Origin of the sequence: Bradyrhizobium sp. HKCCYLRH2015, assembly GCF_051168215.1 — a bacterium.
Taxonomy (GTDB): Bacteria; Pseudomonadota; Alphaproteobacteria; order Rhizobiales; family Xanthobacteraceae; genus Bradyrhizobium.
In genome coordinates, this window is record NZ_JBNPUO010000010.1 from 55785 (window position 1) to 112426 (window position 56642).

52 protein-coding genes (1 of these 52 only partly in view) are annotated in these 56642 nt (G+C 66.1%); 27 read left to right on the top strand and 25 right to left on the bottom strand.

Translation table 11 applies throughout. The annotated features are described in order from the left end of the window. Positions 1–8: 8 nt before the first annotated feature. The gene (locus ACQR1H_RS25290) at positions 9–371 is read left to right on the top strand and encodes a hypothetical protein (protein WP_316182025.1); all 363 of its coding nucleotides are present in this window, start codon (positions 9–11) and stop codon (positions 369–371) included. A gap of 33 nt (positions 372–404) precedes the next feature. Here the strand turns inward: ACQR1H_RS25290 and ACQR1H_RS25295 are convergent, their stop codons facing one another. The 9 genes from ACQR1H_RS25295 to ACQR1H_RS25335 all read right to left on the bottom strand — a co-directional run bounded on the left by ACQR1H_RS25295 (position 405) and on the right by ACQR1H_RS25335 (position 8499). Beyond that, positions 405–704, bottom strand: a complete 300-nt coding sequence (locus tag ACQR1H_RS25295) for a hypothetical protein (protein WP_316218742.1) — start codon at positions 702–704, stop codon at positions 405–407. Between the two features lie 38 nt (positions 705–742). Next, positions 743–1447, bottom strand: a complete 705-nt coding sequence (locus tag ACQR1H_RS25300; protein ID WP_315801771.1) for an ABC transporter ATP-binding protein — start codon at positions 1445–1447, stop codon at positions 743–745. A 16-nt stretch (positions 1448–1463) separates the two neighbouring features. After that, a complete protein-coding gene (locus tag ACQR1H_RS25305; RefSeq protein WP_316218741.1) occupies positions 1464–2234 on the bottom strand; it encodes an ABC transporter ATP-binding protein in 771 nt (256 codons plus the stop codon). Beyond that, positions 2227–3174 carry a branched-chain amino acid ABC transporter permease gene (locus tag ACQR1H_RS25310; protein WP_316218740.1) on the bottom strand — a complete coding sequence of 316 codons (948 nt, stop codon included), beginning with the start codon at positions 3172–3174 and terminating at the stop codon, positions 2227–2229. The genes ACQR1H_RS25305 and ACQR1H_RS25310 overlap by 8 nt, the downstream gene beginning before the upstream one ends. Further along, positions 3171–4088, bottom strand: a complete 918-nt coding sequence (locus ACQR1H_RS25315; protein ID WP_315801618.1) for a branched-chain amino acid ABC transporter permease — start codon at positions 4086–4088, stop codon at positions 3171–3173. Before ACQR1H_RS25315 ends, ACQR1H_RS25310 begins: the two co-directional genes overlap by 4 nt. Before the next feature lie 145 nt (positions 4089–4233). Next, entirely contained in the window at positions 4234–5403 is a 1170-nt protein-coding gene (locus tag ACQR1H_RS25320) for an ABC transporter substrate-binding protein (RefSeq protein ID WP_316182030.1), read from the bottom strand. A 261-nt stretch (positions 5404–5664) separates the two neighbouring features. Beyond that, entirely contained in the window at positions 5665–6885 is a 1221-nt protein-coding gene (locus ACQR1H_RS25325) for an ABC transporter substrate-binding protein (protein ID WP_315801620.1), read from the bottom strand. Positions 6886–6931: 46 nt separating this feature from the next. Then, a complete protein-coding gene (locus tag ACQR1H_RS25330) occupies positions 6932–7255 on the bottom strand; it encodes a 2Fe-2S iron-sulfur cluster-binding protein (protein ID WP_316218739.1) in 324 nt (107 codons plus the stop codon). Between the two features lie 8 nt (positions 7256–7263). After that, positions 7264–8499, bottom strand: a complete 1236-nt coding sequence (locus ACQR1H_RS25335) for a cytochrome P450 (RefSeq protein WP_316237363.1) — start codon at positions 8497–8499, stop codon at positions 7264–7266. Between the two features lie 77 nt (positions 8500–8576). On the opposite strand from ACQR1H_RS25335, the gene ACQR1H_RS25340 reads away from it, so the two are divergent. From ACQR1H_RS25340 to atzF, 3 genes are all read left to right on the top strand, one after another. After that, positions 8577–9083 carry a MarR family winged helix-turn-helix transcriptional regulator gene (locus ACQR1H_RS25340; RefSeq protein ID WP_315801623.1) on the top strand — a complete coding sequence of 169 codons (507 nt, stop codon included), beginning with the start codon at positions 8577–8579 and terminating at the stop codon, positions 9081–9083. 345 nt (positions 9084–9428) lie between these two features. Then, positions 9429–9971: a DUF805 domain-containing protein gene (locus ACQR1H_RS25345; protein WP_434908366.1), complete on the top strand. Its 543-nt coding sequence runs from the start codon at positions 9429–9431 to the stop codon at positions 9969–9971. Positions 9972–10218: 247 nt separating this feature from the next. After that, positions 10219–12006 (top strand): allophanate hydrolase, encoded by a 1788-nt coding sequence (atzF, locus tag ACQR1H_RS25350; protein WP_434908367.1) that lies wholly within the window; start codon positions 10219–10221, stop codon positions 12004–12006. Positions 12007–12181: 175 nt separating this feature from the next. Here the strand turns inward: atzF and ACQR1H_RS25355 are convergent, their stop codons facing one another. From ACQR1H_RS25355 to ugpB, 10 genes are all read right to left on the bottom strand, one after another. Beyond that, the gene (locus ACQR1H_RS25355; RefSeq protein ID WP_315801626.1) at positions 12182–12913 is read right to left on the bottom strand and encodes a GntR family transcriptional regulator; all 732 of its coding nucleotides are present in this window, start codon (positions 12911–12913) and stop codon (positions 12182–12184) included. 2 nt (positions 12914–12915) lie between these two features. Next, on the bottom strand, positions 12916–13308 hold the full coding sequence (gene hpxZ / locus ACQR1H_RS25360; RefSeq protein ID WP_434908368.1) for an oxalurate catabolism protein HpxZ: 393 nt from the start codon (positions 13306–13308) through the stop codon (positions 12916–12918). Beyond that, positions 13289–14689, bottom strand: a complete 1401-nt coding sequence (locus ACQR1H_RS25365) for an AtzE family amidohydrolase (RefSeq protein ID WP_434895692.1) — start codon at positions 14687–14689, stop codon at positions 13289–13291. Before ACQR1H_RS25365 ends, hpxZ begins: the two co-directional genes overlap by 20 nt. Before the next feature lie 10 nt (positions 14690–14699). After that, positions 14700–14879, bottom strand: coding sequence for a DUF4089 domain-containing protein (locus ACQR1H_RS25370; protein WP_315801629.1), 180 nt, complete (start codon positions 14877–14879; stop codon positions 14700–14702). Between the two features lie 26 nt (positions 14880–14905). Then, on the bottom strand, positions 14906–16720 hold the full coding sequence (locus ACQR1H_RS25375) for a dipeptide ABC transporter ATP-binding protein (RefSeq protein ID WP_434908369.1): 1815 nt from the start codon (positions 16718–16720) through the stop codon (positions 14906–14908). A gap of 177 nt (positions 16721–16897) precedes the next feature. Beyond that, entirely contained in the window at positions 16898–17797 is a 900-nt protein-coding gene (locus tag ACQR1H_RS25380; RefSeq protein ID WP_315801631.1) for an ABC transporter permease, read from the bottom strand. Continuing rightward, on the bottom strand, positions 17794–18807 hold the full coding sequence (locus ACQR1H_RS25385) for an ABC transporter permease (protein ID WP_434838135.1): 1014 nt from the start codon (positions 18805–18807) through the stop codon (positions 17794–17796). The genes ACQR1H_RS25380 and ACQR1H_RS25385 overlap by 4 nt, the downstream gene beginning before the upstream one ends. A gap of 196 nt (positions 18808–19003) precedes the next feature. Continuing rightward, positions 19004–20626 (bottom strand): ABC transporter substrate-binding protein, encoded by a 1623-nt coding sequence (locus tag ACQR1H_RS25390; RefSeq protein WP_434908370.1) that lies wholly within the window; start codon positions 20624–20626, stop codon positions 19004–19006. 213 nt (positions 20627–20839) lie between these two features. Beyond that, on the bottom strand, positions 20840–21793 hold the full coding sequence (locus tag ACQR1H_RS25395; protein ID WP_434882511.1) for a phosphotransferase: 954 nt from the start codon (positions 21791–21793) through the stop codon (positions 20840–20842). 27 nt (positions 21794–21820) lie between these two features. Next, positions 21821–23146, bottom strand: a complete 1326-nt coding sequence (ugpB, locus tag ACQR1H_RS25400; protein ID WP_434882512.1) for a sn-glycerol-3-phosphate ABC transporter substrate-binding protein UgpB — start codon at positions 23144–23146, stop codon at positions 21821–21823. Between the two features lie 518 nt (positions 23147–23664). Here ugpB and ACQR1H_RS25405 point away from each other — a divergent pair. From ACQR1H_RS25405 to ACQR1H_RS25450, 10 genes are all read left to right on the top strand, one after another. Then, positions 23665–25650, top strand: coding sequence for an ATP-binding protein (locus ACQR1H_RS25405; protein WP_434908439.1), 1986 nt, complete (start codon positions 23665–23667; stop codon positions 25648–25650). Next, on the top strand, positions 25620–27365 hold the full coding sequence (locus ACQR1H_RS25410; protein WP_316182052.1) for an ATP-binding response regulator: 1746 nt from the start codon (positions 25620–25622) through the stop codon (positions 27363–27365). The genes ACQR1H_RS25405 and ACQR1H_RS25410 overlap by 31 nt, the downstream gene beginning before the upstream one ends. Continuing rightward, complete coding sequence (locus tag ACQR1H_RS25415; RefSeq protein WP_315801637.1) at positions 27362–28105, top strand: response regulator; 744 nt, start codon at positions 27362–27364, stop codon at positions 28103–28105. Before ACQR1H_RS25410 ends, ACQR1H_RS25415 begins: the two co-directional genes overlap by 4 nt. A 231-nt stretch (positions 28106–28336) precedes the next feature. Next, complete coding sequence (locus tag ACQR1H_RS25420) at positions 28337–28948, top strand: sigma-70 family RNA polymerase sigma factor (RefSeq protein WP_315801638.1); 612 nt, start codon at positions 28337–28339, stop codon at positions 28946–28948. A 369-nt stretch (positions 28949–29317) separates the two neighbouring features. Continuing rightward, positions 29318–30724, top strand: a complete 1407-nt coding sequence (locus ACQR1H_RS25425; RefSeq protein ID WP_315801639.1) for a cytochrome ubiquinol oxidase subunit I — start codon at positions 29318–29320, stop codon at positions 30722–30724. Then, positions 30721–31731: a cytochrome d ubiquinol oxidase subunit II gene (cydB, locus tag ACQR1H_RS25430; RefSeq protein ID WP_315801640.1), complete on the top strand. Its 1011-nt coding sequence runs from the start codon at positions 30721–30723 to the stop codon at positions 31729–31731. Before ACQR1H_RS25425 ends, cydB begins: the two co-directional genes overlap by 4 nt. After that, complete coding sequence (locus ACQR1H_RS25435) at positions 31731–31856, top strand: DUF2474 family protein (protein ID WP_315801641.1); 126 nt, start codon at positions 31731–31733, stop codon at positions 31854–31856. The genes cydB and ACQR1H_RS25435 overlap by 1 nt, the downstream gene beginning before the upstream one ends. Positions 31857–31967: 111 nt before the next feature. Further along, on the top strand, positions 31968–32561 hold the full coding sequence (locus tag ACQR1H_RS25440) for a L,D-transpeptidase (protein WP_315717095.1): 594 nt from the start codon (positions 31968–31970) through the stop codon (positions 32559–32561). A 66-nt stretch (positions 32562–32627) separates the two neighbouring features. Further along, positions 32628–33665, top strand: a complete 1038-nt coding sequence (locus ACQR1H_RS25445; RefSeq protein ID WP_315801642.1) for an amino acid ABC transporter substrate-binding protein — start codon at positions 32628–32630, stop codon at positions 33663–33665. A gap of 895 nt (positions 33666–34560) precedes the next feature. Then, positions 34561–35016, top strand: coding sequence for a fasciclin domain-containing protein (locus ACQR1H_RS25450; protein WP_316218747.1), 456 nt, complete (start codon positions 34561–34563; stop codon positions 35014–35016). 312 nt (positions 35017–35328) lie between these two features. Here ACQR1H_RS25450 and ACQR1H_RS25455 read toward each other — a convergent pair whose 3' ends face one another. After that, the gene (locus ACQR1H_RS25455; protein WP_316237372.1) at positions 35329–36468 is read right to left on the bottom strand and encodes an acyl-CoA dehydrogenase family protein; all 1140 of its coding nucleotides are present in this window, start codon (positions 36466–36468) and stop codon (positions 35329–35331) included. A gap of 145 nt (positions 36469–36613) precedes the next feature. Beyond that, on the bottom strand, positions 36614–37798 hold the full coding sequence (locus ACQR1H_RS25460) for an acyl-CoA dehydrogenase family protein (protein ID WP_434908371.1): 1185 nt from the start codon (positions 37796–37798) through the stop codon (positions 36614–36616). A 154-nt stretch (positions 37799–37952) separates the two neighbouring features. Here ACQR1H_RS25460 and ACQR1H_RS25465 point away from each other — a divergent pair, with 154 nt between their 5' ends. Beyond that, entirely contained in the window at positions 37953–38498 is a 546-nt protein-coding gene (locus tag ACQR1H_RS25465; RefSeq protein ID WP_434908372.1) for a carboxymuconolactone decarboxylase family protein, read from the top strand. Between the two features lie 113 nt (positions 38499–38611). Here the strand turns inward: ACQR1H_RS25465 and ACQR1H_RS25470 are convergent, their stop codons facing one another. Further along, on the bottom strand, positions 38612–39829 hold the full coding sequence (locus ACQR1H_RS25470) for an MFS transporter (protein WP_315801646.1): 1218 nt from the start codon (positions 39827–39829) through the stop codon (positions 38612–38614). Positions 39830–40038: 209 nt separating this feature from the next. Between ACQR1H_RS25470 and ACQR1H_RS25475 the strand changes: the two genes are divergently transcribed. Further along, positions 40039–42105: a prolyl oligopeptidase family serine peptidase gene (locus tag ACQR1H_RS25475; RefSeq protein WP_434908373.1), complete on the top strand. Its 2067-nt coding sequence runs from the start codon at positions 40039–40041 to the stop codon at positions 42103–42105. Positions 42106–42302: 197 nt separating this feature from the next. Here the strand turns inward: ACQR1H_RS25475 and ACQR1H_RS25480 are convergent, their stop codons facing one another. Then, the gene (locus ACQR1H_RS25480; RefSeq protein WP_434847317.1) at positions 42303–42980 is read right to left on the bottom strand and encodes a DUF938 domain-containing protein; all 678 of its coding nucleotides are present in this window, start codon (positions 42978–42980) and stop codon (positions 42303–42305) included. A gap of 188 nt (positions 42981–43168) precedes the next feature. On the opposite strand from ACQR1H_RS25480, the gene soxX reads away from it, so the two are divergent. From soxX to ACQR1H_RS25525, 9 genes are all read left to right on the top strand, one after another. Next, complete coding sequence (gene soxX / locus ACQR1H_RS25485; RefSeq protein ID WP_315717170.1) at positions 43169–43462, top strand: sulfur oxidation c-type cytochrome SoxX; 294 nt, start codon at positions 43169–43171, stop codon at positions 43460–43462. 18 nt (positions 43463–43480) lie between these two features. Continuing rightward, complete coding sequence (gene soxY / locus ACQR1H_RS25490) at positions 43481–43975, top strand: thiosulfate oxidation carrier protein SoxY (RefSeq protein ID WP_316179399.1); 495 nt, start codon at positions 43481–43483, stop codon at positions 43973–43975. A gap of 15 nt (positions 43976–43990) precedes the next feature. Beyond that, entirely contained in the window at positions 43991–44302 is a 312-nt protein-coding gene (soxZ, locus tag ACQR1H_RS25495) for a thiosulfate oxidation carrier complex protein SoxZ (protein ID WP_315801650.1), read from the top strand. Further along, positions 44299–45147 (top strand): sulfur oxidation c-type cytochrome SoxA, encoded by an 849-nt coding sequence (gene soxA / locus ACQR1H_RS25500; RefSeq protein ID WP_316179398.1) that lies wholly within the window; start codon positions 44299–44301, stop codon positions 45145–45147. Before soxZ ends, soxA begins: the two co-directional genes overlap by 4 nt. A 23-nt stretch (positions 45148–45170) precedes the next feature. Next, positions 45171–45473, top strand: a complete 303-nt coding sequence (locus tag ACQR1H_RS25505) for a hypothetical protein (protein WP_434908440.1) — start codon at positions 45171–45173, stop codon at positions 45471–45473. A gap of 128 nt (positions 45474–45601) precedes the next feature. Next, positions 45602–47353: a thiosulfohydrolase SoxB gene (gene soxB / locus ACQR1H_RS25510; RefSeq protein WP_434908374.1), complete on the top strand. Its 1752-nt coding sequence runs from the start codon at positions 45602–45604 to the stop codon at positions 47351–47353. A 105-nt stretch (positions 47354–47458) separates the two neighbouring features. Next, positions 47459–48496 (top strand): MBL fold metallo-hydrolase, encoded by a 1038-nt coding sequence (locus tag ACQR1H_RS25515; protein WP_316179393.1) that lies wholly within the window; start codon positions 47459–47461, stop codon positions 48494–48496. Positions 48497–48953: 457 nt separating this feature from the next. Continuing rightward, a complete protein-coding gene (locus ACQR1H_RS25520) occupies positions 48954–50177 on the top strand; it encodes an MFS transporter (RefSeq protein ID WP_316239651.1) in 1224 nt (407 codons plus the stop codon). 454 nt (positions 50178–50631) lie between these two features. Continuing rightward, positions 50632–52347 carry an N-acyl-D-amino-acid deacylase family protein gene (locus ACQR1H_RS25525; RefSeq protein WP_434908375.1) on the top strand — a complete coding sequence of 572 codons (1716 nt, stop codon included), beginning with the start codon at positions 50632–50634 and terminating at the stop codon, positions 52345–52347. A 4-nt stretch (positions 52348–52351) separates the two neighbouring features. Here the strand turns inward: ACQR1H_RS25525 and ACQR1H_RS25530 are convergent, their stop codons facing one another. Continuing rightward, positions 52352–53224: a tetratricopeptide repeat protein gene (locus ACQR1H_RS25530; RefSeq protein WP_434908376.1), complete on the bottom strand. Its 873-nt coding sequence runs from the start codon at positions 53222–53224 to the stop codon at positions 52352–52354. A 64-nt stretch (positions 53225–53288) separates the two neighbouring features. Further along, positions 53289–54593, bottom strand: a complete 1305-nt coding sequence (locus ACQR1H_RS25535) for an MFS transporter (protein ID WP_434908441.1) — start codon at positions 54591–54593, stop codon at positions 53289–53291. A gap of 256 nt (positions 54594–54849) precedes the next feature. On the opposite strand from ACQR1H_RS25535, the gene ACQR1H_RS25540 reads away from it, so the two are divergent. Beyond that, complete coding sequence (locus ACQR1H_RS25540) at positions 54850–55509, top strand: ABC transporter ATP-binding protein (RefSeq protein WP_434908377.1); 660 nt, start codon at positions 54850–54852, stop codon at positions 55507–55509. Then, a protein-coding gene (locus ACQR1H_RS25545; protein WP_434908378.1) for an FtsX-like permease family protein crosses the window boundary here: on the top strand, positions 55506–56642 show its start. 1326 nt of this gene lie beyond the right edge of the window; 1137 of the gene's 2463 nt are visible here — the first part of the coding sequence; its start codon is at positions 55506–55508; its stop codon lies off the right edge, out of view. Before ACQR1H_RS25540 ends, ACQR1H_RS25545 begins: the two co-directional genes overlap by 4 nt.

The following is a 56642-nucleotide window of genomic DNA, read 5'->3' on the forward strand; positions in this document are numbered from 1 at the left end:
TCGTTGTCATGATCAAGTTGTCAGGGATCGCAATGGCAAGCATGCTGGTCGTGAGTCTTGCGTCCGGAGCGGCCATGGCGCAGAGCGCACCGGCAGCGGATGCGCCGGCCCAGCCTGCTCCCGCCGCAACTCCCTCTCCGACGCCAAGTCCCTCCCCTGCCGCGGCGGCACCTGCTCCGGCGCCGGCAGCCACGACCGAAAAGCCGGCCGAGACAAAGCCGGCCGCCGATGCGGCCGCCACGAAAAAGAAGAAGCGTACCAAGACCACCCGGCAGGAAGTCGAAGACTCCCTGCGCAGCGGCAAGGTGCCCTCGCGCTATCGCAGCCGGGTGCCGAAGGAATACCAGAAGTACATCCCGTTCGACCGCTGAGCGCGGAGGCGGCGATGCGCAGATCGGCGGCGCCTAGGTTGGCGGCGTCATCTTGACGATGATTCCGACGATCAGCATGAAGGCGAGACAAAGCGCCGTCTCGAGGTCGGAATGAGCAGACCAGAAGCTGCGCAGACTGGCCGCGGGCTTTTTCGGTGCTTCGATTCGGAGATGAGGCGCACGCATTTGCTCAACCTTTGGTAAAGGGTGAAACAAAGTACTACCCTGAAGAATAATCCCGTCCACGCCGCGCCTCAATGCGAAAAATCGGCGCATGCCAGCACGACTATGAAATCTACGCCCCTCGCGCGACGCGATCTTGATTTGAGTCAATCCGCTTCCACGTCGTCATAGCCGGCAGCGCTCCGCCCTCAGATACCGAGATAACGGTGCTGCAGCTCCGGCTCGGCCATCAGTTGGTCCGATGTGCCGTGCCACACCGTGCGGCCACGCTCGATGATATAGTGGCGGTCGCAGATGCGGGTCAGATGCTCGACATTCTTGTCGATCACCAGGATCGACTGCCCGCGCGATTTCAGCAGCGACAGGCAGTTCCAGATCTCCTCGCGGATCAACGGCGCCAGCCCCTCGGTCGCCTCGTCGAGAATGAGGAGTTTTGGGTTGGTCATCAGCGCCCGGCCGATCGCCAGCATCTGCTGCTCGCCGCCGGAGAGCTGGTTGCCCATGTTGCTGCCGCGTTCGGCGAGCCGCGGAAACAGCGCGTGGATCTTGTCGAGCGTCCAAGGATCGGACGCGCCGAGCCGGTTGGCCGAAGCCGCTACGAGATTCTCGGTGACGGTCAGATTCGGAAAGATCTGCCGTCCCTCCGGCACCAGGCCGATGCCGAGCTGGGCGATCCTGTAGGACGGCAGCTTTCGCGTCTCCTGGCCGCTGAAGCGGATCAGGCCGGCGCGCGCCTGGGTCAGGCCCATGATCGAGCGGATCGTGGTGGTCTTGCCCATGCCGTTGCGGCCCATCAGCGAGACCATCTCGCCGGGACGGATCGCCAGCGACAGGCCGAACAAGACCTGACTCAGGCCGTAACAGGTCTCGATGCCGTCGACCTCGAGCAGCATGGCGCTTGTCCCCAGATCAACCATGGCCGACCACCACATGCTGATCGCCGAGATAGGCGCGCTTGACCTCCTCGTTCTGCCGGATCTCGTCCGGCTTGCCCGAGGCGATGATGCGGCCATAGACCAGCACCGAGATGCGGTCGGCGAGCGCGAACACCGCCTCCATGTCGTGCTCGACCAGCACGATCGAGACCTCGTCGCGCAGCTCATTGAGCAGCTTCACCATGCGCTGCGACTCGGTCACCCCCAAGCCGGCCATCGGCTCATCGAGCAGCAGGAGCTGCGGCTTGGTCGCGAGCGCGACCGCGAGCTCCAGCTCGCGCTGCTCGCCATGGCTGAGCTTCGAGACCAGCACGTCGGCGCGATGGCCGAGACCGACGCGCTCCAGCGCGGCGTGCGCGGCGGCGCGCAGCGGCTTGTCCTTGCGCGCGGCTGCGAAGAAACGGAACGAGTGCTTGCCGTCATGGGCTTGCGCCGCCAGCGCGACATTGTCGGCCGCGGTGAAGTCGGTCAGCAGCGAGGTGATCTGGAACGAACGCGCCAGCCCCAGTGCGCTGCGCTTATAGGCGGGGAAATGCGAGATGTCGCGGCCGCCTAAGAAAATGCGCCCCGCATGCGGCGCCAGGTGGCCGGTGAGCTGGCTGATCAGCGTGGTCTTGCCGGCGCCGTTCGGCCCGATGATGGCGTGGACCTCGCCCTTGGCAACGTCCAGGCAGACGTGATCGGTGGCGACGATGCCGCCGAACCGGCGCACGAGATTGTCGACGCGAAGCAGCGGCTCAGCCACGGTTCAATCTCCCGAGCATGCCCATGATGCCGCCGCGGCCGAACAGCACGATCAGGAGCAGCAGCGGCCCCATGATCAGCGCCCAATATTCGGTGATCTGCGACAGCACCTCTTCCAGCACCAGGAACACCACCGCGCCGACGACCGGCCCCATCAGGGTGCCAATGCCGCCGAGGATGACCATCACCATGAGATCGCCGGAGCGGGTCCAGTACATCACGGCAGGGCTGACGAAATCGGTATTGTTGGCAAGCAGTGCGCCGGACAGGCCGCACAGCATGCCGGCGATGACGAAGCACGCCAGCTTGTACCGCTTCGACGGGAAGCCGATCGCCTGCATGCGCTGCTCGTTGGAGCGCAGGCCCTGCAGCACGAGGCCGAAGCGCGAATTGACGATGCGCCAGATCAGCACCACGACGGCAAGCAGGCAGAACAGGCAGAGATAATAGAACTGCACGCGGTTGCCGAGGTTGATCAGGCCACCGAAATCGCTGCGCTTGTAGACGGTGAGCCCATCATCCCCGCCGTAACGGGCGAGGCCGGACGCGACGTAGTAGGCCATCTGCGCGAAAGCCAGCGTGATCATGATGAAATAGACGCCGCGGGTGCGCAGGGAAAGCGCACCGATCACCAGCGCATAGAGCGCCGACACCGCGATCGCCACCGCGAACTGCGCCCAGCCGGAGCCGATGCCTTCTTGCGCCAGGATGCCGACGGCGTAGCCGCCGATGCCGAGATAGGCGGCATGGCCGAAGCTCATCATGCCGCCATAGCCCATGATGAGGTTGAGGCTGACGGCCGCCAGCGCCAGGATCACGATGCGGGTGAACAGCGTGAGGATGAAAATGTTGCCGGAGAGGTTGGAATAGACCGGCAGCAGCACCAGGCCGGCCACGACGAGTGCGGCCACGAGGCTTGAGACGTTGAGCTGTGATTTCATCTGCGGTTGGCCGGAAACAGACCTTCAGGCCGCGCCACCAGCACGATCGCCATCAGGAGATAGATCAGCATCGACGACATCGCCGGCGCCGCCGTGGACGCCGCCGCCGAGTTCAGCACCTGGCGCAACAGGTTTGGCAGGAAGGCGCGGCCCATCGTGTCGATCAGGCCGATCATGATCGCGGCGATGAAGGCGCCGCGGATCGAGCCGATGCCGCCGATCACGATCACGACGAAGGCAAGGATCAGGATGTTCTCGCCCATGCCGATCTGCACGGTCAGGATCGGCGCCTGCATCAGCCCGGCGAGGCCCGCGAGCGCGGCGCCGAGGCCGAACACCAGCGTATATAGCAGCTTGATGTTGATGCCGAGCGCACCGATCATCTCGCGGTTGGAGGCGCCGGCGCGGATCAGCATGCCGATCCGCGTCCGCATCACCCCGAGATAGAGCAGCAGCGCCACCAGGAGCGCCACGACGATGATGGCGAGCCGATAGGCGGGATATTGGATGCCGGGCAGGATCGTGACCGGGAAGGCGAGCCAGGACGGCAGCGGCAGCGCCAGTCCCGCCGGGCCCCAGATCAGCCGGACGGCCTCGTTGAAGAAGAGGATCAGGCCGAACGTCGCGAGCACATGGTCAAGGTGATCACGCCCATAGAGATGGCGCAGTGCCGTGAATTCGAGCACGATGCCGAGCAGAAGCGTGGCTCCGAGCGCCATGACCGCACCGAGCACGAAGCTGCCGGTCCAGGCCACGAACGTCGCTGCGAAATAGGCGCCCATCATGTAGAGCGAGCCGTGGGCGAGGTTCACGAAGTCCATGATGCCGAACACCAGCGTCAGGCCGGCGGCCAGCAGGAACAGCAGCAGTCCGAACTGCAGCCCGTTCAGGAATTGTTCGACGACGAGAAGCATGCCCCTCACTTCACGCTTAAAAAGACGGCGGCAGAACCCGTTCCAGGCGCTGCCGCCATGTCCGTCCCGATCTTAGGCCGGAGATGTTTTAAGCTTCAAGCAAATTCCAGGCCTGTTTCGGCCGCTGGCTCGGAATTCTTTTCGCTCACTTCATCGGGCACTTGTCGTGGAAGCGGTCCTGGTCGTTCTCGACGATGGTGGCGACCGTCTTCAACGAGAGCTGGCCGTCGGTGTCCTTGACCACGTCCTGCAGGTAGAAGTTCTGGATCGGGATGTGGTTGTTGCCGAATTTGAAGGAGCCGCGCAGCGACTTGAAGTTGGCCTTCTCCATCTCGGCCTTCATCGCGTCCTTCTTGGACGTGTCGCCCTTGACCGCAACCACGGCGCTGTTGATCAGCTGGGCCGCGTCATAGGCCTGGGCGCCGTAATAGGTCGGACGCAGGCCGGTGTATTTCTTGCGGTAGTCGGCGACGAACTTCTTGTTCTGCTCGTTCGGCAGGTCGTTGACCCATTCCTGGGCGCCGGGCACGCCGATCGCATTGTCCTTCTGCAGCGGCAGCGACAATTCGTCGACGGTGAAGGCGGTGTAGAGCGGCATCTTCTCCTTGAGCCCGGCCTGCGCGTATTGATTGAGGAACTGCACGCCGGCCGCACCTGGATAGAACACGAAGATCGACTCGGCGCCGGAGGCGCGCGCCTTGGAGAGCTCGGCGGAGAAGTCGAGCTGGCTCGGCCACACCGTGTATTCCTCGCCGACGACCTGGCCCTTGAAGGTGCTCTTCACGCCGGCCAGCATGTCCTTGCCGGCGGCATAGTTCGGGCCGATCAGGAACACCGACTTGACGCCCTTCTGGTTCATGTAGAGGCCCATCGCGGCGGGCGTCTGGTCGTTCTGCCAGGAGGTCGAGAACACGTAAGGCGAGCACAATTCGCCGGCGAGCTGCGACGGGCCGGCATTGGCCGAGATCAGGAAGGTCTGGGAATCCACCGCGGTCTTCAGCGAGGCCAAGAGCACGTTCGACCAGATGTAGCCGACGATGAAGTCCACCTTGTCGGACTGCACCAGCTTCTCGGTCTTCTGCTTGCCGACGTCAGGCTTCTGCTGGTCGTCCTCGTAGATCACCTCGACCGGCTTGCCGTCGATCTTGCGGCCGAGATGGTCGAGCGCGAGCTCGAACGAGTTGCGCATGTCGTTGCCGATCACGGCCGTCGGACCGCTGAACGTCGAGACGAAGCCGATCTTGATGGTGTCGCCGGCAAAGGCCGTGCTCGAAAACAGCAGCGCCGCGGCGCCCGCCAGCCAGAAGCTCTTCATGGTCTTCCTCCCCTCAGACAAATCGTTCTTATCGTTGTTTCGTCGCCGCCACGCAGCAGCACGACCCGCGGCGGCGTTTCGCCGCAGCATCCGTCGCACGGCGCTCATCCTGCGCGCGATCGGCCCATGCACCATAATTCCCGGAAACGGGCAAAGGCAAGAACTATAGTGCTTGTTAAGGATACTGCAGCACAGCAGAAGCCGGCCGCGTCAGCACGACACGGACGGCTGGGATGCTCGGCATGGCACCCGCAAAGAGCGTCACTTCACCAGCGCGCAACCACCTTCAGCGATCGGACGAAACGCCTGCTCGGCCGGGATCGTCGAGACCAGACGATAGTAGTCGTACGGATATTTCGACTCCTCCGGCTTCTTCACCTCGAACAGATACATCGGATGCACCACGCGGCCGTCGGCGCGGATCATGGTGTCGCCAAACAGCTTGTCCTTGCCCTTCACCGTCTTCATCTGCGGAACGACGTCCTTGGCATCGTCGCTGCCGGTGGCCGCGACCGCATTGAGGTAGGCAAGCGTCGAGGCATAGACGCCGGCCTGGTTGCCGCTCGGCATCTTGCCGTTCATGCCGGGGCGCGCCGCGAACCGCTTGGCGAAGGCGCGGGTATCGTCGTCCATGTCCCAGTAGAACGCTTCGAGCAGTTGCAGGCCCTGCGCCGCCTTCAAGCCCATGCCGTGTATGTCGTTGATGAACAGCAGGAACGCGACCAGCGACTGGCCGCCCTGCTGGATGCCGAACTCGGACGCCTGCTTGACGGCGTTGATGGTGTCGCCGCCAGCGTTCGCCAACCCGATGACTTTGGCCTTGGAGCCCTGCGCCTGCAGCAGGAACGAGGCGAAGTCCGTCGTACCGAGCGGATGCTTCGCCGAGCCCAGCACCTTGCCGCCATGCTTCTCGATGTAGTTGGTCGCCTCCGCCTCGATGCCCTGGCCGAGCGCGTAGTTGACCGTGATGAAGTACCAGTCCTTGCCGCCGCGGCCCATCATCGCGGCCGCCGTGGTGTTGCCGGTCGCCCAGGCGTCGTTGACCCACTGGATGGTGTTGGGCGAGCACGCCTTGCCGGTGAGATCGGAGCTCGCGGTCGACGAGGCCAGGAATGTCATGCGGCTGTTGCGCAGCAGCTCGTTGACCGTGAGGCCGACGGCCGAATTGGGCACGTCGACGACGGCATCGACCTTGTCGACATCCAGCCATTTCCGCGTGATCGCCGAGCCGACATCGGCCTTGTTCTGGTGATCGGCATAGACGATCTCGACCTTGATGCCTTTGCCGCCGCCGTTGAAATCCTCCGCCGCCATGCGCGCGGCCTCGACCGAGCCCATGCCGTTGGTGTCCTGGAAGATGCCGGAGATGTCGTTGAGCACGCCCACGCGCACGACGTTGTCTGAGATCTCGCCGGCGGATGCTCCGGCCGAGACGCCCAATGATGCGGCCAGCGCGAGCGCACAGGTCCTGAGTTGCTTCATGTGTTCCTTCCCCATGTGTTGCTTGTTTTGATTGTTGTCGAAGCCGTCAGCTCTGCTTGTCCGGGACACGCACGACCAGGCCGGCGAGCGCCGGCTGCACCTTGATCTGGCAGGACAGGCGGCTGTTCGGCAGCCGCTCCGCCGCCGTGCCATCGAGCAGCGCATCCTCGTCGTCGGAGACCGGATCGAGCCTCGCTGTCCAGGCGTCGTCGACATAGACGTGGCAGGTGGCGCAGACGGCATTGCCGCCGCATTCGGCGACGATGCCATCGATGCCGTGGGTCAGCGCCGCGAGCATGACGCTGGCGCCGTCCTCGGCCTCCACGCTTTCGCTGCGGTTGTCGGGATGAAGGAAAGTGATCGTCGTCATGGCAAGACTCAGGCTGGAGTGCAGGCTGGAGTGAACGTCACCGGCAGGCTCTCCAGCCCGCGCAGCGTGTTGTTGTAGCGGCGCTTCGGCTGGCCGCTCATCGTGATGCTCCCGACCTTGCGCGCAAGCGCCGTCAGCACCGCCTCGCCTTCGAGGCGCGCAACCAACTGACCGACGCACATGTGGATGCCCGAGCCGAAGCCCACGTGACCTGAGACTTTTCGAGTGACGTCGTAGCTGTCCGGCTGCTCCCAGCGGCGGGGATCACGATTGGCGGCACCTAAGAACATCAGCACCTTCTCGCCTTCGGGAATGACGACACCGCCAAGCTCGACGTCCCGCGTGGTGGTGCGGAAGAAGGTCTGCACCGGGCTTTCGAAGCGCACGGCCTCCTCGAACGCGTTGCGCGCCAGCGACGGATCGGCGCGCAGCCGCGCCCATTGGTCTGGAAAGCGGGCAAGACAATAGACCGCGGCGCCGATGCCATAGACCGTGGTGTCGAGGCCGGCCGACAGCAGCGAGCGCACGAGCAATGGCGCCTCGGCCGGCGTGATCTCACCGGTGTCACTGAAGGCATGGATGCAGGCGCCGAAGCCGCCGGGCGTGAGATTGTCGCGCTGGCACTGCTCCGTGACATAGGCCTGGTGCGGCGCCGAGCGCTCGATCGCCTGCTGGCGCAGCTCATTCGGCGGACCGAAGGCGTTGAACACCAGGCTCGCATAGGGAATGAGATGCTCGCGCCCCTCCGGCTTCAGCCCGAGCGCATCGGGGAACACCGACAGCGGATAGCCCTCCGCGAGATCCGGAATCGCGTCGAACGAGCTCCGGCCTACGAGCTCGTCGATCTTGGCCTCGGCCGCCGCCATGAAGCCGTCGCGCAGCCGCTTCATGACGGCCGGCGACAGCACCTTGCTCAGCACGGCGCGGGTGCGCGTATGCGCAGGCGGATCCGCCTCGAGGATCAGGCTCGGCGGCCGCCACGGCTTTTCCTTGGCGAAGTCGCTCAAGCCCACGCCGCGGCTGGAGCAGAATGCCTGGGGATCGTTGAGGACGGCATAGACCTCGGCATAGCGGGCGACGCCGTAGACGTTCCACGCGTCCAGATGGACGACGGGGCCGGCCTCGCGCATCTCCTGATGCGCCGGATAGGGATCGTCGAAGAATTCATATGAGAACGGATCGATGGCGAGGTGCGGGATGGCCGGCGCCACGCCGGCAGCGGGGGAAAGACCTGTTGGGTTCATGCGGAGCTCCCGAAGTTTGGCCTTGTCATGCGGCTTTTCGTATCCGTATGAGTGGCGATGCATGGACGCTGGGGATCATGAGCGAGAAATCCGGGACGCCGCGCAAAGCGCCGCCGCGCGAGCCTGAGGGGCACGGCCTCACGCTCGATCTCGACCGCTATGTGCCGGCCTTCATCACCTTCATCGCCAACAAGCTGTCGAACAGCGCCACCGCGTTCTATCAGGGCAATTTCGGCGTCAACGTCACCGAATGGCGGATCATGTCGCTGCTGGCGATCGAGCCGGGCATCCCGGCCTCGCGGATCTGCAGCGTGATCGGCTTCGACAAGGGGCCGGTCAGCCGCACCCTGGCGCTGATGAAGGGCCGCGGCCTGATCGCGATCCGCAACGATCCGGCGGATGGCCGTAGCCATTCGATTTCGTTGACGGCCAAGGGCCGCGCGACGCACGACAAGGTCATCGTCGCCGCGCTGGAACGCGAGCGGCGTCTGCTCGCCTGTCTCGACAAGGATGAGCGGGAAGTCCTGATCACCCTGCTGCGCCGGATCCACGACAATCTCGACGCCGTCACGGGCGCGAGCTGAGCCACTTCGGCGGCCACCGCCGAGCGGCCGCCCTGTCCGCTGCGGCAATCTGTTGGCGCGCGCGCAAGCGGCCGCGCCTGCGTCGAGCAGGCTGCGCATCACGTTCCCGTCCCTTCTTCGAGACGCGGATCATTCCGCGCCTCATTGCTGATCGGGTCGATCGTTCCACAGATTAGTTGCTTTAGCAACGATATATTTTCGGCCGCGCGGGATGTCGCAGCGCGAAAGCGCCGTCGCACGCGATCGATGCAATTCTAATTATCGGCGAAGGCGGGCGGCAATTTCAGCCTGATATGCCATGTCGGCCGCGCCCTCGATTGCGGCTCGGCCTGCGGGGAGTGGCGGATGTTGGGGTTCATTTTCGGTTTCAATGCGCGTCTCGGCCGTCTGCAATATTTTCTCGCCTCGCTCGGTCTTGCGCTGGCTTCGGTGGTCATGATCGTGGTTGTGGCCGTCGGCCTTGCCGCGCTCGCCCCGCAGACGTCGGCGCTGACGGTGAGCTTGCCGATCATGGTGCTGATTGGCCTTTGCCTGGTCGCGAACCTGATGCTGCAGGCGATGCGCTTCCGCGACATCGGCTGGGACCCGGTCTGCGTGATCCCGGCCTGGATTGCCGTCATGGTGCTGGACTACGTGATCGCCGGCCGGTTTCCCGAATACGCGGCGACATCATCGCACCACGGCACGTGGGTTGGCGCGCTGGTCAATCTCGGCCTGAGCGTGGCGCTGCTGTTCTTCCCCAGTGGGGCTGACGACGCACCGTCGTCGGGAGCCACCGTGAGCCGCCCGCCGTCTGCATCGCTCCGGACAGCCCGTGGCACGGGCTCGGCCACCGAGGCACGGCTCGCGCGCATCACCGGCGGGGAGGCCGAGCGGCGCGGGTACTAGGTGGCGGCGGCGCCCAACCTGCCCATCAATTAGGCAAATCGCCTTCGGCAACCGCGGCCGATCGCCCGACCGCTTGTCGGACGGCATACCAACTCACTGACTTTCAAGATTTTTCCCTTGTCGGGCCCGCATCCCGGCCGTGTACACAATGGCACATGGCTTGCTACGTTCGCAGCAGGATTGGCGAAGCGGAGCGCAATAGAATGGCAGGCCAGAGTTGGGGCTCGGACGAGACGCGGAGCGCCGCGTGACCGAGACCATTGCCGAGATCGTCGCCGCCCATCGCGCCGGCCTGACAAAGCCAAGCGACACGATCGCGCGCTGTTACGCCCGGATTCGCGCGCACAACGACCCCGCCATCTTCATCAGCCTGCGCGGCGAGAAGGACGCGCTCGCGGAGGCCGAAACCCTCGCCGACAAGGACCGATCGCTGCCGCTCTACGGTGTCCCCGTCGCGGTGAAGGACAACATCGACGTGGCGGGCCTGCCGACCACCGCCGCCTGCCCGGCCTTCGCGTACACGCCATCTCGCGATTCCACCGCGGTGGCGCGGCTGCGCGCGGCCGGCGCGATCATCGTCGGCAAGACCAATCTCGACCAGTTCGCCACCGGCCTCGTCGGCGTGCGCTCGCCCTATGGCATTCCGAAGAACCCTGTGCGCGCCGACCTCGTGCCGGGCGGATCGAGCTCCGGCTCTGCCGTGGCCGTCTCGGCCGGTCTCGTGCCGCTGTCGCTCGGGACGGATACGGCCGGCTCGGGCCGCGTGCCGGCGATGCTCAACAACATCGTCGGGCTGAAGCCGAGTCTGGGCATGATCTCGACCACGGGCCTGGTGCCGGCGTGCCGCACGCTCGACTGCATCTCGGTGTTCTCGCTCACGGTCGACGACGCGGTCGCGGCGCTGTCGGTGATGGCAGCGCCCGATCCGCTCGATCCGTTTTCGCGCGACCGCCCCGTGGCCGCTGTGACGGCCTTTCCGAAGGGCGTGAAGCTCGGCATTCCCCGTTCGGGCCAGTTGATCTTCTTCGGCGACAAGGCCGCCGAAGCAGCCTATGCCGCCGCGGCCGCACGCTTCGCCAAGCTCGGCGCCGAGCTCGTCGAATTCGACCTCGAGCCGTTCTATGAGACCGCGCGGCTGCTCTACGAAGGCCCGTGGGTTGCCGAGCGCTATCTCGTGATCCGCGATCTCCTCGCCTCCGATCCCGACGCGATCCATCCGGTGACGCGCGAGATCACCATCGGCGGCGCGCGCGGTAGCGCGGCCGACACGTTTGCCGCGCTGTATCGTCTGCAGGGGCTGCGGAAGGTGGCGGAGCGCACGTTCGCAGACGTCGACGCGCTGGTGCTGCCGACGGCGCCGACCGCCTATACCACCGCGGACGTGCTCGCCAACCCGATCGAGCTCAACAGCCGGCTCGGCACCTACACCAATTTCGTCAACCTGCTCGATCTTTGCGGGCTCGCCGTGCCTGCCGCCATGCGCAGCGACGGCATTCCGTTCGGCGTCACGCTGCTCGCGCCGGCCGGGCGCGATGCGGCGCTCGCCAGCCTCGGGCGCGCCTTTCATGCCGACACGGCGCTGCCGGTCGGCGCCAAGTCGATCCCGCTGCCGCCGCTCGCGCCTGTGTCACCGTCACTGCATGGCGACGAGATCGCCATCGTCGTCGTCGGCGCGCATCTCTCGGGCATGGCATTGAACCACGAGCTGACCAGCCTCGGCGGGCGTCTGCTCGAGGCGACGACCACCGCGCCGGACTACAAGCTCTATGCGCTGTCGACCACGCCGCCCAAGCCCGGCATGCTGCGCATCGACGATGGCAAGGGCAGCGCCATGGCGGTCGAGATCTGGGCGCTGTCGGCCGCCGGCTTCGGCCAATTCGTCAACCTGATCCCGCCGCCACTGTCGATCGGCACCATCCGGCTGGCGGATGGCCGCACCGCCAAAGGATTCCTCGTCGAGCCCGCCGCGCTCGGTGGTGCGCGCGACATCTCCGAGTTCGGCGGCTGGCGCGCGTATATGGCGCAGAAGGACTGACGGCTCCACGCGCAAAATCGTAGGGTGGGCAAAGGCGCGTTCACACGCTCTCGCCGAGCGAGATAGCAGCGGCGCCGTGCCCACCATGCCGCTGGTGATCAGCTCGCCGTGGGACGGTGGGCACGCTGCCGCCGAACGGCGGCTGCTTTGCCGACCCTACCGCTCGAACGAAAACCTACACCGACACCGCGTAGATCTCGTATTCGCCGCGCACCAGCTCGATATGGGCACGCATCGCGTTCGCCGCGCCGGCCTTGTCGCCGCGCAGGATGGCGACGACAACGCGGTCGTGCTCCGCATGCGACTTGGCAAGGCGGCCGAGATTGCGGAACTGGGCGCGGCGGAACGGCTGCACCCGCACCCGCGTCGCCAGGGTGATCTCGGCGATGTAGGCATTGTGCGCGCCGGCATAGATCGCGTTGTGGAAGCGCTCGTTCACCTCGTGGAAGCGCTCGGGATTGCCGGCGTGGCTGAGATTGCGCAGCTCCTCGTGGATGGCTTCCAGCCGCTGCCGCTCGACTGGCGTCATGCGCTGCGCCGCGAGACCGGCGCACAGGCCCTCGAGCTCGGCCATCGCCTCGAACATGCCGGTGAGGCGGTCGGCCGAGGGCCGCGCCACGACGGCGCCGCGATGCGCACGCGCCTCGATCAGCCCGGACGTCGCCAATTGACGCAGCGCCTCGCGCACCGGCGTGCGCGAGACGTTGAAGCGCTTGGCGATCTCGGTCTCGTCCAGCGGCGCCCCCGGCGCCAGCGCGCCGCGCACGATATCGTCGGCGAGTTGCAGGCGCAGCTCCTCCGCGCGCGTGATCTTCGCGACCGCGGGCGGCGCGCGGTCGATGCGCTTGATCTCGGACTCGCGGGCGGGCCGCTGGCGCGTTCGCGGCGGTAGATCGTCCAGGCTCATCTTCAGCCGCCCTTTGCTTCGTCGATGATGCTGACATGGGCGGCGACGATCTTCCAGCCTTCCGGAAACCGGACCCAGGTCTGCATCTGGCGTCCGACCTTGCCGGGCGCGGTGTCACGATAGAACAGCGTCGAGGCAACCGCAGCGTCACGGCCGTAGGTGGTGATCACGGTGCGCGCGGTCCGCCGCATCAGTCCAGCCGGCGAGCGCGCGGCGCGAAACGCCGCGATCTCGCTGTAGCCGTAGAGGTTCTCGCCGATGCCGTAGCGCAGCGTGCGGGAGTCCTGCTTGAATAGCTCGTCGAGCACGGCGACGTCGTTGCTGACCAGCGCCTGTTCATAGCGCTGGAACTGCGCGGTGACTTCCGCGACGACGTCAGGCAGATCGACTTCCATTCTCCAGAACTCCTCTCGGGGCCGGCGCAGCGGCGACGCCAAGCTGTTGCAAGGCGTGGGCCACACGCAATGCGACATGTTCGCACCAGGGCGCCGCGATGATCTGCACGCCGATGGGCATCGGCTCGAGCGGAATCGGAACGGCGACGACGGGGAGCCCGATGAACGAGATCGGCTGCGTGTGAATGCCGATATTGGCGCGCACCGGCAGCTCGACGCCGTCGAGCACGAAGGTCGCCTGCCCGAGCCTGGGCGCAACGCAGGGCGTTGCGGGCGCGATCAGCACGTCGACAGACTTGAAGAGTTCGAGCACCTTGCCGCGATACCAGCGGCGGAATTTCTGCGCGCGGTCCACCATCGGCGCCGGAATCATCGCACCCGCAATCAGGCGGTCGCGCACCGCCGGATCGAAATCACCCGCGCGCGTGCGCAGCCGGTCGAGATGCAGCGAGGCGCCCTCGGTGGTGCTGATGACGTAAGCCGCGGCGCGGGCGCGCGCCGCTTCGGGCACCTCGACCACCTCGGTGACCTCTAGCGCAGCCGCGACACGAGCGACCGCTTCGGCGGCTTCAGGAAACAGATTCGTCTGGAAGTGCCCTCCGGCAAGGGCGATGCGCAGACTGCCGATGCCTTGCGAGAGCTGGCCGGAGACCGGCTCCGGCGCACGCGCGGTGCACGCGGCGTCGTCCGCATCTGGCCCCTGCATCACGTCATAGGCGAGCGCGAGATCCTCGACCGAGCGTGCGAACGGACCGAGATGATCCAGGCTCATGACGAACGGAAACGAGCGCGCCCGCGACAGCCGGCCGTAGGTCGGCTTGAGGCCGAAGATGCCGCAGAACGACGACGGCACGCGGATCGAGCCGTTGGTATCGGAGCCGAGCGCAATCGGCACCAGGCCGCCGCCGACAGCGCTGCCCGAGCCGCCGGACGAACCGCCGCTCATCCGCGTCGGATCGTGCGGATTGCGCGACGGACCGTCATGGACGTTCTCGCCGGTGAAGTCGTAGGCGTATTCGCCCATGTTGAGCGCACCGACCAGGACGGCGCCGGCGGCTTCCATGCGCGCGATCAGCGTCGCATCGCGTGTCGCCGGGGTGCGATCGCGGTTGATCCTGGAGCCGGCGCGGGTCGGCAGCCCCTCGACATCGAACAGGTTCTTCACCGCGAACGGCACGCCGGCGAGCGGACCAACCGGCTTCCCGGCCGCAATGTCGGCGTCCACGGCGCGGGCCTTCGCGAGCGCCCGCTCGGCGGTGACGTCGGTAAACGAATTGAGCACACCATCGCGGGCCATGATCCGCGCCAGCGCGGCGTCGGTCGCCTCGACGGCGGTGAGCTTGCCGGCGGCGACCGCGGTGGCGACGGCGCTCGCGGTCATCTCGGGAGAACTAAGCGGTGAAGACACTGGCAGGCTCGGCTTCGTCAGGCAGGGAGAATTCGTCGACCAGCTTCGCCATCCTCAGCGAGACCTCGAGATTGGCCCGGATCGCCGGGCGCCACGCGTCCTCGATCGGCAAGGCCAATGCACGCCCGACTGCGTCGATGTAGTCGTCCAATGGCTCCGCCATCAGCTTTTCCCTTCAAGCTTTCACGCTCAATGCGCCGGCAATGGCGGGTGCGGAATCGCCGTCAGCAGCTCCCGCGTATAGGCATCCTGCGGATCACCTAGCACACGTTCGGAGGTGCCCTCCTCGACGATTCGGCCCGACCGCATCACGATCACACGATCGCACAACAGCCGCACCACATTCAAATCATGAGAGACGAACAGATAGCTCATACCTAACTGCTGCTTGAGGTCCTGTAGCAGATTGAGCACGACGGCCTGCACGGAAACGTCGAGCGCCGCGGTCGGCTCGTCGAGGATGACGAGCTTCGGGTGCAGTGCGATGGCGCGCGCGATGCCGACGCGGGCCTTTTGGCCGCCGGACAATTGATGCGGGAAGCGGTCGAGCAGGTTGAGCGGCAGACCGACCATGGTCGCGAGCTCCTCGCAGCGCGCACGAAGCGCGTCGCGGCCCCTGATATCGCCGAGCTGCAGGACTGGATCGGCGATGGCGCGCGCCGCGGTGAAGCGCGGGTTGAGGCTATCGGTCGGATCCTGGAACACCATCTGGATCCGGCTGCGCAGCGGCAGCCGGGCAAACGCCTGCGGCAGGATGTTGCCGATCTCCTCACCATCGAAGCTGATGCGGCCCGACGTCTGGTCGAGCAGCCGCATCACCATCATCGACGTGGTCGATTTGCCGCAGCCGGATTCGCCGACCAGGCCAACGCTCTCGCCATGACCGACCGTGAAGCTGATGCCGTCGACCGCGCGGAACACCTCCGGCTCGACCGCCGGCCTCCGTCCGAACAGCTTTGACAGTGTCGCGGTAGCGCCCTGGCGCGGATATTCCTTGACCAGCTTGTCGACGAGCAGGAGCGGCCGAGCGCTACCCGCACTCCGCTCGCCCTCCCCACTCCGCTCGTCACCCCCGGGCTTGCCCCGGGGGTCCATCGCCTGGAGCGAGTCCTGCGAAGTGGGATGGATGGCCGGGTCAAGCCCGGCCATGACGGAGAGAGTATTCGGCGCCGCCAGCGCCTCCTCCTCCGGCAGCAGATCCCGCAGCGACACGCCGAGGCGCGGCGTCGCGCGCATCAGCTTGCGCGTGTAGGGATGCTGCGGGTTGGCGAAGATGTCGGCGGCCTTGGCGGTCTCGACCACCCGGCCCTTCTCCATCACCACCACGCGATCGCAATAGGCCGCGGCGAGACCGAGATCATGCGTGATCAGGATCGTCGACATGCCCCGGCTCTTGGTGAGCTCGACGACCAGGTCCATCACCGCCTTCTGCGTGGTGACGTCGAGGCCGGTGGTCGGCTCGTCGGCGATTAGGAGCTGCGGGTTGCAGGCCAGCGCCAGCGCGATAACGACGCGCTGGCACATGCCGCCGGACAATTCGAACGGATAGGCGTGGTAGCGCTCGCGCGGGCGGGCGATCTTGACCTGCTCGAGCGCCGCGATCGCCTTCTCGGCGCGGTCGGTCGCGGCCGCCTGGGCGTGCTGTCTCAGCACATCCTCGATCTGCTGGCCCACCTTGCGGATCGGGTTGAGGGCCGCGCGCGGGTTCTGAAAGATCATCGAGATCTCGCGCCCGCGCAGATCGCGCATCGCGCTTTCCTCGGCCGCCCTGACGTCGACGCCGGAGAACATCACCGATCCCTCGGCAATGCGCCCGGCGCGATCGAGGATGCGCATCACCGCATACGACGTCACCGACTTGCCCGAGCCGGACTCGCCGACGATCGCGAGCGTCTCGCCCTTGGCGACGGAGATATCGACATGCTGCACCGCCTTGACGATGCCGCGCCGGGTGGAGAATTCGACCGTGAGATCACGGACGTCGAGCAGCGGCTGGGCGGTCATGTGTGGCTCCGCGTATTCCCATCGTCCTGCGCGGGCTTGACCCGCCTGCGGGGCCGAAGCCCCTTCGGCGCGGCGAAGGCCCGCGCATCCGTCAGACCGACGAAGTCTCGCTTGAGGGGATGGATTGCCGGGTCAAGCCCGGCAATGACGGAGTTTTGTTGGGACACCCTCATCCCATTACGTCCTGCGCTGCGGATCGACGATGTCGCGCAGGCCGTCGCCGAGCAGATTGAAGCAGAACACCGCGATCATCAGCGCGAGACCCGGAAACAGCGCGATCCACCATTCGCCCGACACCATGAACGAGGCGCCCTCGGCAACCATGATGCCCCATTCCGCCGTCGGCGGCCGCACACCGAGGCCGATGAAGGACAGGCCGGCGGCATTGAGGATGGCGTAGCCCATGGTCAGCGACATCTGCACGATCATGATCGGCATGATGTTCGGCAGGATGTGGCCGAGCAGGATGCGCATCTCGCTGTTGCCCGACAGCCGCGCCGCCTGCACGAAGCCGGCGTTGCGGCGGACATTGGCCTCGGCCCGAGCGACGCGCGCATAGAGCGGGAAGTTCACGATCGCGGTGGCGATGATGATGTTCTGCACGGTGTTGCCGAGCGCGGCGACGATGCCCATCGCCAGCACGAACAGCGGGAATGCCATGATGGTATCGGCGATCCGGCCGACGATGCGATCGGTCCAGCCGCCGAAGAAGCCGGCGGCGACGCCGGCAAGTCCGCCCATGAAGAACACCAGCGCCACTGATGCGACCGCGATGAAGGTGTCGAGCCGGGTCGCGACCACGACGCGGCTGAAGATGTCGCGGCCGAGCTGATCGGTGCCGAACCAATGCGCCGCCGATGGCGGCTTCAGCGCCGACGCCGTGTCGCTGGCCAACGGATCATACGGCACGATCCACGGGCCGAAGATCGCAGCAAACAGGATCACGACCAGAAGCCCGAAGGCGAAGCCCGTGACCTTGTTCTCGGCCAGGACATAGCGCGTGTGCCCGATCAGGGCCATGAGACCGGAGGTGCGGGCGGAGACAGCGGGCTCGAGGGTCGGCGCGACAGTGCTCATCCTTCCAGCCTCACACGGGGATCGATGACGCCATAGAGAATGTCGATGACGAGGTTCAGGACGACGTACATCACGGCCATCGTCAATACGAAACCCTGCACCGGCGCGAAGTCGGAGGCGATCAGCGCCTCGACCGCGTAGGAGCCGATGCCGGGCCAGGCGAACACCTTCTCCACCAGCACGTTGGCGCCGAGCAGGAAGGAGAACACCATCGACAGCGTGGTGATGACCGGAAGCATGGCGTTGCGGAACGCGTAGGTCACGGTGACGGTCGAGGGCGACAGGCCCGAGGCGCGCGCCGTGCGCACGAATTCCGACGACAGCACCGAGAGCATCGAGGCGCGCGTCATGCGCGCGATCGGCGCCAGCGAGAAGATCGCCAGCGTCGCGGCAGGCAGGATCAACTGGCTCAGCGCCGAGCGGAACGCCTCACCGTCACGCGCGATCAGCGTATCGATGAGGTAGAAGCCGGTCACGGGATCCGGCGCGCTATAAAACACGTCGAGCCGGCCGAGCGGCGCCGGCGACCAGCCGAGCCGGAAGTAGAACACATACACCAGCACCAGCCCGGTGAAGAACACCGGCAGCGAGACGCCCGCGGTCGTGACGATACGGCAGGTATGGTCGATCCACGACCCCGGCCGCGTCGCCGCGAGCACACCGAGCGGCAGCGCGATCGCGACCGAAACCAAGAGGCCGAGCAGTGTCAGCTCGGCCGAGGCCGGCAGGCGGTTGCGGATCTCGCTGGCGACCGGCTGCCCTGTCGTCAGCGAACTGCCGAGGTCGCCATGGGCGAGATCGACGGTGTAGCGGAAGAACTGCTCGATCAGCGGCTTGTCGAAGCCGAGCTTCTTGCGGATCTGCTCGACGGCCTCCTTGGTGGCGGCAGGTCCGGCAAAGTACGCGGCGGGATCGCCGGGCAAGGCGCGGGTGAGCAGGAAGGTAACGATCACGACGCCGATCAGCGAAGGGATCGCGAAAGCGAGGCGCTTGGCGATGAGCATCAGCATGGCCAAGGTCTCGCCGGATTTTCCACCGCTCCCACGGCAATACGCAGTCTGCTCCCTCCCCCCTTGTGGGGGAGGGCTGGGGTGGGGGGTGAGCCGCGGCGGCGGTGGGTGGGGCTACCCCCCTCCCCGCCCCTCCCCCACAAGGGGGGAGGGAGTGAGAGAGCTCGGCTCACATAACCAAGGCAGCTCACGCAGCTCATCCCTTCACCAGCGCGCGATAATCCAGCCGACGGTGGAACCAGTACTGATAGCCTGAGATGTTCTTCTGCATCGCGACGTTGACGAACGGCTGATACAGCGGGATGCGCGGCACCTCGGCGAAGGCGAGGTCGACGAAGCCCTTCACATCGGCATCATACGTCGCCTTGTCCCCGGCCGCGGCGGCGTCACGCGCGCCGTCGATGAACTTGTCCATCACCGGCGACTTGTAGCTCATCGTGTTGAACACGGAATTGTTGCCGTGATAGCACCAGTAGAAGAAATATTCGGGGTAATCGAGCCAGCCCGAGAAGATGTTGGTGAAGAGCGGCATCTCCTTTTTGTTCAGCTCGGTACGCCAGTTGGCGCCGGGTACCTTGTTGATCGTGGTCTTGATGCCGAGCTGGGCGAGGCTCTCCTGCACGAGCACGCACAAAGGCTCGTTGACCTGCGCAAAATTGAGGTCGAAGGAGATCGTGGTCTCGAAGCCGTTGGGGTAGCCGGCTTCCGCCAGCAGCGCCTTGGCCTTCTCCATGTCGGTGAAATACTTGGTCGGCTGTGGCCACGCCACCTCGGTCGCCTTGTCGGCTGGCGCACCGAACATCGGATTGGCCAGGCCGAACATCACGGCATCGATGATCTTCTGATAGGGCATTGCATAGGCGAGCGCCTGCCGAACCCTGGGATTATCGAACGGCGGCTTGGTCACGTTCATGCCGATATATTGGATACCGTTGGAGATCGGCAATGAGATCACGGTGTGCTTGCCGTTCGACTTCATCTCCTGGAAGTCCTTGTTCGGCAGCTCATAGGAGATGTCGGCATCCCCGCGCTCGAGCAGCGCGCGCCGGTTGCCGGCCTGCGGCACCATACGCCAGATCACGCGCTTGATCTTCGGCAGCGGACCGCACACCCAGTCGTCGTTGCGCTCCATGATCACTTCGGTACCGGCGGTCCACTTCGTCACCCTGTAGGCGCCGGAGCCCGCGGTCTGCTGCTTGGTGTATTCGAGTCCCCACGGATCCTTGTCGGTGGCGTTCTTCTTCACCAGTTCGGAGTTCACGACGCAGGGCACGATGACGGCGAGATCTGGGATCGTCAGCCGATCCTTCTTCAGGAAATCGACCCGCACCGTGTGGTCGTCGACGATGACGAACTGCTCCGGCTTGGTCAGCGAGCCCGCGCTCATCTGGAAAGTCGGAAAGCCGCCGACGCTGACGGCGCGATCGAGCGACCACTTCACGTCCTTAGCGGTGACCGGCGTGCCGTCGTGGAATTTGGCGTTCTTGCGCAGCTTGAAGGTGGCGGACATGTCGCCGATGGTCATGTCCTCGGCCAGCTCGGGCTTGAACTTGTCGCGGTCGTAATACGGCACGCCGCCCGGGCCGCTCTTCATCTCGTGGCTGATCAGGCGGTCGTAGCAATTCCACGAGACCTCATAGCCGGGCACGTTGGTGCCGACGCCGTGGATGTCGAGGTTGTTTGGACCGCCCTCGGAGACGATGAGCAGCGTCTCGGACCGCGCATCGGCCTTGGCGGACGACATGATCGCCGGCGCCATTGGCAGCGCGGCTCCCGCAGCCAGACCGGACACGGATTTCAGAAAATCGCGACGCTTCATCAAATGCTCCCACCAGAATACGACCGGCGGGAACAAGGATCGCAAGCTTCGTGCCAAGCCTCACGATCGGCTAAACCATTGAAATTGCGGGTCTCACGACCTCAAACGTCGCGTCACCTCCATGCAGAATTGCATACATAAGTGCGAATTTGCACAAATTATAGTCTCTCAATACGCCATGCGACCGATTTACGCAGGCGGGACACCGGAACATCAGTCCGGCCAGATCAGGGCCTGCAACTGATCGAAGTTGCGGACCCTGCTGGGCCAATCGGGAATGCAGATGTGCCGGACAGGATCGCTGGCCTGATGCAGCAGCATCAAGACCAGCAGCCGCCGCTTCAGCTGCCAGGTGACGTCGGCCGGCGCAAATCCGTATCCCGCGAACAGCGCGCGCACGCGGTCCGGATGGCCCGCGGCCATGAAGGCGCTCGGCCCGAGCAGGTCGTATTCACCGAAGCCGGTCATGACGTCACCGAAGTCGAACAGACCGCTGATGCGCCAGCCGTCACCATGGCGAGAGACGAGAAAGTTCTCCGGAATGTATTCGCCGGTCAGGATGACGGGCCGTGGGTCCGGAGGCAGCAGCGCGGCGGCGTCGCGCAGGAGATCATCCAGGCCGGCAAGCAGCGCCTCCGGCAGACCGAGCCGCTGATGGCGGGCGCGGCAGCCTGCGAACTGCCCTTGCAGGAAGTCGGACCAGCGCGGACCGGTCGCGTGCAGTTCGCCGGGCGGCACAAGCTGCACCTCCGCAACCAGCCGTCCGACATCCCGGAGCAGAGACTCCTTCGCACGCTCGTCGAGCCCGGGCCAGACCTCCGCCGCCGGAATGCCGTCGAGCCGCGTCATGATCAGGTAGGTCCAGTCGTCCCATTCACCTTCGTGCAGCAACTCAGGCGTGGCGACCTGCTTCAAGCGTCCGGCGAGCACGCGCAGCGTACTCCGCTCGGACAGAAACTGGCGCCGATGGAACGGAGGAAACAGTTTCAGGATCAGCTCGCCGCCGATTCCCGCGACGAGGTTGGTGCCGGCTGCAAAGGGAGCGAGGCCCGGATGCTCGCAACCGTGGTGGCGCACGATATCGCGCGCCACCGGCAGCCATGCCGCGACATCAGCGCGAAGGCCACGCAGCTCGGCGCCCGCAGTGATGTCCGGCAATCGGCCCATCAGTGGCTCACTCGTGCAACGCCGTCATCAGCGATCCGGGCTCGCGCGCTCGAACTGGCGCAGCAGACGGTTGCCGCGCTCGGCGGCGGCATCGAGCGCCGTCTGCGCCGGTTTGCGGCCGCTGAAGGCCTGCTCCATCTCGTCCTCGATGGCATCACGGATCAGCACGAATGAGCCGAGCCGCAGGCCGCGCGAATTTTCCGTGGGCGGATTGAGCGTCACCTGCTCGATCGAGATCGCCGCGCCTGGATTGCGGTCGTAGAAGCCCTGCGCGCGTGTCAGATCGAAGGCCGCCTGCGTGATCGGCAGATAGCCCGTATTCTGGTGCCAGGCGGCCTGAACATCGGGCCGCGACAGATAGGCGAAGAACTTGGCCACGCCCTTATACTCGGCCGCGGGACGGTCGCGGAGCACCCACAGCGTCGCGCCGCCGATGATCGAATTCTGCGGCGCGCCCGCAATATCGGGCCAGTACGGCATCATGCCGTAGCCGACCTCGAACTTCGAATTCGCCTTGATGTCGGCGTGCGTCGCCGAGGAGCCGATGAAGATGCCGCACTCGCCCTTCTGGAAACGCGGCTCGGCTGCCTGACCGCGGCCGCCATAGTCGAAGACCTTGCTCTTCTGCCATTCCGCGAGCTGGGCGATGTGCCGAATCACCTGTGGATTATTGAATGTCAGCACGGCGTCCAGTCCGGCAAAGCCGTTGGCCCGCGTGGCGATCGGCAGATTGTGGAAGGCGGAGAAATTCTCCACGTTGATCCAGGCCGGCCACGACGTCGTGAAGCCGCAGGCAACGCCATTGTCGCGCAGCCGCCGGGCGGCCTTGCCGAGCTCGGGCCAGGTCTTCGGCGCCGCGCCCGGATCGAGCCCGGCCGCGCGAAACTGATCCTTGTTGTAGTAGAGGATGGGCGTGGAGGCGTTGAACGGAAACGACAGCATGTTGCCGTCAGCGTCGGCATAGGTGCCGGCGATGGCGGGCAGATAGGCCGACGGCGAAAAGCTCTCCTGCTCGTCGCGCATCAGCTCGTAGACCGGGTAGATCGCGCCCTTGGCCGCCGTCATCGTCGCGGTCGCGATCTCGTTGACCTGCACGATCGCCGGCTGGCTGCGCGAGCGGAATGCGAAGATGGCCGCCGTCACGGTCTCCGTATAGCTGCCCTTGTAGCTCGGCACGATGCGATAGTCGGACTGCGAAGCATTGAAGTCGGCGGCCAGCCTGTCGACCTGCCTGCCGAGCTCGCCCGACATCGCATGCCACCACACGATCTCGGTCGCGGCCTGGGCCGTGCTTGCACAAACAACCGTCCAGAGCAGGATTGCAGACGGAACAGAACGCCAGAGGACCGTCACCGGGAGCCAACTCCAATTCCATGGATGAATCTGCCTGGGCTGAGATCGCAATCGGACCGAAAATGGGGCCCAGCAACCCAGAGCTGCAACAAACTATCAACAAACCATTGACGCGTATCGCTTTGACGTCAGAATGGACTTATAGCACCTGTTCGGGAGAGCATTGAACCTTTTCACATCCGGGCCGACCTCATCATCAAGGGGAAAGTGTTGCCTGTGTACCGCGCCCATCTTTCGTCGATCTCGAGAGTGGACGTCACGCCGGTGCTGATGCGCGCTGAGGCGGGCGCGCGGTACCGCTCGTCCCTTTTACGCCTCCCGTACTCCGCGGCGCGGTTAAATGCGCCGCAGCATACAAATCCGGGTGCCCGCGGCGGATCGCGCGCAGGCCGGTTCCGTAAGCCCGGTCCGAGGTAGCGATCGTGGCGCGATCCGAGCAGCGGAAATCCGTCGCGCGGCCGCTCAGCCTGGCGGTCCTGGGGCGGGCACGAATCGTGCGCGCGCTGCGGGCGGTTCCGATCCGCTGGCGCATCCTCTCGATCGCCGCGCTGAACTCGGCGGTCGTCATCGTTCTGGCGGCGCTGATCTGGAATGGCGCGACGGTGCTCGGCACGGCCTGGGACGACGTCCGCCAGGTCCGCGAATCCGACAAGGTCCTGGCCCTGCTCGAAAGCGAGACCAGCCGGCTGCATAACCTCATCCATCGCTACATCAATCAGCCGAGCCCGGAGCTGTTCGCCGAGATCCTGCTGCTGCGCGAGGCCGTGCTCGGGACGCTGACGACGCGCGCCTCGACCGACCCGATGCTGTCGGGGTCGGTCGAGGAGCTGGAGCGCGTCACCGTGCGCTTTCTGGACGGCTTCGGCGAGCTGCGCAGCCTGCAGGCGACGATCTCCAAGACCTACGAGGAAGAGGTTCTCGGCCCCGCGCGCGACATCGCCGGGCTGTATTCGGTGATCGAAGGCGCGACCGGCCATCGCGACGCGCAGATCTGGCCCTCGCTCGGCAAATCGCGCGAGGCGTTCACCGCCATGCTGGTCGCGGCCAATTCCTACTATCTGTCGCTCGCGCCCGCCTCCGCCGACGACGCGCGCCGCAACACGGAGACGATCGAGAAGACCATTCCGGTGATGTCGAGCCTTGCGGACAATGATCTGCAGCGCCTGGCGCTGCAGCGGCTGTCGGCCCGGACCGCGGCGCTGCGCGCGGGATTCTCCAAGCTCACCGATCAGCTCACCAACCGCACCGAGCTGCTGCGCAACACCATCGATGCGAGCCAGGCCGAGACCATCGGCGCCATCGACGGCCTGTCGGTGAAGATGCGCCAGCACGAGCAGAAGGCGCAGGCGACGTTCGATCGGACGTTGAAGGACATCTCCCGCCGCGTCCTCTCGATCGCGGTGATCTTCCTGGGAGTGATCCTCTCCGCCGGCGTGCTGATCGCCTTGTCGATCCGGCTGCCGCTGCAGCAGATCATGGCCTCGATGCGCGCGATCATGCTGGGCGACTACGACCGCGAGGTCCAAGGCACCGAGGCGCGCGACGAGGTCGGCGCGATGGCCCGCGCCGTCGAGACCTTCCGCGAGAACGCGATCGCCAAGCGCAAGACCGAGGACGAGCTCCGCGCCGCGAAGGAAGAGGCCGAGAGCGCCCTGCTCGAACTCAGCGCCGCACAGCGCAACCTGATCGATGCCGAGCGGTTGGCCGCGCTGGGCGGGCTGGTCGCCGGCGTCGCCCACGAGGTGAACAATCCGATCGGCATCAGCCTGACGGTGGCCTCCAGCTTCGCGCGCCGGGTCGAGATGTTCGAGGCGGCGCTGCGGTCGCCCGAAGGCGGCCTGCGCCGGTCGCAGCTGGAGGAGTTCGTGCGCTCCTCGCGCGATGCGTCCGAGCAGCTGGTTGCCAATCTGCAGCGCGCCGGCGAGCTGATCCAGTCGTTCAAGCAGGTCGCGGTCGACCGCTCCCATGCGGAGCGACGGACCTTCGTCCTGAGCGAGGCGACCGATCAGATCATCACCAGCCTCAAGCCGGTGCTCAAGCGCGCGCCGATCACGCTGGCGGTCGACGTCCCCGAAGGGCTCTTCATCGACGGCTATCCCGGGTTCTACGGTCAGATTCTCACCAACCTGTTCCTCAACGCCGTCAACCATGCCTTTGCCGACGGCCGCGCGGGCACCATCTCGATCACGGCGCGGCCGCGCGGCGCGGATGACATCGAGATCATTTTCGCCGATAACGGGGCCGGCATGACCCCCGACGTGCAGCGCCAGGCCTTCGATCCGTTCTTCACGACACGCCGCAACGAAGGGGGAACGGGGCTCGGGCTGCATATCGTCTACAATCTGGTGACGCAGCAGCTTGGCGGCCGCATGATGCTGGAATCCCGCGAGGGACAAGGCACCACCTTTCGGATTATCATGCCGCGGGTCGCCAAGGGCGGCGCCGAGACAGCAATGGGTGACGGAACGACGCAATGGCCGAACAGGACGATGTCCTCCAACTGATCGAGGATACCGGTTTCGACGAGGACGACCGTTCGGCCCGGAAATGGAAGATCGCCGTCATCGACGACGACCATGCCGTGCACGAAGGCACCCGCTTTGCGCTGTCGGACTACAGCCTGAACGGCCAGGGGCTGGAAATCCTCTCCGCCTATTCGGCGGCCGAGGGCCGCGCCCTGATGCGGGAGCACACCGACGTCGCAGCGGTGCTGCTCGACGTCATCATGGAGACCGACGTCGCCGGGCTCGAGCTCGTCGAATACATCCGCAACGAGATCAAGAACGAGACCGTCCGCATCATCCTGCGGACCGGACAGCCCGGCCAGGCGCCGGAGCGGCGCGTCATCGTCCAGTACGACATCAACGACTACAAGGCCAAGACCGAGCTCACCGCCGACAAGCTGTTCACCTCGCTGACGGCAGCGCTGCGCAGCTACCAGCAGCTCGAGCGCATGGTGCAGACAAGGCGCGGCCTGGAGATCATCATCGACGCCGCCTCGACGCTGTATGATTTCAAGTCGATGCAGCGGCTGGCCGAGGGCGTGCTGACCCAGATCGCGTCGCTGCTCAACGTCGATTGCGCCGGGATCCTGGTGCTGCGCGACGACGGCAGCCAGACCGAGGATTTTTCGGTGCTGGCCGGCTCCGGCTGCTACAGCCGCTTCTCCGGCGCCGTCACCTCGCGCTCGCTCGATCCCGACCTGCGCGACATGGTCGAGGCCGCCTTCAGGCAGCGCAGCAACGAATTCGCCGACCATCGCACCGTGCTCTATGTCCGCACCGGCTCGGGGCGCGAGGTCGTGGTGCTGCTGCAGGCGGAGCGGCCGCTGTCCGAGACCGACCGCTCGCTGGTCGAGATCTTCTCCAGCCGGCTGTCGATCGCCTTCGACAACGTGATCCTCTATCAGCAGCTGCATGAGGCCAACACCCAGCTCGAGGACCGCGTCGCCCAGCGCACCCGCGCGCTGATGCAGGCCAACCGGCGGCTGTCGGCGCAATGGCTGCGGCTGCAGCGCGCCAACGGCTTCAAGAACGAGATTCTCGGCACCGTCGCCCATGACCTGAAGAATCCGCTGGGCGTCATTCTCGGCCGCACGGAAATGCTGACCGAGTTGATCGCAACCGGTGCATCCGCCGAGGGCATCACCAGCCAGGTCGGACATATCCGTGATGCCGCCAAGCGGCTGACCTCGATGGTCGACCATCTGATCTCGGATGCGATGGCCGACGCCTTCGACATCACCATCCGCCGCGAGCCGGTCGACATCACAGCCCTGATCCACGAGGTGGTCGAGGCCAACCAGCCGCTCGCCCTCAACAAGCAACAGGTCATCGAGGTCTCGGCGCCGACGCTGCTGTCGACGATGTGCGACATCGACCGGATCCGCGAAGCGATCGACAATCTCTTGAGCAACGCCATCAAGTACAGCCCGATCGGCGGCAGGATCATCGTGAATGCCTCGGACGATGGCGACAACACCATCATCGGCATCACCGACCAGGGCGCTGGCCTCTCGCCGGAGGATCTCGGCCGGCTGTTCGGCCGGTTCCAGCGGCTGTCGGCCAAACCGACCGCGGGCGAGAGCTCGACCGGGCTCGGCCTGTCGATTGTCAAACGCATCGTCGACATGCATGGTGGCGAGGTGACGGCCAGGAGCGAAGGGCCGGGATCCGGATCGACCTTCACCATCACACTGCCGGCGGCCGAATTGTCATGAGTCAGAGCCAGCACATCATCATCGTCGACGACGAGGCGCCCGCCCGCGAAATGGTGGGTGATTACCTCAAGATGCACGGCTTCACCGTGACCTTGTGCGATGGCGGCAAGAGCCTGCGCAGCGCCATCGAAACCGGCCCGGCCGATCTCGTCGTGCTCGACCTCAACATGCCCGAAGAGGACGGATTGTCGATCATCCGCGATCTCAAGGGCCGCACCAACATCCCCGTGATCATGCTGACGGCCACCGCCAGCCCGATCGACCGCGTGGTCGGGCTCGAGCTCGGGGCCGACGATTACGTCGCCAAGCCGTGCGAATTGCGTGAATTGATGGCCCGGATCCGCTCCGTGCTGCGCCGCAGCGGTCCAGCCAAGGCTGCGGCGGCCGTCACGGAGACCGCTCCGGCCCAGGCCAAAAACCCGCAATTGGTGCGGTTCGGCACCAAATGGCTGGATCTCGATGCCCAGGCGCTGCGCGACGACGAAGGCAACGAGCATCCGCTGACGGCTTCCGAGTACGGCCTGCTCAAAGTGTTCGCCGCCAACCCGAAGCGGGTGCTGTCGCGCGAGCGGCTGCTGGAGCTCGCCAATGCCCGCGATGCCGAGGCCTTCGACCGCGCCGTGGACCTGCGAATCATGCGGATCCGCCGCAAGATCGAGCCCGATCCGACCAAACCGGCCGTGATCCGGACCATTCGCGGCGGCGGCTACCTGTTCTCCCCGGCCGGCGACAAGGCCTGAAGCGGGCCAGCCGGCGGCAGCCGGAGCGACCTGTTCGCCCGCATTTCGTTCCGCAAATTGGAATAAGGCACAATTCCGCCACGACTGTTTCGCGATGTGCGGCGCGACGAAACATTTCCGCAGGCGCACGAAACCATTTTCCTGTTTTCGTGCAGACGTCCCGAAACGGGCGCTCCTTAACAATCCATCCCGTCGAAACGCCGCAAGGGGGCGGCGGAACGGGAGAGTGCCATGCAGAACGTCGTTGCCATCAATTCCGCAGCCAGCCAGGGCATCATCGCAGCCCAGGCGACCACGGACGACATGCTCCTGGAGAGCATTGCCGATGGCGATCGCACCGCGATGCACACGCTTTATGCGCGCCACAATGTGCGGGTCTATCGCTTCATCCTGCGCATCGTGCGCGACACCACGATCGCCGAGGACCTCGTCAGCCAGGTGTTCCTGGACGTCTGGCGCACCGCCAAGCAGTTCGAGGGCCGCTCGCAGGTCTCGACCTGGCTGCTCTCGATCGCCCGCTTCAAGGCGCTGACCGCACTGCGCCAGCGCCGCTTCGAGGACATCGACCAGGACGAGGTGCGAGAGATCGCCGACGACTCCGACACGCCGGAAACGTCGCTCGAGCGTTCGACGACCAGCGCCATCCTGCGCGCCTGCGTCGCCAAGCTGTCGCCGGCGCATCGCGAGATCATCACCCTGATCTACTACCACGAGAAGTCCGTGGAGGAGGTCGGCCAGATCATCGGCATCCCCCAGAGCACGGTGAAGACCCGCATGTTCTACGCCCGCAAGCACCTCGCCGAACTGCTGCGCGGCGCCGGCGTGCACAGCCTCGCCGCCTGATTCACCTTCATTCTCGTCGGGACCAAGGTCCCGGCGGGTTCCCGTGACGACGACATCGAGAAAATCGCCGAACGAAACAATTGAAACAATCGGCGAAATCACCTGGAAAATTTCGGCCGCTAGAACGTTTTCCATCAGCCGAGCCTCAGTCCCCCAGCTGATCTCGGTTTGGAGCGAGCAAATTCAAGGTTACCTCCACCTTCCAAGGTTGCTCCGAAGACCCGGCGGATGCCCCTGCCGGGTCTTCGTCGTTTGGGATCGCTCACGCCGCCAATAGGGCGATTTGACCATTTGATATCGTGCGTTGCCGGTGCAATCTTCCGTCATGGGGCGATGCTACAAGCCCCGTGGCAATGACGGACGGTGCTGATGTTCGGTTTGGATGCGGTTGAGCTGGCGCGCGCGCAGTTCGCCTTCACGGTCACCTTCCACATCATCTTCCCCGCCTTCTCGATCGGGCTCGCGTCCTACCTCGCCGTGCTCGAGGCGCTGTGGCTGTGGACCGGACGCGACGTCTATCTCAACGTCTTCAATTACTGGCTCAAGATCTTCGCCATCGCGTTTGCCATGGGTGTCGTCTCCGGCATCGTGATGTCCTACCAGTTCGGCACCAACTGGTCGGTGTATTCCGACAAGGTCGGCCCGGTGATCGGCCCGCTGATGGCCTATGAGGTGCTGACCGCCTTCTTCCTCGAGGCCGGCTTCCTCGGCGTCATGCTGTTCGGCCTGAAGCGCGTCGGCCCGAAGCTGCATTTCCTCGCCACCCTGATGGTCGCAGTGGGCACGCTGATCTCGGCATTCTGGATCCTCTCGGCCAACTCCTGGATGCAGACGCCGGCCGGCTATGCCGTCAACGCCGACGGCCAGTTCGTCTCGGTCGACTGGCTCGCAGTCATCTTCAACCCGTCCTTCCCCTATCGCCTCGTGCACATGGTGCTCGCGGCCTATCTGACCACCTCGCTCGTGGTCGGCGCCGTCGGCGCCTGGCATCTGCTGCGCAATCCGCACCTGCCGGGCCCGCGCGTGATGTTCTCGATGGCGATGTGGATGGCCGCCCTGGTGGCGCCGCTGCAGATCCTGGTCGGCGATCAGCATGGGCTCAACACGCTCGAGCACCAGCCGGTGAAGATCATGGCCATGGAAGGCCATTTCGAGAGCCACAAGGACGGCGCGCCGCTGTACCTGTTCGGCTGGCCCGACCAGGCCAAGGGCGAGCTGAAATGGGCGCTCGGCATCCCCAAGTTCGGCTCGCTGATCCTCAAGCACCAGATCGACGCTCCGATGGCCGGGCTCGACACCGTGCCGCGGCAGGACTGGCCGCCGGTGCCGATCACGTTCTGGTCGTTCCGCATCATGGTCGGCCTGGGCCTGCTGATGTTGGCGCTCGGCGGGTTCAGCCTGTGGGAGCGCTGGCGCGGCCGGCTGTACATCAACCGCGGCCTGCACCGCTTCGCGATTGCGATGGGACCGGCGGGGTTCATCGCCGTCATGGCCGGCTGGATCACCACCGAGACCGGCCGCCAGCCGTTCACGGTGTACGGGCTGCTGCGCACCGCGGATTCCGTGTCGCCGCTCGCCGCCCCGGCCGTCGGCACGTCGCTGCTCGCCTTCATCGTCGTGTATTTCATCATCTTTGCCGCCGGCGTGATGTACATCCTGCGCCTGATGGCTGAGCCGCCGCATCCCGGCGAGCCGGGCCCGAGCAGCGAGCAGCCGGTCCGCACCGCCGGCATCACGCCGGCCGCCGGTGTCGTGCAGGGAGCCGTCGGATCATGAGCGTCACCGTCGATCTCGCCACCCTCTGGGCGTTCATCATCGCGCTCGCCGTGTTCATCTACGTCGTGATGGACGGCTTCGATCTCGGCTTGGGCATCCTGTTCCCGCTGTTTCCCGGCAGGCAGGACCGCGACGTCATCACCAACACCGTGGCGCCGGTGTGGGACGGCAACGAGACCTGGCTGGTGCTCGGCGGCGGTGGCCTGATGGCCGCGTTCCCGCTCGCTTATGCGATCCTGATGCCCGCGCTGTATGCGCCGCTGATCGCGATGCTGGTCGGCCTGATCTTCCGCGGCGTCGCCTTCGAATTCCGCTGGCGCACCCGCGCCCAGCGCAATCTGTGGGACATCGCCTTTGCCGGCGGCTCCTGGGTCGCGACGCTGGCGCAGGGCATCGCGCTCGGCGCCATCCTGCAGGGCGTGCATGTCGAGGGGCGTAACTATGCCGGCGGCTGGTGGGACTGGCTGACGCCGTTCAGCCTGCTCACCGGCGTCTCGCTCGTGATCGGCTATGCGCTGCTCGGCGCCACCTGGCTGATCCTCAAGACCGAGGGCGACCTGCGCGACAAGGCCTACCGCATCAGCTGGGTCCTGCTGTTCGCGATGCTGCTCGCCATTGCCGCCGTCAGCCTGTGGACGCCGCTGCTCACCATTCAATATTCGGACCGCTGGTTCAGGTGGCCGGCGATCATTCTCACCGCGCCGGTGCCGCTCGCCGTCATTGGCGTCACCGTGCTGATGATGAAGAACCTCGCCCAGAAGCGCGATGGCTGGCCGTTCTTTCTCGCGCTCGCGCTGTTCTTGCTGTCCTACGCCGGCCTCGGCATCAGCATGTATCCCTACGTCGTGCCGCAGAGCATCACGATCTGGCAGGCGGCAGCACCCGAACGCAGCCAATTGATCATGCTGCCGGGCGTGCTGGTGCTGGTGCCGCTGATCCTCGCCTACACCGGCTGGGCCTATTGGGTGTTTCGCGGCAAGGTCGGGCACGACAGCGGCTATCATTGATGCCCTCCGAGCAGCCTGCCCCACTCGCGAAGCGCCTCGCCTGGTTCGTTGCGCTGTGGCTCGCCGGCGTGGCGACCGTCGGCGCGGTGGCCTTCCTGCTGCGGCTCTGGATGAAGCTCGGATGACAGCGGGTGCGCCCTGCGCTCACCTTGACTTTGCTGCGAATATGCTCCTGAAATTTGGCGGGTGGATTTGATCGGGCAAGCTTCGCAGGGGTCCGTCGAGGAGAGCTTTGAATGCCGAGTTTCCGTCGCCTGCTGTGTGCGGCCAGCGCCATCATTGCGCTGGCACTGTCCACATCGCATAGTTTTGCCCAGTCCGAGGACCCCGGCGATCAGCCCGGCCTCGTCGCCGATGACGGCTACGAGCTCGATCCCGAATGGCGCAAGCAGGTGGTCTATTTCCGCACCACCGAGCCGCCGGGCACCATCATCGTGTCCACCGCCGAACGCCACCTCTATCTCGTGCAGCCGGGCGGACGTGCCATCCGCTACGGCATCGGCGTCGGCCGTGACGGCTTCCAGTGGCAGGGGCTGCTGTCGATCACCAAGAAGGCCGAGTGGCCGGATTGGACGCCGCCGCCGGAGATGATCCAGCGCCAGCCCTATCTGCCGCGCTTCATGGCCGGCGGCCCCGGCAACCCCTTGGGCGCGCGCGCGATGTATCTGGGCACCACCGTATACCGCATCCACGGCACCAACCAGCCCTGGACGATCGGCAGCAAGATTTCCTCGGGCTGCTTCCGCCTGGTGAATGCCGATGTCGCCGACCTGTTCGACCGCGTGCCGGTCGGCACCAAGGTCGTGGTGCGGCAGAAGCCGGAACTGTGACGGCGGCGCCCGCCGCCCGACATTCAGCCATCGCTTCGTCCTGACATTTTTTGAAAGAGATTGACCATGCGCACTTTCCGAGGCGGCCTGCTGATCGGGCTCGCCGTCGCCGTCCTCGTCGCGGCGCTCGCCGTCACCTATGAGATGTACGACACCCGCACGCTGAAGCGGACCATCCGCCGCGGCGAGGTGCTGTGCGGCGTCAATGCCGGCCTGCCCGGCTTCTCGATTCCCGATGACAAGGGCAATTGGAGCGGCTTCGACGTCGACTTCTGCCGCGCCGTGGCCGCCGCGATCTTCGACGATCCGAAGAAGGCGAAGTTCGTGCCGCTCGACGCCAGTGAGCGCTTCAAGGAGCTGCAGAGCCGCAAGGTCGACATCCTCTCGCGCAACACCACCTGGTCGATGGCGCGCGAGCAGAACTACGACCTGTATTTCCCCGCGGTCGCCTATTACGACGGCCAGGGCTTCATGGTGCCGCGGTCGCGCAAGCTGGAGACGGCGCTCGACCTCAACGGCAGCAAGGTCTGCGTGCAGGATTCCACCACCAACGCGCTCAACCTCGGCGACTATTTCCGCACCAACAACATGAAGTATGAGGAGGTGAAGTTTTCGAAGCTCGACGACGTCATCAAGGCGTATGACAGCGGCAAGTGCGACACCTTCACCGCCGACGTCTCGCAGCTCTACGCGCTGCGACTGACGCTGTCGAAGCCCGCCGATCACGACATCCTGCCCGACCTGATCTCCAAGGAGCCGCTCGCGCCCGTGGTGCGCCAGCGCGACGACGACTGGATGATGATCGTCAAGTGGACGCTGTACGCGATGATCAATGCCGAGGAGCTCGGCGTCACCTCCAAGAACATCGACGAGGCGCTGAAGTCGAAGAAGCCGGACGTGATGCGGCTGGTCGGCAACGAGGGCAGCTACGGCGAGGACCTCGGGCTGACGAAGGATTGGGCGGCGCGCGTGATCCGTCACGTCGGCAATTACGGCGAGGTCTATGAGCGCAATGTCGGCAGCGAGTCCAAGCTGAAGATCCCGCGCGGCATGAACCAGCTCTGGAACGCCGGCGGCGTCCAGTACGCACCGCCGATCAGGTAGGGGTTTCCGCCCCCCTCGCCGTCATCGCGAGGAGCAACGCGACGAAGCGATCCAGGATTGTCAGAGAGACTCCGGATTGCTTCGCTTCGCTCGCAATGACGGAGCATGACGTAACCTTCTCGCGACGCCTCTCGCGCCCGAGCTTTGCCAAATCTCCACCCTCCGTAAATCGAGGGCGCAGGGAAGGCCAGGTGCCGACTGGCACCTGCGGTCCGCCTGCGAAAAAAATGCAGGCGGCAGAACCACAGGTTCAGCCGGGACAACCCGGCCTTCCCTGCGCGATGGTGTTAACGCTTATGGCGCGCTCTCCCCGGTGTCCGGCCTGTTAGCCACCGTCGTCGTTCGGGATCACTCCCATCGACTTGACGCCAGCATCGGGGCGCCAGGACCACGCGCTTTTACGTCCGCATCGTCATCGTTCGTCGGCGCGATCTCGCGCGCTGCGATCCGATGCGTCCATCGCGTCGCCGGCCCACGTTTCGTAACGATCGCGAAGCGTCCCTCTTGCGGGCCGTGACGGCGGTAAATGTGCGGCTGATTTGCCCGACGACACAACGCCCGTCGGGCTGCGACAAAATGGCACGACGGGCAATGCGGATGCTCCTACAAAGCAATTAGTCCCGCGGATTCATGGCTCTCGGACGCACTGCCCTGCAGGCCTCAGAGGCGGCTCACGAGTTCGTGAACTCATCCTCAAATCCATCCGAACGCAGCGATCGTAACGAGCCTGACCAATCCGGTCGGGGTGATGCGACCTGGAGGACAGGGCGAACAGGGGCCGCAAATCCCTTTTGCGCATCAACCAACTCATTAGTTCAGTTCACAGGGAAAAATTCGAATGACGCTGGGAATCCGTTCGTTCGTGGCCGGCGCGTTGATGCTGGGCGCGCTCTCCATGTCCGCCACCGCCGCTCGTGCGGCCGATATCGTCGACACTGCCGTCGGTGCAGGCCAGTTCAAGACGCTGGTGGCGGCCGCCAAGGCCGCAGGCGTCGTGCCGGTGCTGAAGAGCAAGGGCCCGTTCACCGTGTTCGCCCCGACTGACGCGGCGTTCGCCGCGCTGCCGCCGGGCACCGTCGAGGATCTGCTCAAGCCGAAGAACAAGGCCAAGCTCGCCGCGATCCTCAAGTACCACGTGATTCCCGGCGCGGTGAAGGCCGGCGACGTCGCCGGCAAGAAGCTCAGCGTGAAGACCGCGCAGGGCCAGAAGGTCGATGTCGACGGCACCTTCTTCGGCGTGCAGGTCAACGACGCGCATGTGGTGCAGGCCGACGTCATGGCCTCGAACGGCGTCATCCACGTCATCGACAAGGTGCTGCTGCCACCGGCGAAGTCGGCGATGCATCATTGATGCGACGAGGGCGCGCCATCGGTGATGGCGCGCTCTTTGTCAGTGATCTCTGAGATTGCGACGTTGAAGATCGCGGGGACGCAAATGGCCGATGAGGGCCGATATCGTCCCAACAACATCGGTGTCGTCCCGGCCTTGAGCCGGGACCCATAGCCACCGTCCGGGATTTGGCGAAGGCTGAAGCTGCCAGCGCGGGTCACCACGTCATCCTGTGGTTATGAGTCCCGGCGTTCGCCGGGGCGACGGCGCTGGGTGTGGCACGAGTTGGGCCGTACCTGTGGAGAGAGTGATGTCTCGCGAGCGCAGCCTTATTCAATACCCCCTCAGCTGCGCCAATTGCGCCGCGTGGTAGTTGGCGTCGCCTAACATCTCCTCGCAGACGCGGGCGCGCTTCATGAAGAAGCCGATGTCGAACTGGTCGGTCATGCCCATGCCGCCATGCATCTGCACGCCCTCCTGGACGGCGCGGGTCGCGGTCGTGCCGGCGCGCGCCTTGGCGACCGCCACGGCCGCCGGCGCGCCGGCAGGATCGGCATCGAGCGCCTGCAGCGCCTTCAGCACGGCGGCGCGCGTGATCTCGATCTCAATGTAGAGCTGCGCGGCACGATGCTGCAGCGCCTGAAATTCGCCGATCGCCTTGCCGAACTGCTTGCGCTCCTTGAGATAGGCAACGGTGCGGCCGAACACTTCCTCGCTCAGTCCCACCATCTCGGAGGCAACCGCGCCGCGGCCGAGATCGAGCACGGCGCTGAGCGTGGCAGCGCCCCCATCGACCTCGCCGAGCACGTGATCGGCGGTCACCTCGACGTTGTCGAGCGTGACCCGCGCGGCGTTGTGCGCGTCGACCATGATGGTGCGTTCGATCACCACGCCCTTGGCCTTGGGATCGACCAGGAACAGCGTGAGGCCATCGCGCTCGCCGGGCGCGCCGGCGCTGCGGCCGACGACCAACAGGAGATCGGCGACGTGGCCGTCGACCACCATCGCCTTGGCACCGCTGAGCTTGAAGCCGTTGCCGGAGCGCGCGGCCTGCAGCGTTGTGTGCAGCGGACGATGTTTCGCACCCTCGTCCAACGCCAGCGCGGCGAGCAGCGCGCCGTTGGCGATCTTCGGCAGATACTCCGACTTCTGGGCGGCCGAGCCGGCGCGGGTGAGCGCCGAGGCTGACAGCACGGCAGTGGCGAAAAACGGCGACGGCATCAAGGTGCGGCCGATCTCCTCCATCACGACGCCGGCTTCGACCGCGCCGAGGCCGGAGCCGCCGTGCTCTTCCGGCACGAGCAGGCCGGCAAAGCCCATCTCGGCGAAGGTGGCCCAGAGCTCCCTGGAGAAGCCGGTCTCGTCTCTGACGTCGCGCAGCTTGCGCAGGTGCGACACCGGCGCCTTGTCGTTGATCAGCCCGCGCGCGCTGTCGCGCAGCATGGATTGTTCTTCGGTGAGGAGGAGAGGCATGGGGTGTTTCCAAGAATTTTGTTTGTTGGATGCGGGCTCTCTCCACTCGTCATGCCCGGGCTTGACCCGGGCATCCATGTCTCACGTCACGAGGAAAGACGTGGATGGCCGGGTCAAGCCCGGCCATGACGGAGAGAGTGATGAACTACGCCCCCGGCAGATCGAGGATACGCTTGGCGACGATGCCGAGCATGACCTCGGAGGTGCCGCCTTCGATCGAGTTGGCCTTGGTGCGGAGCCAGGCACGGGGACGCGCGCCTTCATGGGAACGCTCGCTCTCCCATTCCAGCGCGTCGATGCCGCCGGCCGACATCAACAGCTCATACCGGCGCTTGTTGAGCTCCGTACCGTAATACTTCATCGCCGAGGAGAACGCCGGATGGCCCTGCCCCGCCTTGGCGAGATCGACCATGCGCTCGGCGGCCGCCGCGAGCGCCGCCTCGTCGACATCGAAGGTGGCTATGTCGGCCCGCAGCAGCGCGTCGTCGAGACGGCCCTGCCCGTCGCTGCCGACGGAGTCGGCCGCGACCTGGCCGAGCGGCCGGCTGCCGCCGCGCTCGCCCATGCCCGAGATCATCGCGCGCTCGTGTTGCAGCAGGTACTTCGCAACGTCCCAACCACGGTTGACGGTGCCGAGCACGTTGGCCTTGGGCACGCGGACATTGTCGAAGAAGGTCTCGCAGAACGGCGAGCGGCCGGAGATCAGGAGAATCGGCTTGGTCGACACGCCCTTCGACGTCATGTCGAACAGGATGAAGCTGATGCCGTCATGCTTCTTCGCTGCGGGGTCGGTGCGCACCAGGCAGAAGATCCAGTCGGCGTAGTTGGCGTAGGAGGTCCAGATCTTCTGGCCGTTGATGATGTAGTCATCACCATCGCTCTCGGCGCGGGTCTGCAACGAGGCGAGATCGGAGCCGGCGTTCGGCTCGGAATAGCCCTGGCACCAGCGGATCAGGCCGGCGGTGATCTTGGGCAGGTGCTCGCGCTTCTGGTCGTCGGTGCCGTATTTCAGCAGCGCCGGCCCGAGCATCGAGATGCCGAACGAGGTGATCGGCGCGCGCGCCCCGATCGCCGCCATCTCCTGGCGCACGATCTTGGCCTCCTCGCCGTCGAGGCCGCCGCCGCCATATTCTTTCGGCCAATGCGGCACGGTCCAGCCCTTGTCGCGCATGCGCTCGAACCAGATGCGCTGCGGCTCGGAGGAGAATTTCGCGTTGCGGCCGCCCCAGAACGTATCCTCCTCGGAGGTCATTGGCCAGCGCATCTCCGGCGGGCAATTGGCCTCCAGCCAGGCTCTGGTTTCGCGGCGGAATGTGTCGAGATCGGCCATGCCAGGTCCTCACGCGTTTCCATGATTGCTGTCGTTGGCAACGACCTAACCTCAGCGCTTGGCGGAATTCAACATCGATGTCGCCGCGGGCGCCCTCGCCTTGCCGGACGTTCTATGGTCATGATGCCGCCGCGTGAAATACGAGGAAACGAACATGCGCCTGAAACTTCTTTCGCCTGGCGAAATGAGCGCCGACCAGCGCCAGACCTACGACGAGTCGATCGCCAGCAAGCGCGGCTCGCCGCCGCCGCCGATGATGGCCTGGCTCAACAGTCCCGAGATGGCGCGGCATGCAACACGGCTCGGCGCCTTCCTGCGCTACGACACGGTATTTCCCGCAGCATTGTCGGAGATCGCGATCCTGGTGACGGCCCGGCACTGGACCGCGCACTACGAATGGTACGCGCACAAGCGCCTCGCGCTTCAGGGCGGATTGGACATCAGGATCATCGACGCCATCCGCGACCGCCGCACGCCGGAGTTCTCCGATCCCAAGGCGAAAGTGATCTACGACGTCGCCAAGTCGCTGCATGAGGGCCATGGGCTGACGGATGCGCTCTACAAGGATGCGATCGCAACGCTCGGCGAGCGCGGCGTCGTCGAGATCATCGGCCTCTGCGGCTACTACACAATGGTCTCGATGACGCTGAACGCGTTCGAGTTCGATTTGCCGGAGGGCGAGGTTTCGGAGTTGAAGTGAGGCCGGCTGACTAAAGCGAGCCCGTCGTCACGAAACCGGTACGCTCCCCTCCCCCTTGCGGGGAGGGGGGCGCACCGTGCGTGCCGCGCGAGCTTGCCTCTAAGCGCTCTACCTCAGCCCGCCGCCGCCTCGCGGCGCTTCGACGACCACACCAGCGCGAGCACGCACAGGCCCAGCAGCACCGGCGGGAACACCACGAGGTTCACCGCCGACCAGCCGAAATGGGCGAGCAGCTGGCCCGAGGAGAACGAGCCCAGCGCCATCAGGCCGAAGATCAGGAAATCGTTGAACGCCTGCACCTTGTTGCGCTCGGCGGACGTATGCGTCTCCAGCACCAGTGCGGAGGCGCCGACGAAGCCGAAATTCCAGCCGACGCCGAGCATGACCAGTGTGGCCCAGAAGTGCATCGCGGTCAGGCCGGACAGGCCGATGACGGCCGCGACCGCTTCGAGCCCCAGGCCCAGCGCGACGATGGCCGGCGCACCGAAGCGCGCGATCAGCGATCCCGTGAAGAAGCTCGGGCCGTACATCGCGACGATGTGCCATTGCAGGCCGAAATTGGAATCCGACACCGTCAGCCCGCACATCTGCATCGCCAGCGGCGCCGACGTCATCACCAGGTTCATCACCGGATAGGCGATGGTGCCGCACAGCGCGGCTGCGATGAAGCGCGGCTGGCGCACGATCTCGGACAGCGGCCGGCCGCCATGCAGATCGGCAGCTTCAGGCTTCGGCAGATCGACGCCGGCCACGATCCCCATCGCGACCAGCGCGACCGCCGCCTGGATCAGATAGCTGAACGCGAACAGATAGGGCTGCCAGACGTCCATGGTCCATTGCACGAGCTGTGGACCGAGCAGACCGGCGAAGATGCCGCCTGCCATCACCCACGACACCGCCTTGGGCCGGAACGCGGCGCTGGCGCCGTCGGCAGCGGCGAAGCGATAGGATTGCGCGACCGCGCCGTAGAGGCCGCCGAGGAACGTCGCCAGGCAGAACAGTGCGAACGAGCCGCGCAGAATCGCGAGGCAGCCGAGCACGCCGGTGACGGCACCGCAGCCGGTACCGATGAGGAAGGCCGCCCGGCGGCCATAGCGCCGCGAGATCGCGCCGGTCGGCAGGGTGCCGGCGGCGAGGCCGACGACGTACATCGAGATCGGCACCGTCGCGAGCCCGATGTTCGGGGCAATGGTGACGCCGACGATCGCGCCGGTCGCGAAGATCACGGCCGAGTTGGCGCCGGTCAGCGCCTGGGCGGCCGCGAGCCGCGCCACGTTGCGGCGAGCGCGGGCATCATCGGAAGTGTCTTCGCTCACGGTCAGATCGATCATCTCAGGTATCCGGGGGCGTGGCGCGCACGCTTCGCCTTGCTGGTTCAGCCGCACTATTGGGGGAAGCACGCGCCCGAGGCAACGGGCGCGAACGGAGACAAGCCATGCGGCAGCGGCCGCGCCACCGAGCGTGATTCGACACTCCCGACCCGCCCGGCTAATCAAGCCGACGGTATTCTCGCGTCAACGGCGCCCGCGGAGCTTGAGCCATGTCAATCGACGATCGTCCGACCATCGCGGCGCCCGATGACGATCCGTATCTGTGGCTCGAGGAGATCGACGGCGAGCGCGCGCTCGCCTTCGTCGCGGCGCAGAACCAGCGCACGCTCGCCGCGTTCGGCGATGCGGCCTTCGCACGCGACCGCGACGCACTAGCTGCCATTCTGGACCGGCCCGACAACATCCCGTTTGTGAGCCGACGCGGCGGGCTGCTGTACAATCAATGGAAGGATGCGGCGCATCCGCGCGGCTTGTGGCGGCGTACGACGCTGACGGAGTTCCGCAAGGCGCAACCGCAATGGGAGGACCTGCTCGACATCGACCGACTCGCCGCCGACGAAGGCGAGGACTGGGCACTGAACGGAGTCTCGAGCCTGCCGCCGGCCCATGAGCACGCCATCCTGAGCCTGTCACGCGGCGGCAGCGACGCCGTGGTGCTGCGCGAGTTCGACCTCGCGGCGAAGCGCTTTGTCACGGGCGGCTTCACGCTCTCGGAGGCCAAGGGCAGCGCCGCCTGGCTCGATGCCGACACGCTGCTGCTGGCGAGCGCGTTCGGCCCGGGCATGGCGACGCCGTCCGGCTACGCTCGGACGGTGCGGCGCTGGCGGCGCGGCCAGCCGGTCGAGCAGGCGGAGGTGATCTTCAGCGCCGAAGGCAGCCAGTCGACATGGGTGCATGTCGGCGTCGATCGCAGCGTCGCGCCGGCACGGGTGTGGTTCGCCGAGGGCATCGACTTCTTCAACCAGCATCTCTGGCTCGGCGACGGCAGCGGCGCGCGGACCAGGCTCGATCTGCCGACCGACTGCTGGATGTCGGCGCATGGCGACTGGATGGCCATCAAGCTGCGCCAGCCCTGGAGCCTCGGCGAGGTCACCCATCCTGCGGACGTGGTGCTCGGTCTCCGGCTGTCGGCATTCCTTGCCGGGCGCCGCGATTTCACCCGCGTGTTCGAGCCCGCGCCGCGACGCGCGCTGCAGGGCCTGTCCTGGGCCGGCGGCCGGCTGGTGCTGTCGATCCTCGACGAACTCAGGGCCAGGTTCGAGGTGTGGACGCCGTCACGGGAGGCGTGGAGCTGTGAGCGGCTGCCCGGCCTGCCGGAGATCGCGACCGTGGACGTCTGGCGCCTGGACACCGACGAAGCGGAAAGCAACGGCGACCTGCTCGCCAATGTCCAGGATCCGCTGACGCCGCCGTCGCTGCAACTGATCGAGGGCTTCGCTGCACCCGTGATCCTGAAGCAGGCGCCTCGCACCTTCGCCGCCGAGGGCCACGTCGTCACACGGCACGAGGCGATCTCGGTGGATGGCGAGCGTATTCCCTACACCCAGACCGGGCCGGCCGACCTGACCGGCGACGCGCCGGTGCACATGAGCGCTTATGGCGGCTTCGGTCACACGCTGCGTCCGGCCTACAATGCGGCGCTGGGCAAGCTGTGGCTGGAGCGCGGCGGCACGCTGGTGGAGGCCAACATCCGCGGCGGCGGCGAATTCGGCACCGCCTGGCACGACGCCGGCCGCTATGCCGGCAAGCGGCTCGCGCATGATGATTTCGCCGCCGTCGCCGCCGATCTCGTCCGCCGCGGCGTCACGGTGCCGAAGCGCATCGCGGCGCAAGGCGGCTCCAATGGCGGCATCCTGATCACCAACATGCTGGTGCGCTACCCCGAGCGCTTCGGCGCCTTGTTCTGCACCATCCCGCTGATCGACATGCGCCGCTATACCAAGCTGCTCGCCGGCGCGAGCTGGATCGCCGAATATGGCGATCCCGACCAGGACGCGGATTGGAGCTGGCTGCAGACCTATTCGGCCTATCACACCGCCACGCCCGGGCAGCCCTATCCGCCGATCCTGATCGCGACCACGCGGCGCGACGACCGCGTCCATCCCGGCCACGCCCGCAAGATGACCGCCAAGCTGCAGGCCATGGGCTACGACGCGTGGTTCTACGAACCCGCCGCCGGCGGCCATGGCTATGGCACCGACAACCGCGAGCGCGCCAGCTTCATCACGCTGGGCACGCGGTTTCTCGCGCGGCATGTCGGCTTGGAGATGGCGTAGCGCCTACGCTCCGTTACCGTGCTGCCGGCCCCACCCACCGCTGTCGTCCCGGCGAACGCCGGGACCCATTCTCCGCGGCAGGAGTTTGTCGCGAGGGCAGATGTCACGCCGATCTCGCGTCACAACTGGACCCTGTGGCTATGGGTCCCGGCGTTCGCCGGGACGACGGCGGAATTCGGAGCAGCGCCGTCGACAACTCACGACGTCCGACCGAACACCAGGATCATGTTGTTGGCCGGCATCTCCACCGTCTCGCGCAAGACGAGCCCGTTGCGCGCGGCGAGCGCGTCGAGATCGGTGATGTCGCGCACGCCCCAGTCCGGATCGCGCTCGCGCAGGGAGGTGTCGAACACGGCATTGCTGACCGCGGTGTGCTTGCCGTCACGCTTGAACGGGCCGTAGAGCACCAGCACGCCGTCCGCCGACAGCGCCTGCCCGGCACCGGCGAACAATCCCTCCGCCACCGCCCACGGCGCGATGTGAATCACGTTGGCGCAGAAGATCGCGGCGAGCTGCGAAGGCCCGCCCGCGGCGCGGAACGCCGCCGGCCAGCCGGGATCCGACAAGTCGATGCGCTGGGCGTCGCGGATGTTGGACCGCCCGGCATGCCGGCGCCACGCCGCGATGCTGGCGAGGTGGTTGGCGTTGAGATCGCTCGGCCACCACGTCAGGTCCGGGCGCTGGGAGGCGAAATGCACGACATGCTGGCCGGTGCCGCTGCCCGCCTCCAGCACGTCGCCGGTCTTGCCAGCCAGCAGCCGGCCCAGCACCGCCCAGATCGGCTGGTGGTTGCGGTGGAACGCGGCCGCGTCGAGCCGTCCGTCCGGTTCCACCGGCCGGCCGTCCCGGCCGAACTCCACGACATACTCCGCCATGCCCACTCTCCCGGCGCCAGATGAACGGCCTTCGTTAACCGCGTTGCGGCGGCCACCATAGCTGCATTGTCAGCCGATGGTCTTTATGCTTTGCAGCTCCTATATTACCGAGATCACCGAGACGTCGGAATTCCACCTTGATCACACCTGTCCTGCGTACCGCCCTGGCGATGGGGCTCTCGCTCGCCATGTCCATGGCCGCTCACGCCCAGTCCGGTGCCGTCGACGGCCAGAAGCTCGCCTTCGACCGCGGCAAGGGCAACTGCCTGACCTGCCACGAGATCAAGGGCGGCGACCTGCCGGGCTCGATCGGCCCGAAGCTGGAGAACCTCAAGGCGAGATACGACCGTGCCGAGCTGATCGCCATTCTCAACGACGAGACCAGGCGCAATCCGCTGACGGTGATGCCGCCGTTCGGCCGCAACCGCATCCTGACCGAGCAGGAAATCAGCGCCATCGTCGATTTCCTGCAGACCCTCTGATTCCGTTTGGAGACCGCCATGACTGCCTCGTTCGGCCCGTTGGCCCACCGCCGCCTGTTCCTGAAGGGCGCCGGCCTCGTCGCGCTGATCGGCCTCGGCAACGCCGTGCTGCACGCCGCGCCCGCCTTCGCGGCGACCAACGATAACAAATATCCGGAAGACGCCTTCAAGCAGAAGAACGCGGGCGACGCGGTCAAGGCGCTGTACGGCCGCGACCACGAAGCGTCCGACAAGATCAAGCTCGACGCGCCGGAGATCGCCGAGAACGGCGGCGTGGTGCCGATCGCGGTGACGACCACGCTGCCGAACGTCACCTCGATCGCTTTCATCGTCAGCGAGAATCCGTTCGCGCTGGCGGCGTCGTACCACATCCCCGACGGCACCGTGCCCGCGGTGGCGAACCGGCTCAAGATGGCCAAGACCTCCAACGTGATCGCGCTCGTCGAATCCGGCGGCAAGCTCTACAGCGCGACCAAGGAGGTCAAGGTCACCGTCGGCGGCTGCGGCGGCTAAGGTCAGGAGATCATCATGGCATCGAGCATCCGCGTCCGCGCCGTCCTGAACGGCGACATCGCCGAGGTCCAGACCCTGATCCAGCACCCGATGGATACGGGCCTGGTCAAGGACGCCAAGGGAGAGCTGATCCCGGCGCACTACATCCAGCAGGTCACCTTCGTGCACAAGGACAAGACGGTGTTCCTGGCCGATTGGGGCACCGCGGTCTCGAAGGACCCCTATGTCAAGTTCGCCTTCAAGGGCGCGGCCAAGGGCGACGAGCTCAAGGTGAGCTGGGTCGACAGCAAGGGCGCGACCGACAGCCTGACGGCGACGATCCAATGAGGGCGCCGTGCCTCGCGCTGACTGTCGCGGCCGCGCTCGCTCTCGGCGCCTGCGGCGCCGCGGCCGCGGACAAGCCGAACCCGGCCGCCGACGCCAAGGCGTTCCAGGATTACTTCGTCAAGAAGTTCCCGAAGGTGGCGTTCGATGATTTCGTCAACGGGCCGTATTCGATGAACGCCGACATGCGCAAGCAATGGGAAGAGAAAGAGGAGTTCCCTCCTTACGAGTTCGCGCTCGACGCCGGCAAGGAGATGTTCGCCAAGCCGTTCAAGAACGGCAAGACCTATGCCGACTGCTTCCCGAACGGCGGCATCGGCATCCGCCAGAACTATCCCTATTTCGACGACAAGGAAGGCAAGGTCATCACGCTGGAGCTGGCGCTGAACCGCTGCCGCGAGGCCAATGGCGAGCAGCCCTACTCCTACGTCAAGGACGAGATGGCCTCGCTGACCGCCTACATGGCGTTCACCTCGCGCGGCAAGCGCTTCGACATCAAGATCCCCGATGACCCGCGGGCGCTCGAGGCGTTCGAGAAGGGCAAGGAGTATTTCTACACCCGCCGCGGCCAGCTGAACTTCTCCTGCGCGAGCTGCCACGTGCAGAGCCCGGGCGAGCGCATCCGCGCCGAGATCCTGGCGCCGGCGCTCGGCATCCTCAACGCGATGCCGATCTACCGCTCGGAATGGAGCGGCATGGGCACGATCAGCCGGCGCTTCGTCACCTGCAACAGCCAGACGCGCGCCGTGCCGCTGGAGCCGCAGTCGGACGAATACCGCAACCTCGAATATTATCTGTCCTACGTGTCGAACGGCCTGCCGGTTTCAGGACCGGGAGCGCGGCCATGAAAAATGTCACGACAGCAGGCGTCATGAAAAAGATCGTGTTCGCCATGATGGTATCCGCGGTCGGCGCCGGCTCCGCGCGGGCCGCGTCGGAGGCCGACTATCTCTCGGCGGTCGCGGCGGCCGAGAGCGCCAACAAGGAAGCCGGACGTCTGCGCAACCAATGGACCGTGACCCAGGCCGCACTCACCGCTGCGAAGAAGGCAGCGGATTCCGGCAATTTCGATTCTGCGCTGAAATCGGCGCAGGAGGCCGAGGCGCTCGCCAAGGCCTCGATCGCCCAGGCCACCAGCGAGAAGCAGCGCTGGAAGGACATGGAGATCCGCTAGAGCATGATCCGGAGACGTGGCAACCCGGCGACAACCGCCGAAGGCGTTTGCGCGAAGATCATGCTCACACAAAGGGATGGATCATGATGCGATTCCATGGAATCGCATCATGATCTAGAACGCTGGCCATGACGATGCGGCGCCGGGATTTTCTGAAAGTATCGGCTGTCGCGGCCATCGCCGCGCCGGCGCTGCTGCGCAGCGCGACCGCCGCCGACACCGTCAGCCTGTACGACATCGAGAAATTCGGCAACGCGCGCATCCTGCACATCACGGACACGCATGCGCAGCTGCGGCCGCTGTTGTTCCGCGAGCCCAGCGTCAATCTCGGCATCGGCGAGATGTGGGGACGGCCGCCGCATCTGGTCGAGCGCGCCTTCCTCGACCGCTACGGCATCCGGCCCGACAGCGCCGAGGCTTATGCCTTCACCTCGTTCGAGTTCGAGAAGTACGCCGTTCGCTTCGGACGGATGGGCGGCTTCGCGCATCTGAAGACGCTGGTCGACAAGCTGCGCGCCGATGCCGGCGACCATCGCTCGGTGCTGCTCGATAGCGGCGACCTCTGGCAGGGCACCGGGCTCGCCAATGCGATGCGCGGCGCCGACATGGTGAGCGCGGCCAATCTGCTCGGCATCGACGCGATGACCGGGCATTGGGAGTTCACCTATGGCGAGGAGGCGCTGCGCGCCAACCTCGCCCGCTTCAAGGGCGAGTTCCTGGCGCAGAATGTGTTCCTGACCGAGGAGGCCGCGTTCAACGACGCCAAGGCATTCGATCCCGGATCGGGGCGCGTGTTCAAGCCGGCCACCATCAAGGAGATCGGCGGCGCCCGCATTGCCGTGATCGGCCAGGCTTTTCCCTACGTGCCGATCGCGCATCCGCGCCGTTTCACGCCTGACTGGACGTTCGGTATCCGCGAGGAGGAACTGCAGAAGCTGGTCGATGCCTTGCGCGGCGCCGACAAGGTCGATGCCGTGATCCTGCTGTCGCATAATGGCATGGATGTCGACCTCAAGCTCGCGAGCCGCGTCACTGGCATCGACGTCATCCTCGGCGGCCATACCCATGACGCGGTTCCGCAGCCGGTCGCGGTCAGCAACGCCAAGGGCGCGACGCTCGTCACCAATGCCGGCTCGAACGGCAAATTTCTCGCCGTGCTCGATCTCGATGTCGGCAAGGGCCGCGTCGCCGATGCACGCTACCGGCTGCTGCCCATCTACTCGGAGCTGCTGAAGCCCGATCCCGCGATGCAGGCGCTGATCGACCAGACGCAGCAGCCGCAGGTCGCGGCCTGGAGCGAGAAGCTCGCGACATCGGACCGGCTGCTGTACCGGCGCGGCAATTTCGAGGGCGCGACCGACGACCTGATCTGCGCGGCGCTGCGCCGCGAGCTCGACGCCGAGATTGCGCTGTCGCCCGGATTCCGCTGGGGTCCGACCTTGCTCGCCAACCAGTCCATCCTGCTGGAGGACGTGCTGGCGCAGACCGCCATCACCTATCCCGAGACCTATGTGCAGCGGATGACCGGCGCAGAGATCAAAGACGTGCTCGAGGACGTCTGCGACAATCTGTTCAACGCCGATCCCTATCTGCAGCAGGGCGGCGACATGGTGCGCACCGGCGGGCTGTCCTACCGCTGCGCGCCCGCCGAGCCGATCGGCCGCCGCATCTCCGATCTCACGCGCGACGATGGCCGCCCGCTCGACGCGCGCAAGAGCTACAAGGTCGCCGGCTGGGCCTCGATGAACGCGCAGGACGGCAAGCCGGTGTGGGACGTGGTCGCCAACCACCTGCGCGACGGTCAGCTGGTGCTGGTCGGAACCAACAAGGTCACGCTCTCGGGCGTCGACGGCAATCCCGGATTTGCATCGCAATCGTGACCGCGGATGGCGCGGTGCAATCCGGCCTGCCGAGCGTCCGCCGCATTGGTGACATCGGGCCGATCGTGCTAATGCCACGACGATCCTGATCGAAAGGAGGCGCCGATGATCTTCCGCCAATTGTTCGACAGCGTCTCCGGCACCTACAGCTACATCCTTGCCAGCCGCACCGGCGGCGAGGCTGTCATCATCGATCCCGTGCTGGAGAAGGTCGACCGCTACTGCCAGCTGTTGCGTGAGCTCGATTTGCGCCTGGTGAAGGCCGTCGACACCCACCTGCATGCGGATCACGTCACCGGCCTCGGCGCTTTGCGCGACCGCACCCATTGCGTCACCATCATGGGCGAGCAGACCAAGGCCGATGTCGTGGCGATGCGCGTCAGCGAGGGCGACCGGATCGCCATCGAGGGCATCAGCCTGGACGTGATGTACACGCCCGGGCACACCGACGATTCCTATAGTTTCTCGATGGGCGACCGCGTCTTCACCGGCGACACGCTGCTGATCCGCGGCACCGGCCGCACCGATTTCCAGAACGGCGATGCGCGGCAGCAGTACGACTCCATCTTCAACAGGCTGCTGCGGCTGCCCGACGACACGCTGGTCTATCCCGCGCACGACTACAAGGGCGACACCGTCTCCACCATCGGCGAGGAGCGCCGCTACAATCCGCGCCTGCAGGTCAAGTCGGTCGACGACTACGTCGCGCTGATGGCGAATCTGAAGCTGCCGAATCCGAAGATGATGGATGTCGCGGTGCCCGCCAACATGCGCGTCGGGCTGCATCAGGAGGAACTGGCGAAGCAGGGCCTGTCGCTGTCGGCACGTGAGGCGATCGAATGCCTGGGACGTCCCGACGTGCTGCTGGTCGATCTGCGCGAGGCCGCCGAGCGCGCCAAGCACGGCACGCTGTCCGGCGCGCTGCACGCGCCCTATCCTGCGATCGCCGACAATCTCAAGCCCGGCGGCATGCTGCGCGAGGTTGCCGCCGCCACCGGCCGCCGCATCGTGTTCTTCTGCGCCTATGGCGAGCGCTCGGCGATGGCCGTGCAGACCGCGCAAGCGGCAGGGCTTGCGAATACGGCACATATCGAGGGCGGACTGGACGCGTGGAAGAAGGCCGGCGGACCGGTGGTGCCGTAGGGAGTTACGCTCTCGCTCTCCTCTCCCACCTTTCGGCAGCCTTCGACCGCGCCCCACACTCGCTGTCGTCCCGGGAAAGACCGTTGACGCGAAGCGTCAGCGGGCGCCGACCCGGGACCCATACCGCGTGATCCGTCTTGAGGCAGGCTGCGTGTTGCACGACTCGCGCAACAAACATCCGCCGGTGGTTATGGGTCCCCGCGTTCGCGGGGACGACACCTGTGGTGGGGACACACCGTGCCTTCCTGCCCACAACCCCGGAACGGCGGCGGGTGACTTGCCGCCCCTCGGCCGCCGGCCATCCCGCGCAGGTGCCATGCGCGGGCGTTCATGGACAATGAACCGCAATCCGATAGTGTGGCGTTGTGTCGCGCGCCTCTGTTTAGGCAGCATCGGCGGTTTGCCGGCAACGCGTCCTCTTTTCCATCGCTGACGACCGGAGCCACACGGATCGACCATGGCTGACGTTCTCGCCGCACCGCAACATGTCCGTGCTCCGGTCCGGGCCGCCTCCCCGCTGCGCACGCTGGCGCTGATCTCGCTGGCGCATTGGGTCAGCCACCTGCACATGCTGGTGCTGCCGATGCTGTTTCCGTACCTCAAGGAGAAGCTCGGCGTCGGCTATGTCGAGCTCGGCTTCCCGCTCACCGTGTTCGCCGTGGTCTCGGCGCTGACCCAGGCCCCGGTCGGCTATCTCGTCGACCGCGCCGGCGCCCGCCGCATCCTGCTGCTCGGCCTCACGCTCGGCGGCCTGTCGCTGGCGCTGCTCGGGTTCTACCTGACCTACACGAGCCTCGTCGTCTCGGCGGTGCTGCTCGGCCTCGCCAACGCGGTCTACCATCCCTCGGACTATGCCCTGCTGTCGGCCCACATGGACGAGAAGCGGATGGGCCGCGCCTTCGGCGTGCACACCTTCGCTGGCTATCTCGGCGGCGCGGTCGCGCCCGCCGTGATGGCGGCGCTGGTCACCACCGTCGGCGGCTCCGGCGCGCTGATCGCGGCCGGCTTGGTCGGACCGCTCGCGGCGCTGCTGCTGCTCGTCGGCAACGTGCCCGAGGTGCCGCCGCATCCGCACCACACCGCTGCCGACGGCAGCAAGGCGAAGCAGCCCAGCCTGCTGACGCCGATGCTGATGCTGCTGACCGTGTTCTTCATGCTGCTCAGCCTGTCCAACGCCGGCATCGCCAGCTTCGGCGTGGTCGCGTTCATGAACGGCTACGGCATCTCGTTCTCGACCGCCAATATCGCGCTGACCGCATTCCTCGGCGCCAGCGCCGTCGGCGTGCTCGCCGGCGGCCAGCTCGCCGACCGCATCAGGCATCACAACCTGGTCGCGGCCGTCGCCTATGCGATCAACGCCGTGCTGGTGCTGATGATCACTTTCATCAACCTGCCAACCGTGCTGCTCACGGCGATTATGCTGGTCGCCGGCTTCATGAGCGGCGTGATCGCGCCGTCGCGCGACATGCTGGTGCGCAACGCCGCCCCTCCGGGCGCCGCCGGCCGCGCCTTCGGCATCGTCTCCACCGGCTTCAACTTCGCCGGCGTCGTCAGCCCGCTGCTGTTCGGCTGGATCATGGACATGAACGCACCCCGCTGGGTGTTCGGCGCCTCGGTCGGGTTCATGCTGCTGACCATCGTGCTGGCGTTCTTCACCGAGCCGAAGAAGGCCAAGGCGTAGTTGTCGACGTAGGGTGGGCAAAGCGAAGCGTGCCCACCATTTGTCACCGACACCACAGCTACCAACGGTGGGCACGCAACGCCTGATGGCGTCGCTTTGCCCACCCTAGGGACAGTAAGCTATTAGTTCGTCCGCGCTGCCCGATGCAGCGCCCTCTCCCCTTGTGGGAGAGGGCATCGCTGGCGCATCGGCGCACTCCGTCGGGTGAGGGGTCTCTCTCGGCGAAGGAAGCCGGCGGAGAGAGACCCCTCACCCGACCGAGCTTGCTGATCTGTCCTACATGCCCTCTCCCACAAGGGGAGAGGGCGCAATGATGAGCACCTCTGATAGTTGCGCGACGCTTGAGACGCGCTTCCACCTCTCCATGCAACGCTGCTGTCTCTTCCCGCGTGTTGACATCACCGTCCATGCATCGATGATGTCCCGATAATGACAATATCGGGGAAGACACGCCATGACCCAGCCAGATCTCGTGATCCGTGGTGGAACCGTTGCCGATGGCTCGGGCGGCGAGCTGCGTGAGGCGGATGTTGCAATCGCGGACGGCCGCATCCTCGAGGTTGGCAAGGTCACAGCCTCAGGCCGCGAGGAGATCGACGCCAAGGGCAAGCTGGTCACGCCCGGCTTCGTCGACGTCCACACCCATTACGACGGCCAGGTCACCTGGAGCCACGACATCTCGCCGTCGTCGCAGAACGGCGTCACGTCAGCGATCATGGGCAATTGCGGCGTCGGCTTCGCGCCGTGCCGGCCGGCTGACCATCAGCGGCTGATCCAGCTGATGGAGGGTGTCGAGGACATCCCCGAGCCGGTGCTCGAGGCCGGCATTCCCTGGGAATGGGAGAGCTTTCCGGACTACATGGAGTGGCTGGGCAAGCGTGAATTCGATCTCGACATCGGCGCGCAACTGCCGCATGCGGCGCTGCGCGTCTATGTGATGGGCGAGCGCGGCGCGCGGCGCGATCCGGCCACCGCCGACGACAACCGCGCGATGGCGGCGCTGGCGCGCGACGCGGTCAAGGCCGGCGCGCTCGGCTTCTCGACCTCGCGCACGCTCAACCACCGGACCTCGACCGGCGACTACACGCCGACCTTGAAGGCCGGCGAGGACGAGCTGACGACGATCGCGCAGGCCATGCACGGCGCCGGCCGCAGCGTGCTGCAATTCGTGCTCGACATCTCGACCATCCATGAAGACCTGCCGATGATGCTGCGCATTGCCGAGGCAACGAAATGCCCGATCTCGTTCTCGGTGACGCAGAACGACCGCGCGCCGCAGCGCTGGCGGCGGACGCTGGCCGAGATCAACGCCGCCGCTGCGCGCGGCCTGTCGGTGACGGCGCAGATCGCGGCGCGTCCGGTCGGGCTGCTGCTCGGGCTGGAGCTGTCGCGCAACCCGCTGCAGACGCATCCGAGCTATCAGGCGATCGCGCATCTGCCGCTGGCCGAGCGCGTCGCCCGGATGCGCGATCCGCAGGTTCGTGCGGCGATCCTGAGCGAGCAGGCCAGCGCGACCGACGATCCGCTGTTCTTCAAGCCGAACTACGACAAGATGTACCTGCTCGGCGATCCGCCGGATTACGAGCAGCCGCCCGAGCGGTCGCTCGGCGCCCAGGCCCGTGCGCGCGGCGCTCGTCCCGAGGAACTGGCCTATGACGCGATGCTCACGGACGGCGGGCGCGGCATGCTCTACGTGCCGTTCCTCAACTATTCCGACGGCAATCTCGATGCCACCTACGAGATGCTGCGTGACCCGCGCAGCGTGCCCGGCCTCAGCGATGGCGGCGCGCATTGCGGCATCATCTGCGATGCCAGCTTCCCGACCTATCTGCTCACGCACTGGACCCGCGACCGCAAGCGCGGCGACAGGCTGTCGATTCCCTTCGTCGTCGCCGCGCAGTCGCGCAAGACCGCACTCTCCGTCGGCCTCGACGATCGCGGCCTGATCGCGCCGGGCTACAAGGCGGACGTCAACGTCATCGACTACGACCGGCTGCACCTGCATCCGCCGAAAGTGCATTACGACCTGCCGGTCGGCGGCCGCCGCCTGATGCAGGAGGTCGACGGCTACGACGCGACGATCGTGTCCGGCGTGGTCACGCGCCGCCACGGCGAGGCCACCGGCGCACGGCCGGGGCGGCTGGTCAGGGGGGCGCGCCGTGTGAGCTGAGACATCAACTGGCCGCGGCGACCGTCTCGGCGAGCCTTGCAAGCTCGGATCGTGCGGCCGAGTATTCGTTGAACCATGGCGGCAACGAGCGCAGGGCGATCTCCAGTGCCCGTGCGGCCTCGTCGTGGCGGCCGTTCAACAGATGCCACTCACCGATGTAGAAATAGGCTTCAGCCTGTTCGGGAGCCGTTGCGGTCGCATTCAGCAACTGCTGCGCCGTCGAACGCTCCATCAGCAGATCGAACACCGGTCCAGGCCACTGCGCCGCAGTCCAGCGCGATGCGACAGCGGCGAGGTCCGGCCTGGCGCGCCCCGACAACCGGGCGAGCGACAGGTAAAGAAACAGAACCGCATAGGGATCGAACTCGAGCGCGAGCGATCTTTCCATGTCCGCTGCCGCGGCATCGAACCTGCCGCGGCAAAACTGGATATAGCCACGCCCCCTCTGCATGATGGGGTCATTGGGTGCGAGGCCGATCGCCGTCGTGCTCTCGACGATCGCGCGATCCGAATCGCCCTTCACGTGATGAAGGAACGCGAGTTCGCCATGAGCCGCGGCGACCCTGGGGTCGAGAGCGAGAGCTCGCGACTGGTCATCAAAGGCGCCGTCGAAGTCGCCAAGGAGTTTCCGCGACACGCCCCGGGCGCCGAATGTCTGCGCGTTCGGCTTCAGCTTGAGGGCCAGGCCGAAATCCGCGATCGAACTGGCGTGGCTTCCCATGCCCTGAAGGGCGACGCCACGATTATGGTAGGCGTAATAGTTGCGCGGGTTGAGCTGGATCACCTTGCTGAAGTGGAGGATGGCGCCTGGGAAGTCCTCGATCTTCAGGCATCGCGCACCGCGCCAGTAGTGCAGCATATGATAGAACAGGCGCATCGTGCAGGACCTCAGCAAGGATGAATGCGAGGCCGCCTCCTGATGACCCCTGACAGGGGTTGTATCACGCAAATTCCGGCGCGGCAGCCTGCTGCGCCTGCAGGCGGGCGCGTTCGCTGTTCGGCCAGAGCAACGCCAGGCCGAGCAGGCCCGAGATCACCATGATCACGGCGTTGATGGTGAAGCCGGACATGTAGCCTTCGAGCAGGCTGCCGGAGGCCTGGATCATCTTGCCCATCACCACCGGCGCCACGATGCCCGCCAGCGTATAGAGCGCGCCGTAGATCGCCATGGCGGCGCCGCGCTGCGCGACCGGGGTGAACTCGCCGATCATCGGCGGGCAGACGACGTAGATCGAGCCGCACAATCCCGATCCGACGACGAGCAGTGCGATCTTGGCCGACGCGGCGTCGACATGCGGCATCATCGCCATCAGGGCGCCGCCGATCACGAGCGGCGTCGCGCCGAGCACGCCGCGGGCCATGCGGGTGGATACGCCGCGCGCCATCAGCGTCTGCGACACAAAGCCCGTGGTCAGCACGACGCACGCGCCGAAGATCCAGGGCAGGATCGAGATGAAGCCGGCCTGCTGCTGCGAGAAGCCGAGCCCCTTCACCAGGAACGGCGTGAACCAGGTGAGCCCGAGCGACAGCGCCCAATAGGCGCCGAAGGTCGCGGCAACGCAACCAACGAAGGTGCGCGACGTCAGCAATTGCAGATACGGGACGCGCTGCTCGCGCAGGCCGGCGAGCTCGACCTCGGCCAGCGGCCCTTCCTTGCCCAGCCACAGCCACGCCACGCTCCACATCAGCCCGACCACGCCGAGCGCGCCAAAGGCATAATGCCAGCCATGATTCACGATGATCCAGTTCAGCGCGGGCACCGCGAGGATGACACCGAACGCCGACCCCTGTGACAGGATCGCGGTCGGCATCGCCCGTTTCTCATCGGGAAACCATTTGTAGACGGCGTGAACCGCGACGGACGCCGCGGGGCCTTCGCCGGCGCCGAGAATGACGCGGCAGATCAGCAGCGTGGTGAAGCCGACGGTGCCGACCATCGGGAATTGCGCCACCGCCCAGATCAGCGCGAGCACCAGCAGCACCCAGCGCGTCGGCACCTTGTTGACGACGAAGCCGACGACGATGGCGGAGATCGAGAACAGGAAGAAGAAGGACGATCCGAGCAGGCCGAACTGCTCGGCATTCAGATTGAGCTCGGTCATGATCGGCACGCCGGCGAGCCCGACCACGATCTTGTCGGCGAAGTTCACCAGCATGAACAGGAACAGCAGGAAGGTGATCTTCCAGGCCCCCTTCGGGGTCGCGCTTGCGCGGGATGTGCCCTTCAGCGTCGTCGGCGCGGCCATGGTCGTTCCCCGTTCTGTCATGATCCGTCCCTGTCATCCGGGCGTTTCGACGATGCTACCCACGAAGCGGCTCCGCAGGCAACCGGCTCGCGCGCTAAGTTGTTGCTGCAACGCGGGAATTCGCCCTCTTGGGCTGCATCGCGATACCCTCGCAACCTGATTGCGCGCGGCCGGCATCACATCAGCGGCGTCGCGAAGAACGAGCACGTGATGTTCGCGTTGGCCCTTGTTATGTTGTGACGCAACAACCCCGATCATGCCCGTGCTCAGCGTCCGTCATCTCACCAAATCCTATCGATCCGGCGGCGAAACGATCCATGTTCTGCGTGGCGTCGACCTCGACGTCTCCTCCGGCGAGCGCGTCGCACTGACCGGCGAATCCGGCTCCGGCAAGAGCACGCTGCTGCATTTGATCGCCGGGCTCGATGCCGCCGACAGTGGCGACATCCTGCTGGACGGCGCTGCGGTCGGCGCGCTCGACGATTCGGCACGCGCGGCGGTCCGGCGCGAGCGGCTCGGCCTCGTGTTCCAGCAGTTCAACCTGGTGCCGAGCCTGTCGGTGCAGGACAATCTCAGTTTCCAGGCGCGGCTGGCCGGTCGGCATGATCCGGCGTGGCACAGCGAGCTGGTCGAGCGGCTCGGGCTGAAGCCGCTGCTCAAGCGCTATCCCGAGCAATTGTCGGGCGGGCAGCAGCAGCGCGTCGCGATCGGCCGCGCGCTGGCGATCAAGCCGACGCTGCTGCTTGCTGACGAGCCGACCGGCAACCTCGACGAGGACACCGCCGACGAGGTGATGGCGCTGACGCGCGACCTCGTCGCGCGCACCGGCTGCGGCTTCCTGATGGTGACGCACAGCGCGCGGCTCGCGGCGATGCTCGACCGTCACGTCCACCTGCATGCCGGACGCATCGCATGAGACGCGCGCTGTGGATATTAGCGGTGCTGCTCAGCCACTGGCGCCGGCATCCGATGCAGCTCGCGACCTTGCTGATCGGGCTGATCTCGGCGACCGCGCTGTGGAGCGGCGTGCAGGCGCTGAATCAGCAGGCCCGCAGCTCGTATGATCGCGCCGCCGCGATCTTCGGCGGCGCGCGCACGCCGATGCTGGTCGCGACCGACGGCAAGATGCTGCCGCAGAGCGTGTTCGCGGAATTGCGCCGCGCCGGCTGGCCGGTGTCGCCGGTGCTGGAGGGCCGCGTGCAGATCGACGGCCATTCGCTGCGGCTGCTCGGCATCGAGCCGTTCAGCATCCCCCGGGAGGTCGGCGATGCGCCGAGGGTCGGGCGCAGCGAGCTCGAGGCGTTCCTGACGCCGCCGCATCGCACGCTGATCTCGCCGGAGACGCTGGCCGATCTCGGCCTCAAGGACGGCGCAACGCCGCGGCTCAGCAACGACGCGCTGCTGCCGCCCGTGATGGCGCAGCAGCAGCTCGCGCCCGGCGTGCTCGTGGTCGATATCAGCGACGCGCAGCGGCTGCTCGACAAGCCCGGCCAGATGTCGCGGCTGCTCGTCGGCAAGGCGGCCGGTCAATTGCCGCCGTTGCGGTCATTCGCCGGCGGCCGGCTACAGCTCCTGCAGCCGGAGGCCGAGACCGACCTGGAGCGGCTGACCGACAGCTTCCACCTCAACCTCACCGCCTTCGGCCTGCTGTCGTTCGTCGTCGGCCTGTTCATCGTCAATTCCGCCATCGGCCTCGCCTTCGAGCAGCGGCTGCCGGTGCTGCGCACCTTGCGCGCCTGCGGCGTGTCGGCGCGGCAGCTCAATGGCGTGCTGATCGGCGAGCTCATCGGCTTTGCCTTGGTTGCGGGCCTGGCCGGGCTGGTGTGCGGCTACATCATCGCCGCCGCGCTGCTGCCGAACGTAGCGGCATCGCTGCGCGGGCTGTATGGCGCGCAGGTGCCGGGCGAACTGAGCCTGCAGCCGGAATGGTGGCTTGCGGGCCTCGTCATCAGCATCGCCGGCGCGCTCGCAGCCGCGACCACGAGCCTGATCAAATCGATGCGGCTGCCGAGCCTCTCCACCGCGCAGCCCTATGCGTGGCAGGAGGCG

Bases quoted from the DNA above. Each gene is read 5' to 3' on its own strand.
- ACQR1H_RS25290 (WP_316182025.1), top strand. From the start codon at position 9: ATGATCAAGTTGTCAGGGATCGCAATGGCAAGCATGCTGGTCGTGAGT.
- ACQR1H_RS25300 (WP_315801771.1), bottom strand. From the start codon at position 1,447: ATGCTGCTCGAGGTCGACGGCATCGAGACCTGTTACGGCCTGAGTCAG.
- ACQR1H_RS25310 (WP_316218740.1), bottom strand. From the start codon at position 3,174: ATGAAATCACAGCTCAACGTCTCAAGCCTCGTGGCCGCACTCGTCGTG.
- ACQR1H_RS25315 (WP_315801618.1), bottom strand. From the start codon at position 4,088: ATGCTTCTCGTCGTCGAACAATTCCTGAACGGGCTGCAGTTCGGACTG.
- ACQR1H_RS25320 (WP_316182030.1), bottom strand. From the start codon at position 5,403: ATGAAGAGCTTCTGGCTGGCGGGCGCCGCGGCGCTGCTGTTTTCGAGC.
- ACQR1H_RS25325 (WP_315801620.1), bottom strand. From the start codon at position 6,885: ATGAAGCAACTCAGGACCTGTGCGCTCGCGCTGGCCGCATCATTGGGC.
- ACQR1H_RS25330 (WP_316218739.1), bottom strand. From the start codon at position 7,255: ATGACGACGATCACTTTCCTTCATCCCGACAACCGCAGCGAAAGCGTG.
- ACQR1H_RS25335 (WP_316237363.1), bottom strand. From the start codon at position 8,499: ATGAACCCAACAGGTCTTTCCCCCGCTGCCGGCGTGGCGCCGGCCATC.
- ACQR1H_RS25340 (WP_315801623.1), top strand. From the start codon at position 8,577: ATGAGCGAGAAATCCGGGACGCCGCGCAAAGCGCCGCCGCGCGAGCCT.
- ACQR1H_RS25345 (WP_434908366.1), top strand. From the start codon at position 9,429: ATGTTGGGGTTCATTTTCGGTTTCAATGCGCGTCTCGGCCGTCTGCAA.
- ACQR1H_RS25355 (WP_315801626.1), bottom strand. From the start codon at position 12,913: ATGAGCCTGGACGATCTACCGCCGCGAACGCGCCAGCGGCCCGCCCGC.
- hpxZ (WP_434908368.1), bottom strand. From the start codon at position 13,308: ATGGAAGTCGATCTGCCTGACGTCGTCGCGGAAGTCACCGCGCAGTTC.
- ACQR1H_RS25365 (WP_434895692.1), bottom strand. From the start codon at position 14,689: ATGACCGCGAGCGCCGTCGCCACCGCGGTCGCCGCCGGCAAGCTCACC.
- ACQR1H_RS25370 (WP_315801629.1), bottom strand. From the start codon at position 14,879: ATGGCGGAGCCATTGGACGACTACATCGACGCAGTCGGGCGTGCATTG.
- ACQR1H_RS25375 (WP_434908369.1), bottom strand. From the start codon at position 16,720: ATGACCGCCCAGCCGCTGCTCGACGTCCGTGATCTCACGGTCGAATTC.
- ACQR1H_RS25380 (WP_315801631.1), bottom strand. From the start codon at position 17,797: ATGAGCACTGTCGCGCCGACCCTCGAGCCCGCTGTCTCCGCCCGCACC.
- ACQR1H_RS25385 (WP_434838135.1), bottom strand. From the start codon at position 18,807: ATGCTGATGCTCATCGCCAAGCGCCTCGCTTTCGCGATCCCTTCGCTG.
- ACQR1H_RS25390 (WP_434908370.1), bottom strand. From the start codon at position 20,626: ATGAAGCGTCGCGATTTTCTGAAATCCGTGTCCGGTCTGGCTGCGGGA.
- ACQR1H_RS25395 (WP_434882511.1), bottom strand. From the start codon at position 21,793: ATGGGCCGATTGCCGGACATCACTGCGGGCGCCGAGCTGCGTGGCCTT.
- ACQR1H_RS25410 (WP_316182052.1), top strand. From the start codon at position 25,620: ATGGCCGAACAGGACGATGTCCTCCAACTGATCGAGGATACCGGTTTC.
- ACQR1H_RS25415 (WP_315801637.1), top strand. From the start codon at position 27,362: ATGAGTCAGAGCCAGCACATCATCATCGTCGACGACGAGGCGCCCGCC.
- ACQR1H_RS25420 (WP_315801638.1), top strand. From the start codon at position 28,337: ATGCAGAACGTCGTTGCCATCAATTCCGCAGCCAGCCAGGGCATCATC.
- ACQR1H_RS25425 (WP_315801639.1), top strand. From the start codon at position 29,318: ATGTTCGGTTTGGATGCGGTTGAGCTGGCGCGCGCGCAGTTCGCCTTC.
- cydB (WP_315801640.1), top strand. From the start codon at position 30,721: ATGAGCGTCACCGTCGATCTCGCCACCCTCTGGGCGTTCATCATCGCG.
- ACQR1H_RS25435 (WP_315801641.1), top strand. From the start codon at position 31,731: ATGCCCTCCGAGCAGCCTGCCCCACTCGCGAAGCGCCTCGCCTGGTTC.
- ACQR1H_RS25440 (WP_315717095.1), top strand. From the start codon at position 31,968: ATGCCGAGTTTCCGTCGCCTGCTGTGTGCGGCCAGCGCCATCATTGCG.
- ACQR1H_RS25445 (WP_315801642.1), top strand. From the start codon at position 32,628: ATGCGCACTTTCCGAGGCGGCCTGCTGATCGGGCTCGCCGTCGCCGTC.
- ACQR1H_RS25450 (WP_316218747.1), top strand. From the start codon at position 34,561: ATGTCCGCCACCGCCGCTCGTGCGGCCGATATCGTCGACACTGCCGTC.
- ACQR1H_RS25455 (WP_316237372.1), bottom strand. From the start codon at position 36,468: ATGCCTCTCCTCCTCACCGAAGAACAATCCATGCTGCGCGACAGCGCG.
- ACQR1H_RS25460 (WP_434908371.1), bottom strand. From the start codon at position 37,798: ATGGCCGATCTCGACACATTCCGCCGCGAAACCAGAGCCTGGCTGGAG.
- ACQR1H_RS25465 (WP_434908372.1), top strand. From the start codon at position 37,953: ATGCGCCTGAAACTTCTTTCGCCTGGCGAAATGAGCGCCGACCAGCGC.
- ACQR1H_RS25470 (WP_315801646.1), bottom strand. From the start codon at position 39,829: ATGATCGATCTGACCGTGAGCGAAGACACTTCCGATGATGCCCGCGCT.
- ACQR1H_RS25475 (WP_434908373.1), top strand. From the start codon at position 40,039: ATGTCAATCGACGATCGTCCGACCATCGCGGCGCCCGATGACGATCCG.
- ACQR1H_RS25480 (WP_434847317.1), bottom strand. From the start codon at position 42,980: ATGGCGGAGTATGTCGTGGAGTTCGGCCGGGACGGCCGGCCGGTGGAA.
- soxX (WP_315717170.1), top strand. From the start codon at position 43,169: ATGTCCATGGCCGCTCACGCCCAGTCCGGTGCCGTCGACGGCCAGAAG.
- soxY (WP_316179399.1), top strand. From the start codon at position 43,481: ATGACTGCCTCGTTCGGCCCGTTGGCCCACCGCCGCCTGTTCCTGAAG.
- soxZ (WP_315801650.1), top strand. From the start codon at position 43,991: ATGGCATCGAGCATCCGCGTCCGCGCCGTCCTGAACGGCGACATCGCC.
- soxA (WP_316179398.1), top strand. From the start codon at position 44,299: ATGAGGGCGCCGTGCCTCGCGCTGACTGTCGCGGCCGCGCTCGCTCTC.
- ACQR1H_RS25505 (WP_434908440.1), top strand. From the start codon at position 45,171: ATGAAAAAGATCGTGTTCGCCATGATGGTATCCGCGGTCGGCGCCGGC.
- soxB (WP_434908374.1), top strand. From the start codon at position 45,602: ATGACGATGCGGCGCCGGGATTTTCTGAAAGTATCGGCTGTCGCGGCC.
- ACQR1H_RS25515 (WP_316179393.1), top strand. From the start codon at position 47,459: ATGATCTTCCGCCAATTGTTCGACAGCGTCTCCGGCACCTACAGCTAC.
- ACQR1H_RS25520 (WP_316239651.1), top strand. From the start codon at position 48,954: ATGGCTGACGTTCTCGCCGCACCGCAACATGTCCGTGCTCCGGTCCGG.
- ACQR1H_RS25525 (WP_434908375.1), top strand. From the start codon at position 50,632: ATGACCCAGCCAGATCTCGTGATCCGTGGTGGAACCGTTGCCGATGGC.
- ACQR1H_RS25530 (WP_434908376.1), bottom strand. From the start codon at position 53,224: ATGCGCCTGTTCTATCATATGCTGCACTACTGGCGCGGTGCGCGATGC.
- ACQR1H_RS25535 (WP_434908441.1), bottom strand. From the start codon at position 54,593: ATGGCCGCGCCGACGACGCTGAAGGGCACATCCCGCGCAAGCGCGACC.
- ACQR1H_RS25540 (WP_434908377.1), top strand. From the start codon at position 54,850: ATGCCCGTGCTCAGCGTCCGTCATCTCACCAAATCCTATCGATCCGGC.